At 63.2% G+C, this 56,914-nt stretch carries 51 protein-coding genes and 1 pseudogene (1 of these 52 cut by a window edge); 21 read left to right on the top strand and 31 right to left on the bottom strand.

All coding sequences use genetic code 11. The annotated features are described in order from the left end of the window. The 4 genes and pseudogenes from cysK to NKI67_RS27365 all read right to left on the bottom strand — a co-directional run. Positions 1-767: the 5' portion of a cysteine synthase A gene (gene cysK, locus NKI67_RS27380; RefSeq protein ID WP_023674007.1), read on the bottom strand. Its footprint begins 727 nt before the window's first position; 767 of the gene's 1,494 nt are visible here — the first part of the coding sequence; its start codon is at positions 765-767; its stop codon lies off the left edge, out of view. 122 nt (positions 768-889) lie between these two features. Next, complete coding sequence (locus tag NKI67_RS27375; RefSeq protein ID WP_031211018.1) at positions 890-2,065, bottom strand: MFS transporter; 1,176 nt, start codon at positions 2,063-2,065, stop codon at positions 890-892. Positions 2,066-2,312: 247 nt separating this feature from the next. Beyond that, a pseudogene (locus NKI67_RS27370) lies at positions 2,313-2,402 on the bottom strand (proline/glycine betaine ABC transporter permease); the annotation flags it as partial. A gap of 56 nt (positions 2,403-2,458) precedes the next feature. Beyond that, positions 2,459-3,796 (bottom strand): aminotransferase-like domain-containing protein, encoded by a 1,338-nt coding sequence (locus NKI67_RS27365; protein ID WP_023674010.1) that lies wholly within the window; start codon positions 3,794-3,796, stop codon positions 2,459-2,461. Positions 3,797-3,905: 109 nt separating this feature from the next. Between NKI67_RS27365 and NKI67_RS27360 the strand changes: the two genes are divergently transcribed. The 5 genes from NKI67_RS27360 (at position 3,906) to NKI67_RS27340 (ending at position 8,699) form a co-directional block, all read left to right on the top strand. Continuing rightward, a complete protein-coding gene (locus NKI67_RS27360; RefSeq protein WP_031211020.1) occupies positions 3,906-4,880 on the top strand; it encodes a substrate-binding domain-containing protein in 975 nt (324 codons plus the stop codon). 72 nt (positions 4,881-4,952) lie between these two features. Then, positions 4,953-5,783 (top strand): ABC transporter substrate-binding protein, encoded by an 831-nt coding sequence (locus tag NKI67_RS27355; protein WP_502896670.1) that lies wholly within the window; start codon positions 4,953-4,955, stop codon positions 5,781-5,783. Between the two features lie 8 nt (positions 5,784-5,791). Then, positions 5,792-6,712, top strand: coding sequence for an amino acid ABC transporter permease (locus NKI67_RS27350; RefSeq protein WP_023674013.1), 921 nt, complete (start codon positions 5,792-5,794; stop codon positions 6,710-6,712). Then, positions 6,699-7,472 carry an amino acid ABC transporter ATP-binding protein gene (locus tag NKI67_RS27345; RefSeq protein WP_023674014.1) on the top strand — a complete coding sequence of 258 codons (774 nt, stop codon included), beginning with the start codon at positions 6,699-6,701 and terminating at the stop codon, positions 7,470-7,472. The genes NKI67_RS27350 and NKI67_RS27345 overlap by 14 nt, the downstream gene beginning before the upstream one ends. 45 nt (positions 7,473-7,517) lie before the next feature. Then, complete coding sequence (locus NKI67_RS27340) at positions 7,518-8,699, top strand: M20 aminoacylase family protein (RefSeq protein WP_023674015.1); 1,182 nt, start codon at positions 7,518-7,520, stop codon at positions 8,697-8,699. 124 nt (positions 8,700-8,823) lie between these two features. Here NKI67_RS27340 and NKI67_RS27335 read toward each other — a convergent pair whose 3' ends face one another. From NKI67_RS27335 to NKI67_RS27320, 4 genes are all read right to left on the bottom strand, one after another. Then, on the bottom strand, positions 8,824-10,473 hold the full coding sequence (locus tag NKI67_RS27335) for a hypothetical protein (RefSeq protein ID WP_352647860.1): 1,650 nt from the start codon (positions 10,471-10,473) through the stop codon (positions 8,824-8,826). Positions 10,474-10,631: 158 nt separating this feature from the next. Further along, positions 10,632-12,614, bottom strand: a complete 1,983-nt coding sequence (locus NKI67_RS27330; RefSeq protein WP_023674018.1) for an ABC transporter permease — start codon at positions 12,612-12,614, stop codon at positions 10,632-10,634. Beyond that, complete coding sequence (locus tag NKI67_RS27325; protein ID WP_031211022.1) at positions 12,611-13,687, bottom strand: quaternary amine ABC transporter ATP-binding protein; 1,077 nt, start codon at positions 13,685-13,687, stop codon at positions 12,611-12,613. Before NKI67_RS27325 ends, NKI67_RS27330 begins: the two co-directional genes overlap by 4 nt. Positions 13,688-13,761: 74 nt before the next feature. After that, positions 13,762-14,733, bottom strand: a complete 972-nt coding sequence (locus NKI67_RS27320; protein WP_031211023.1) for an ABC transporter substrate-binding protein — start codon at positions 14,731-14,733, stop codon at positions 13,762-13,764. Between the two features lie 561 nt (positions 14,734-15,294). Here NKI67_RS27320 and NKI67_RS27315 point away from each other — a divergent pair. Beyond that, positions 15,295-16,371: a D-alanine--D-alanine ligase family protein gene (locus tag NKI67_RS27315; protein ID WP_031211024.1), complete on the top strand. Its 1,077-nt coding sequence runs from the start codon at positions 15,295-15,297 to the stop codon at positions 16,369-16,371. Between the two features lie 52 nt (positions 16,372-16,423). Here NKI67_RS27315 and NKI67_RS27310 read toward each other — a convergent pair whose 3' ends face one another. The 5 genes from NKI67_RS27310 to NKI67_RS27290 all read right to left on the bottom strand — a co-directional run bounded on the left by NKI67_RS27310 (position 16,424) and on the right by NKI67_RS27290 (position 21,724). Beyond that, positions 16,424-17,209, bottom strand: coding sequence for an SDR family oxidoreductase (locus tag NKI67_RS27310; RefSeq protein WP_023674023.1), 786 nt, complete (start codon positions 17,207-17,209; stop codon positions 16,424-16,426). Between the two features lie 8 nt (positions 17,210-17,217). Next, complete coding sequence (locus tag NKI67_RS27305; RefSeq protein ID WP_023674024.1) at positions 17,218-17,982, bottom strand: SDR family oxidoreductase; 765 nt, start codon at positions 17,980-17,982, stop codon at positions 17,218-17,220. 127 nt (positions 17,983-18,109) lie between these two features. Further along, positions 18,110-19,618, bottom strand: coding sequence for a sugar ABC transporter ATP-binding protein (locus NKI67_RS27300; protein WP_023674025.1), 1,509 nt, complete (start codon positions 19,616-19,618; stop codon positions 18,110-18,112). 33 nt (positions 19,619-19,651) lie between these two features. Next, entirely contained in the window at positions 19,652-20,590 is a 939-nt protein-coding gene (locus NKI67_RS27295; protein ID WP_023674026.1) for a sugar ABC transporter substrate-binding protein, read from the bottom strand. Between the two features lie 150 nt (positions 20,591-20,740). Next, on the bottom strand, positions 20,741-21,724 hold the full coding sequence (locus NKI67_RS27290; protein WP_198023514.1) for an ABC transporter permease: 984 nt from the start codon (positions 21,722-21,724) through the stop codon (positions 20,741-20,743). A gap of 308 nt (positions 21,725-22,032) precedes the next feature. Here NKI67_RS27290 and NKI67_RS27285 point away from each other — a divergent pair, with 308 nt between their 5' ends. Beyond that, positions 22,033-22,995 carry a sugar-binding transcriptional regulator gene (locus NKI67_RS27285; RefSeq protein WP_031211026.1) on the top strand — a complete coding sequence of 321 codons (963 nt, stop codon included), beginning with the start codon at positions 22,033-22,035 and terminating at the stop codon, positions 22,993-22,995. Here the strand turns inward: NKI67_RS27285 and NKI67_RS27280 are convergent. The 4 genes from NKI67_RS27280 to NKI67_RS27265 form a co-directional block, all read right to left on the bottom strand. Next, positions 22,992-24,485: a xylulokinase gene (locus NKI67_RS27280; protein ID WP_023674029.1), complete on the bottom strand. Its 1,494-nt coding sequence runs from the start codon at positions 24,483-24,485 to the stop codon at positions 22,992-22,994. The two genes, NKI67_RS27285 and NKI67_RS27280, sit on opposite strands and share 4 nt — an antisense overlap. A gap of 20 nt (positions 24,486-24,505) precedes the next feature. Then, complete coding sequence (locus NKI67_RS27275; RefSeq protein WP_352647854.1) at positions 24,506-25,828, bottom strand: NAD(P)H-dependent oxidoreductase; 1,323 nt, start codon at positions 25,826-25,828, stop codon at positions 24,506-24,508. 214 nt (positions 25,829-26,042) lie between these two features. After that, the gene (locus tag NKI67_RS27270) at positions 26,043-27,149 is read right to left on the bottom strand and encodes a mandelate racemase/muconate lactonizing enzyme family protein (RefSeq protein WP_352647852.1); all 1,107 of its coding nucleotides are present in this window, start codon (positions 27,147-27,149) and stop codon (positions 26,043-26,045) included. Positions 27,150-27,199: 50 nt separating this feature from the next. Continuing rightward, a complete protein-coding gene (locus tag NKI67_RS27265; RefSeq protein WP_023674032.1) occupies positions 27,200-27,925 on the bottom strand; it encodes a GntR family transcriptional regulator in 726 nt (241 codons plus the stop codon). A 236-nt stretch (positions 27,926-28,161) separates the two neighbouring features. Between NKI67_RS27265 and NKI67_RS27260 the strand changes: the two genes are divergently transcribed. Together NKI67_RS27260 and NKI67_RS27255 are read left to right on the top strand one after the other, a co-directional pair. Then, positions 28,162-28,797, top strand: a complete 636-nt coding sequence (locus NKI67_RS27260) for a TetR/AcrR family transcriptional regulator (RefSeq protein ID WP_036237918.1) — start codon at positions 28,162-28,164, stop codon at positions 28,795-28,797. Continuing rightward, complete coding sequence (locus NKI67_RS27255; RefSeq protein ID WP_084640922.1) at positions 28,739-29,257, top strand: cupin domain-containing protein; 519 nt, start codon at positions 28,739-28,741, stop codon at positions 29,255-29,257. Before NKI67_RS27260 ends, NKI67_RS27255 begins: the two co-directional genes overlap by 59 nt. A gap of 320 nt (positions 29,258-29,577) precedes the next feature. Here NKI67_RS27255 and NKI67_RS27250 read toward each other — a convergent pair whose 3' ends face one another. From NKI67_RS27250 to NKI67_RS27240, 3 genes are read right to left on the bottom strand one after another with little or no spacing between them, the layout of a single operon-like run. Then, on the bottom strand, positions 29,578-30,732 hold the full coding sequence (locus NKI67_RS27250; RefSeq protein ID WP_352590115.1) for an efflux RND transporter periplasmic adaptor subunit: 1,155 nt from the start codon (positions 30,730-30,732) through the stop codon (positions 29,578-29,580). A 16-nt stretch (positions 30,733-30,748) separates the two neighbouring features. Then, positions 30,749-33,928, bottom strand: a complete 3,180-nt coding sequence (locus tag NKI67_RS27245) for an efflux RND transporter permease subunit (protein WP_023674036.1) — start codon at positions 33,926-33,928, stop codon at positions 30,749-30,751. Further along, positions 33,922-34,194 carry a hypothetical protein gene (locus NKI67_RS27240; RefSeq protein ID WP_031211028.1) on the bottom strand — a complete coding sequence of 91 codons (273 nt, stop codon included), beginning with the start codon at positions 34,192-34,194 and terminating at the stop codon, positions 33,922-33,924. Before NKI67_RS27240 ends, NKI67_RS27245 begins: the two co-directional genes overlap by 7 nt. A gap of 253 nt (positions 34,195-34,447) precedes the next feature. Here NKI67_RS27240 and NKI67_RS27235 point away from each other — a divergent pair, with 253 nt between their 5' ends. After that, the gene (locus tag NKI67_RS27235) at positions 34,448-35,029 is read left to right on the top strand and encodes a TetR/AcrR family transcriptional regulator (RefSeq protein WP_031211029.1); all 582 of its coding nucleotides are present in this window, start codon (positions 34,448-34,450) and stop codon (positions 35,027-35,029) included. A 548-nt stretch (positions 35,030-35,577) separates the two neighbouring features. Here the strand turns inward: NKI67_RS27235 and NKI67_RS27230 are convergent. The 6 genes from NKI67_RS27230 to NKI67_RS27205 all read right to left on the bottom strand — a co-directional run bounded on the left by NKI67_RS27230 (position 35,578) and on the right by NKI67_RS27205 (position 41,765). Then, on the bottom strand, positions 35,578-36,600 hold the full coding sequence (locus tag NKI67_RS27230; RefSeq protein ID WP_023674039.1) for a LacI family DNA-binding transcriptional regulator: 1,023 nt from the start codon (positions 36,598-36,600) through the stop codon (positions 35,578-35,580). 59 nt (positions 36,601-36,659) lie between these two features. Further along, a complete protein-coding gene (locus NKI67_RS27225; protein WP_023674040.1) occupies positions 36,660-37,454 on the bottom strand; it encodes an ATP-binding cassette domain-containing protein in 795 nt (264 codons plus the stop codon). Between the two features lie 3 nt (positions 37,455-37,457). Continuing rightward, positions 37,458-38,444 carry an ABC transporter permease gene (locus NKI67_RS27220; protein WP_023674041.1) on the bottom strand — a complete coding sequence of 329 codons (987 nt, stop codon included), beginning with the start codon at positions 38,442-38,444 and terminating at the stop codon, positions 37,458-37,460. Positions 38,445-38,551: 107 nt separating this feature from the next. Further along, entirely contained in the window at positions 38,552-39,484 is a 933-nt protein-coding gene (locus NKI67_RS27215; RefSeq protein ID WP_023674042.1) for a substrate-binding domain-containing protein, read from the bottom strand. A gap of 251 nt (positions 39,485-39,735) precedes the next feature. Next, complete coding sequence (locus NKI67_RS27210; protein ID WP_023674043.1) at positions 39,736-40,530, bottom strand: SDR family oxidoreductase; 795 nt, start codon at positions 40,528-40,530, stop codon at positions 39,736-39,738. A 77-nt stretch (positions 40,531-40,607) separates the two neighbouring features. Beyond that, positions 40,608-41,765: a fumarylacetoacetate hydrolase family protein gene (locus NKI67_RS27205; RefSeq protein WP_023674044.1), complete on the bottom strand. Its 1,158-nt coding sequence runs from the start codon at positions 41,763-41,765 to the stop codon at positions 40,608-40,610. A gap of 225 nt (positions 41,766-41,990) precedes the next feature. Here NKI67_RS27205 and NKI67_RS27200 point away from each other — a divergent pair, with 225 nt between their 5' ends. The 7 genes from NKI67_RS27200 to NKI67_RS27170 all read left to right on the top strand — a co-directional run bounded on the left by NKI67_RS27200 (position 41,991) and on the right by NKI67_RS27170 (position 49,501). Next, the gene (locus NKI67_RS27200) at positions 41,991-43,274 is read left to right on the top strand and encodes an NAD(P)/FAD-dependent oxidoreductase (protein ID WP_352647848.1); all 1,284 of its coding nucleotides are present in this window, start codon (positions 41,991-41,993) and stop codon (positions 43,272-43,274) included. 84 nt (positions 43,275-43,358) lie between these two features. Continuing rightward, the gene (locus NKI67_RS27195) at positions 43,359-44,246 is read left to right on the top strand and encodes an ABC transporter permease (RefSeq protein ID WP_023674047.1); all 888 of its coding nucleotides are present in this window, start codon (positions 43,359-43,361) and stop codon (positions 44,244-44,246) included. After that, positions 44,243-45,121 (top strand): ABC transporter permease, encoded by an 879-nt coding sequence (locus NKI67_RS27190; RefSeq protein ID WP_023674048.1) that lies wholly within the window; start codon positions 44,243-44,245, stop codon positions 45,119-45,121. Before NKI67_RS27195 ends, NKI67_RS27190 begins: the two co-directional genes overlap by 4 nt. After that, entirely contained in the window at positions 45,106-46,176 is a 1,071-nt protein-coding gene (locus tag NKI67_RS27185) for an ABC transporter substrate-binding protein (RefSeq protein WP_031211030.1), read from the top strand. The genes NKI67_RS27190 and NKI67_RS27185 overlap by 16 nt, the downstream gene beginning before the upstream one ends. 179 nt (positions 46,177-46,355) lie before the next feature. After that, the gene (locus tag NKI67_RS27180) at positions 46,356-46,964 is read left to right on the top strand and encodes a cupin domain-containing protein (RefSeq protein ID WP_023674050.1); all 609 of its coding nucleotides are present in this window, start codon (positions 46,356-46,358) and stop codon (positions 46,962-46,964) included. Next, positions 46,954-48,039 carry an ABC transporter ATP-binding protein gene (locus NKI67_RS27175; RefSeq protein ID WP_023674051.1) on the top strand — a complete coding sequence of 362 codons (1,086 nt, stop codon included), beginning with the start codon at positions 46,954-46,956 and terminating at the stop codon, positions 48,037-48,039. The genes NKI67_RS27180 and NKI67_RS27175 overlap by 11 nt, the downstream gene beginning before the upstream one ends. Positions 48,040-48,073: 34 nt before the next feature. Then, complete coding sequence (locus tag NKI67_RS27170) at positions 48,074-49,501, top strand: aldehyde dehydrogenase family protein (protein WP_023674052.1); 1,428 nt, start codon at positions 48,074-48,076, stop codon at positions 49,499-49,501. A gap of 126 nt (positions 49,502-49,627) precedes the next feature. Here the strand turns inward: NKI67_RS27170 and NKI67_RS27165 are convergent, their stop codons facing one another. Both NKI67_RS27165 and NKI67_RS27160 read right to left on the bottom strand, forming a co-directional pair. Then, positions 49,628-50,113: an SRPBCC family protein gene (locus NKI67_RS27165; protein WP_023674053.1), complete on the bottom strand. Its 486-nt coding sequence runs from the start codon at positions 50,111-50,113 to the stop codon at positions 49,628-49,630. After that, the gene (locus NKI67_RS27160; protein WP_023674054.1) at positions 50,110-50,460 is read right to left on the bottom strand and encodes an ArsR/SmtB family transcription factor; all 351 of its coding nucleotides are present in this window, start codon (positions 50,458-50,460) and stop codon (positions 50,110-50,112) included. Before NKI67_RS27160 ends, NKI67_RS27165 begins: the two co-directional genes overlap by 4 nt. A 155-nt stretch (positions 50,461-50,615) precedes the next feature. On the opposite strand from NKI67_RS27160, the gene NKI67_RS27155 reads away from it, so the two are divergent. Next, a complete protein-coding gene (locus tag NKI67_RS27155; protein ID WP_031211032.1) occupies positions 50,616-50,969 on the top strand; it encodes an ArsC family reductase in 354 nt (117 codons plus the stop codon). A 191-nt stretch (positions 50,970-51,160) separates the two neighbouring features. Here NKI67_RS27155 and NKI67_RS27150 read toward each other — a convergent pair whose 3' ends face one another. From NKI67_RS27150 to NKI67_RS27140, 3 genes are all read right to left on the bottom strand, one after another. After that, positions 51,161-51,517, bottom strand: a complete 357-nt coding sequence (locus NKI67_RS27150) for a DUF488 domain-containing protein (RefSeq protein WP_031211033.1) — start codon at positions 51,515-51,517, stop codon at positions 51,161-51,163. Between the two features lie 57 nt (positions 51,518-51,574). Then, a complete protein-coding gene (locus tag NKI67_RS27145; RefSeq protein ID WP_023674057.1) occupies positions 51,575-52,831 on the bottom strand; it encodes an aminopeptidase in 1,257 nt (418 codons plus the stop codon). A gap of 80 nt (positions 52,832-52,911) precedes the next feature. Then, a complete protein-coding gene (locus tag NKI67_RS27140; RefSeq protein WP_023674058.1) occupies positions 52,912-53,826 on the bottom strand; it encodes a LysR substrate-binding domain-containing protein in 915 nt (304 codons plus the stop codon). Positions 53,827-53,923: 97 nt separating this feature from the next. Between NKI67_RS27140 and NKI67_RS27135 the strand changes: the two genes are divergently transcribed. From NKI67_RS27135 to sbmA, 3 genes are all read left to right on the top strand, one after another. Then, positions 53,924-54,130: a hypothetical protein gene (locus NKI67_RS27135; protein WP_023674059.1), complete on the top strand. Its 207-nt coding sequence runs from the start codon at positions 53,924-53,926 to the stop codon at positions 54,128-54,130. A 152-nt stretch (positions 54,131-54,282) separates the two neighbouring features. Next, positions 54,283-55,398 (top strand): YbfB/YjiJ family MFS transporter, encoded by a 1,116-nt coding sequence (locus NKI67_RS27130; RefSeq protein WP_036237967.1) that lies wholly within the window; start codon positions 54,283-54,285, stop codon positions 55,396-55,398. 114 nt (positions 55,399-55,512) lie between these two features. Further along, positions 55,513-56,790: a peptide antibiotic transporter SbmA gene (gene sbmA / locus NKI67_RS27125; RefSeq protein ID WP_031211034.1), complete on the top strand. Its 1,278-nt coding sequence runs from the start codon at positions 55,513-55,515 to the stop codon at positions 56,788-56,790. Positions 56,791-56,914 lie beyond the last annotated feature (124 nt).

The raw sequence follows: 56,914 nt of genomic DNA, 5'->3' as shown, positions 1-56,914 counted from the left end.
AGACCGTCAGCCATCGCGTTGCCGACGATCAGCGGAATGAAATCAGGGCTCCAGCCCTGCATCGGGTGTGGCCGGAAGCGAGTGTGCGCCCGAGTGGGCAGTCCGTGTTCGTCGAAAGCTTGGGGAATGCCACTCGACAGCAGCGCCGAATTGTCGGGCTCGCAGACGATGATCCGCGTTTCCGGGCGCTCGCGCTTGAGTACTCGCGCCACTCCGGCCAGCGTTCCGCCGGTCCCGGTGCCGGTGACCCAGTAATCGAGTGGACGGTCCTGGAACGCTGCGAGGATTTCGAGCGCTGTCGTGCGGGCATGGACATCGGCGTTGACGGGCGTCTCGAATTGCCGGCAGAGGAACCAGCCGTGCGCTCCGGCCAGCTCGAACGCCTTGGCGAGCATGCCGCTGCCGCGCTCGACAGCAGGGGTCAACACGACCTTGGCACCGAAGAAACGCATCAGCTTGCGGCGTTCGAGGCTGGCGTTCTCCGGCATTACGATGACGAGAGGATAGCCTTTCCGCGCGCAAACCATGGCAAGTCCGATGCCCGTGTTGCCGCTCGTCGCCTCGATCACCGTCTGGCCAGGCCGAAGTGCACCCGAACTCTCCGCTTCTTCGATGATCGCTGCGGCAAGACGGTCCTTGACCGAGCCGCCAGGATTGAACGCCTCGATCTTGGCATAGAGCGAAGCGGCACCATTGTTGATGCGGGAAAGGCGGACGACCGGCGTGTCGCCGATCGTGTCGAGAATGCTGTCGTAGATACTGCTCATCTCAGCTGTCCTTGCCTGGTGATGACGGTGCTCTGCCCTCTTCGATCTCTGAGGTTGGCAGGAAGGCCGTGGTTTGCAGCGTTCGAACCAACGTGGAATTAAAATGGATTTCGACGTTTGAATCAGCGCCTCATCGCAGGGTCCGGAAGGCGGCCGCATGGGACCTGCGCTCTCGCGCCGGATGATGCCGCCAATACGCCCAGAACCACGAGATTGGCCGCGCCTGCGACAGATGCCACCAGGAAAGCGGGCCCATAGCTGCCGAAGCTGTCATAGACGAAACCGCCGAAATAGCCGGCCACGCCCATGCCCAGCCAGGCGATCAGCATGACGATGCCGAGTGACTGGCCAAAGCGTTCGGCTGGCGCAAACTGGCGCACGCAAAGGATCAGGCACGTCATGTTTCCGGCGAAGCCGAAGCCGAAAACCGCCGACAGCGCCAGCAGGCTCAGCTGCTGGTCCAGCGCGGGAAAAATCGCAACGCATGCCGTCTGAATAAACGACGCCAGGGCATAGGCGGCAAGATTGCTTGCCCGGTCGGCGAGGAGCCCGAACGCGATCCGCCCGACGGCGCCGAACAGCATGGCGGTCAGCAGGCTGAGCGATCCGACATCCGAAGACCCGCACACAGCCGTGACGAAGCTCGTGAGGTGCATCAGCGGGACGCCCATGCAGGCGCAGCAGAGGAAGGCTGCGGCAGATAGCAGCGTCACCGGGGAAAGGCGGCCACTTTGGAACCCTGGCTTTGCTGAAAAACGCACCGGCGCGGGAAGGACCTCACCGACGGGCGGCGCCTGAACCGCCGGCATGAAGATCGCCAGCGCAGCCATCGTCGCCGCCGCCATGATCGCGTATGCGAGGCGCCAACCGACGCCGTCAATCAAGGCATTCGCGGCGTAGGGCATTATGCCCTGGCCCAGGGCTCCGCCTGCTGTGACGATCCCCACCGCCACGCCGCGGCGGCGGTCGAACCAGAGTCCGGTCACTGCAAGTACCGGCGCGTACAGACAGGCAAAGCCTAGCCCGCCCAAAGCGAAGTTGGCCGCATAGATCTGCCAGAGCGAATTGGCGGAGGAAAGCGCGGCGAGCGCGATCACCATGCCAGCTGAGCCGATGAATAGCAGGCTTTTGACATTCAGGCGGTCCGACAGCCGGCCCCAGAACAGCCCGCCCAACGCCATGCCGACGCTTGATAACGTGTAGGCAAGGCTGATGTCGGCTCGCGACCAGCCAAACTCCGCCTCAAGCGGTCTGATGAAGACGGATGTCAGCGCCAGGCTGCCAAATCCGAACGCCATGGCGGTTGTGGCACCGGCCGCAGCCAACAGGCCGCGCAGCCGTATTGCGCCGTCCCGAACCTCCCTGCCTCCAGTTGGTGATACCTGACGATTCGACATGTTTCTGACCTCGAAGGACCTCTTCGAAGCTGTCATCGGCCAGCGGTATGGAAGCAGGCGTGTGCGTCAGCGTGGAAACCTCCAACGCGGGCCGTGGAAACGGCTCACCTCGACCTGCAATCTCCTCTCGGTGAACGGTGGATCAGGGAGATATTATGATCATCGCCAGCGCCACCATGATGGACTGGTTGACGCCGAGCATGATCTCGGGACCGGCCAGCGGCAGTTGAACGCGAAAGAAGACAGGGTCTGTATATGGCCAGTCGCCAACTATCCGTCGGAGTAGCTGACCCTTTAGCTAACCTCCCGCGCCGGATCGGCTGCCAGCGCCAGGGAATTTGCGACGTGCTCGAGGTGCTCCTCGTCCAGAATGCTGGTCGCGACGCGGACAGCGTTCGTTTTTCCCGTCGAAAACTTCGCTCCGGCATGGACCGCGATGCCGTGGGCGGCCAGCGTGACCATCGCGTAAGGTTCCGAAGCAACCGGAATGAGGACGCTGAGACCGTGTCCGGCGTCGATATCGACATTGCGTTTGGCCAGTTCGCCGGCGAGCCGTTCGCGACGGCCGCGGTATACCTCCTTCGCCTGCTCCACCAGGGCGGCCGTGGCCGGGTCTTGCAGCAGCCAGGCGGTGGCTGCCTGCAGGATGCGGCTGGTCCATCCCGAGCTGAAGCTGCGGTAGGACTGGATCTGCTCGACGATCGTCGCCGATCCAGACAGCACGGCGAGCCGCAGATCCGGGCCGTGGGTCTTGGAATAGGACAGGATATGGACGACGCGATCGGGAAAACGCCGGCCAAGCGAAATGCGCGGCGCCGAGGCAATATCGCCGACGCCGTCATCTTCGACAATCAGCACGTCGGTGCCGGCGAGCAGGTCGCCGATGACTTCCAGCCGCGCCGACGACATGCAGGCGCCGGTAACCGAATGGACGCGCGGCTGGAACAGGAACGCGACGGGCCGCTGCCGCAGAGCGTTGGCAAGTGCATCCGGCAAGGGACCGTCGCTGTCGCAGTCTACCGGGATGATCGGCACGTCGAGATCCTCGAGGATGTCGAGCAGGCGAAGCGCCGTAGGGTTCTCGATAGCCACCGGCGCCCCCGGCGGGACCAGCGCATGCAGCAAGGTGTAGATGGCGTTGTAACCGCCATTGGTGGCCAGGAACGCGCCGGGATCGTACGGCCATGACGGGCGCACTGCGGCTTCCAGCTCGGGCAGGATGCGCACCCGCTCGTAGCTGTTGAGCTTTTCGGCGCGCGCGCCATGCGCCAGCGCGATGTCGAGCGGCGGCAAGAGCCTCACATCGGGCTCCGCGATCGCCAGGTTCAGAACATCCTGTCCGTAATTGCCGCCGCTCATGTGGCGCTCGGGCCGGGCGGCAAAGCGGTTGCCCATGATCCAGGTGCCGTTGCGTCCGCGGCCGCCGATGATCTTGTAGCGCCGCAACTCGCTCCACGCCTGCGAGACCGTCGCCGGGCTGACGCCAAGCACATAGGCCAGATCGCGCACCGGCGGAAGCTTTGCGCCGACAGGCAGCGCGCCGCTTCTGATTAGCGCACTGGTCTCGCGCGCGATGCCGCGCATCGTGCGGTCGCCAAGGCGTTCAGCGAACCATCCTGCATCGAAATCCATCAGCACCCGCGATCATTAAAGCTAATGTTCAATAACATAATAACATTTGATCGGTCAAAAATAAACATTTACCAATCGCCGGTCAAACATAGCGTTGAAGTTCATGCCGATGCCCGTCTCCATCACTATAGCCACCCGCGATTGGGACTATCTCACCCCTTTGGTGCTGGGTGACGTCACTTCGAGCCGCTTGTCGGTGAAGGTTGACCGCGTCGCCACGCTCATTCCGGATCTCGGCACCGATCCGAACTACGATGCGGCGGAGGTCTCGTTCAGCCGTTATGTGTCGGCCATGGCTTCGGGCGTCGATACGATGGTTGGAATACCGTGCTTCATCATGCGCGGCTTTCGCCATCGCTGCATCATAACGGTCGAGGCCAGCCCGCTGGAACGGCTTTCCGACCTTGCCGGCAAACGCATCGGCGTGACCGGCTGGCGCGATTCCGGCAACACATGGACGCGCGCAGCACTTCGCCGGGAAGGCGTCGGCGTCGAGGATGCCTATTGGTTCGCCGGCAGGCTGACATCGGGGCACCCGATCGCCGACCGCCTCGACGGATTCGGCAGGCCGGGGCGCATCGAAGCAGCACCAGGCGAGCGCCCGATGATGGAGCTGCTGGCGCAAGGCGAGCTCGACGCCGTTTTCACGCCCTTCATGCCGGACGGCTTTTTCGGCCCGGCTTCCGGCTTCCGGCAAGTGCTGCGCGATTTTCGCGCGGCCGAACGCGCCTATTTCGCCGACGTCGGTTATGTCCCGGGCATGCATCTGGTCGCTGTCAAGGCCGCCCTAGTCAGGGAGCACCCCTGGCTGCCGCAGGAACTCGCCAGGCTGATCAACGAAAGCCAGCGCGTCTGGACGGCAAAGCGCCGAAAATATGCCGATACCTCGCCCTGGATCCTCGAGGAGCTGCTTCATGCGGGGCGCGACCTGCCTGCCTCCTGGAACGCCAGCGGCCTGCCGGCCAACCGGCGCATGATCGAGGATTTCGTCACCGAGCTCCATGCCCAGGGCATTCTGGCGGAACCGATTTCCGCCGAAGCCTTGTTTCCTTTCGAGGCCATATCGCGGGCCACCGCAGCCTGACAACGCACAACGAAGAACACGAAGGAGAATGCCATGAGGACAATCAGCTTCATATTCGCCTCGCTCGTCACCATGCTGGCGCAGGCCAGCTTTGCCCAGGATATCCAGAAGCAATCGGTGAACGAGGATTTGCGGGCCCGGCTGCCGGAAGAGATCCGCGCGGCGGGAAAGATCACAGCCGTCAACAACGGCTCATTCCCGCCCTATGAGATCGTCACCGGCACCGAACTGTCGGGGGCGACCAGGGACATTTCCGACGCCATCGGCCAGCTGCTCGGTGTCGAGATCGATCATGCCTCGGTCGCCGGCCTGCCGGCTTTGCTGAGCGGCATCAATGCCGGCCGTTATCAGTTCGCGATGGGGCCTGTCGGCGACTATCCCGACCGGCAGAAATCCAACGACTTCATCGACTGGGTGCGCGAATACGTCGTCTTCGCCGTCGAGAAGGGCAACCCGCAAGGCATCACCTCGCTCGACACCGCGTGCGGCAAGCGCATCGCCGTCATGTCGGGTGGCTCGGCCGAAAAGGTCATCAAGCAGCAGGCGCAGAAATGCACCGAGGGGGGCAAGCCGGCCGTCGAGGTGCAATCCTTCACCGACCAGCCGAGCTCGATACTGGCCGTCCGGTCGAAACGCTCCGACGCATTCTTCTCCTCGCAGGCGCCGCTGACCTATTTCGTCGAGCAGGCGAAGGGCCAGCTGGAACTCGCCGGGGTCGGCCAGGCCAACGGCTTCAAGGACATCTATCAAGGCGCCGTCGTCAAGAAGGGCTCGCCGCTGGGCGGCGTGCTGCTCGACGCGTTCAAGATACTGATGAAGAACGGCACCTACGCCGCGGTCATGAAGAAGTGGGGTCTCGAGAAGAACATGATCGATGCGCCAGGCATCAACCAGGGCCAGTAGAGGCTGCCATGACCGACGCCACCGCTGCCTACGCGGCCGGGCTGCCGCGACGTCCCGACGACGCGCTGCGCGACGTCAAACGAGCCCACCGGCCGTTTCCGCTCGTCCGGCTGGCGCTCTGGGCGTTCACCGTCGCCGTGGCAGCCGGCTTCGCCTATATCGTTGCAGTCAACCCGAATTTCGGCTGGCCGGTCGTCGCCCAGTATTTCTTCGATCCGACGGTCATGCAGGGGCTTTCCGTAACGCTCGGCCTGACGGTCGTGGCGATGATCCTGGGTATCGTGCTCGGCCTGCTGCTCGCCATCGCGCGCATGTCGAACGACAGGCTGGCATCCCTTCTCTCCGGCCTGTTCATCTGGTTCTTCCGGGGAACGCCGCTGCTGGTGCAATTGATCCTGTGGTACAACCTTTCGACGCTGTTTCCGCGCATTTCCATTGGCTTCGCCAGTTGGAACACCAACGACCTGATCACGCCTTTGACGGCCGCCGTTCTTGGTCTGGCGCTGAACGAGGCCGCCTACATGGCCGAGATCATCCGTGGCGGGCTGCTGTCGGTGGACAAGGGACAGGCCGAAACGGCTGAAGCCTTCGGCATGACCCGCGCGCGGTCCTTGCGGCGCATCATCATCCCGCAGGCGATGCGGTCGATCGTGCCGCCGACCGGCAATCAGCTGATCAGCATGATCAAGGCGACGTCTCTTGTCAGCGTCATCGCCATGGCCGACCTGCTCTACTCGGTGCAGTCGATCTACAACCGCACCTTCGAAATCATTCCGCTGCTGATGGTTGCAGTGCTGTGGTACCTGCTGATCACCTCGGTCCTCAATGTCGCGCAAGGCGCGATCGAACGCCACTACAGCCGCGGCGACCGCGGCGCGCGCGAGAAGACGGCGACCGCCACCCTGGAGGCCGCCAATGAGCGCGCATGACACGCCCCTGGTCCGGGCGCGCAACGTTCACAAGGCCTTCGGCCCGCTCGAGGTGCTGAAGGGCATTGATCTGGACGTCGCGCCTGGCGAGGTGGTGGTCATTCTCGGACCGTCCGGCTCCGGAAAGTCGACCTTCCTGCGATGCATCAATCATCTCGAGGCGATCGACCAAGGGTCGATCGAGGTGGACGGCGAGCAGATCGGTTACCGGTTGCACGACGGCCGCCTCGACAAGCTTTCCGACCGCGCGATCGCCGCGCAGCGGCGCAAGATCGGCATGGTGTTCCAGCAGTTCAATCTCTATCCGCACATGACGACGCTGCAGAACGTCATCGAGGCTCCGGTCGGCGTTCACCGGGAGAACCGCAAGGAGGCGATCGGCTACGCCCGCGAACTGCTGACCCGTGTCGGTCTTGCCGACAAGATCGACGCTTATCCGCGCCAGCTTTCAGGCGGCCAGCAGCAGCGCGTCGCCATCGCCCGTGCGCTCGCCATCCGCCCGAAATTGATGCTCTTCGACGAGCCGACGTCGGCGCTCGATCCGGAGCTGGTCGGCGAGGTGCTCGCCACCATGCGCGATCTCGCCAGGCAGGGCTTGACCATGATCGTGGTCACGCATGAGATCGGCTTCGCCCGCGAAGCAGCGGATCGGGTGGTGTTCATGGACGACGGTAATGTGATCGAGGCCGGGCCTCCGGACGAGGTTCTCGCTAAACCCAGGCACCCGCGCACGCGGGCTTTCCTGAGTCGTTTCATCTAAAAGCAAAACCGGCGCGGCACCTGCTCGGCCGGCAAAGGACCTCCCATGCCAAAGACCTCCAACCAGTTCGCCGACATTTCCGACTTCGCCGACAAGGCCGCCGAGCTTGCAGCGGCCCGCCAGCACCTGCACGCGCATCCCGAGCTTTCATTCCAGGAGCAAGAAACGGCTGCATACGTTGCCGAACGGCTCGAAAGCTGGGGCTATGAGGTGACGCGCAATGTCGGCGGGCTCGGGGTCGTCGGCCGTCTGCGCCAGGGCAGCGGCCGCAGCATCGCCATCCGTGCCGACATGGACGCCCTGCCGATCACCGAAGCGACCAATCTCCCTTATGCCAGCCAGGCCAGCGGCAAGATGCACGCCTGCGGTCATGACGGCCACACCACGATGCTGCTCGGCGCCGCCGAATACCTGGCGCGCACACGGCATTTCAACGGCACGGTGAACCTTATCTTCCAGCCGGCCGAGGAAGCCGGCAAGGGAAGCGGGGCGCAGGCGATGATCGCCGACGGCCTGTTCGAGCGCTTTCCCTGCGATGCGATATTCGGGCTGCACAACCACCCGGGCGCGCCGACGGGTTCGTTCCTGATGCGCGCCGGGCCGCTGATGGCGGCGAGCGATACCGTCACCATCAGGATCGCCGGGCGTGGCGGCCACGCCTCGCGTCCGCACCTGACGGTCGACCCGATCGTCGCTGCCGCCAACATCGTCATGACCCTGCAGACGGTTGTGTCGCGCAACGTCAACCCGATCGAGACAGCTGTCGTCACCGTCGGCACGATTCACGGAGGCACGGCCTCCAACGTCATCCCGGAACACGCCGAAATCACGCTGAGCGTCCGCTCCTTCTCGGCCGAGATCCGCGACACGCTCGAGCAGCGTATTCGCAATATCGCAGCACTTGTGGCGCAGGCGCATGGCGCAACAGTCGAGATCGATTACGAGCGCGGCTACCCGGTGGTGGTCAATTCCGAGCGCGAGACGTCCTTTGCGACAGACATCGCTGTCGAACTCGTCGGTCAGGACAAGGTGTCCGTCTGCCCGTTGATCCCCGGCAGCGAAGATTTTTCTTATTTCCTCGAACACAAACCCGGTTGCTTCCTGCGCCTCGGAAACGGCGAGGATTCAGCCATCCTGCACAGCTCGAAATATGATTTCAACGACGGCAATCTGACCGTCGGCGCAGCGCTCTGGGCTCGATTGACCGAGAGATTCCTGGCCGCTTGACCCATACCTGCGGCTGGGATCGTCGATCGGCCGGTCGAGCACAATTGGGGCGACCGGCCGCGACGATCTTCAACGAACTCTCACCGCATTCCAGTTCATTCGAACAGGGTAGGGTTTCGCTCTCTCAGACGAACAGAAAGTCACTCGCTGCCAGCAGGCTCGTAAAATTTGCGAGAGTAACTTGATCGTCTCCCGCTGTAATGATGGTGCTGGTTCCACTTTGCGCAATTGTGAGATCATCGAACGATTGCACGCCCCCCACGCCACTAAACACGATGGTGTCGCCTTGGGTCTGGTTGAAGTCGTAGATGGTGTTTTGGGTTCCGACCGTCATTGAACCATCGTCCTTGAATATGAATTGGTCTCGGCCGCCCTGAGCCAACTCGCTCAGTTGCCCATCCCCCCACATGTCATTGATGACCGTACAGCCGGGTGCCGCGCTCCCGGCGTACAGGGTATCGTTGCCGCCCGTGGCCGAACCGGACATCTGCAGAGCGTCGCCGCACAAGAAGTTACGGACTTGGCCGCTTTCGCTGTTCTGGCCGCCGGTAAGAATATCGTTGCCGCCCGTGGCGGACTCCGACATAGCGAATGCGTCGCCGTACAACTCGTTTAGAACATCAGGAAAGGCGCTTTTGTCCCCGCCGGTCAGGGTGTCATTGCCGCCCACAGCGCTGCCGAGCATCGTGACAGCGTCGCCATACCCCAAATTATGGGTGCCGTGCAGCACGGCCACATCATCGCCCCCAAGCGCATGGTCGAACATACTGCCGCCCGCGTCGCCGTAGAAAGTTATCTCCGAGCCACCCGCGCTCGTGAAGTTGTCGTTGCCGCCCGCGGCAAAACCGGAAAGATCGCCGCCCGCATCGCCATAAAGAGTTTTGCTCGGGATCGCCCCACCCAGGTCTGTGTAACGGTCGTCGCCGCCCTGAGCATGGTCCGACATGTTGCCGCCGGCATCACCGAAGAAAGTGTTGGTGGAAAAGAAGGCGCCCGTGAAGGTGTCGTTGCCACCCTTACTGTAGTCCGACATATCGCCGCCGGCATCACCGTAGAAAGTGTTGTTGGAGTCGGTCCTGCTCGTGAAACTGTCGTCGCCGCCCTGCGCATTGCCGGACATGTTGCTGCCGGCGTCACCGAAGAAAGTGTTGGTGGCCTGCCTGGAGCCCTGGAAGGTGTCGTTGCCGCCCCTGCTGTGATCCGACATTTCGCCGCCCGCATCACCGTAGAAGGTGTGGTCAGCTCCTTGTTTAGTTTGGGTCAGGAAAGTGTCGTCACCGCCTTGAGCAAAGCCGAACATGTTGCCGCCGGCGTCACCGTAGAACGTGTTGTCTACCCGTCGACCCACTTCACTGCTGAAGGTATCGTTGCCGCCCTTGCTGTGGTCAGACATGTCGCCGCCGGCGTCGCCGTAAAAAGTGTTGAAGGAGTCGCCCTCGGCCCTAAAACTGTCGCCGCCGCCCTGGGCGTGACCGAACATGTTGCCGCCGGCATCACCGTAGAAAGTGTAGGTGCCTAGCGAGGCGCCCGTGAAAGTGTCGTTGCCGCCCTTGCTGTGGTCCGACATATCGTCGCCAGCATCACCGTAGGCAGTAGTGGTTGTGGAGATTGGCAGCGCCGTGAAGGTGTCGTTGCCGCCCTTAGAAAAATCGAACATGCTGCCGCCAGCATCGCCGATTAAGATAGCTGTAGCCAGGTCGCTAGTGAGGATGTCATCGGTACCCCATTGATGATCCACCAGATCGCCGGGAGTAAAAGGAACGCGTGTAGACATTATCCGCTCTCCTGTTGAGCCTACCCGTCCCATGACAGCCGTACGATGTGAGGCAAAAACGAGCAATAATCCCGAATGGCTATGTCTTTAGGCGTAGGGATCGGTGCCTCGTTAACGGCGCGCTTGGCGGCAGCTTCCTGAGGCCGTCCTATTCCGGACTATCCCAGCCTTGCCCGAGCCTTCGCCGTCCAGGCGTTGAACAGCCGGTCTGCGACGATGCCGATGAAGGCGATGGCCAGGCCGGCGACGATGCCGCGACCGGAATCGGCCTTGGACAGGGCGATGAACACCTCCTGGCCGAGATCGCGCGTGCCGACCATGGCGCAGATGATGATCATCGCCAGCGCCATCAGGATGGTCTGGTTGACGCCGAGCATAATCTCGGGCAACGCCAGCGGCAGCTGCACGCGAAAGAAGGTCTGGCGCCTGGTGCAGCCCGAAACCTTCGCCGCCTCGATCAGCGCCGGCGGCACCTGTCGAATGCCGTGATTGGTATAGCGGATCGCCGGCACCACGGCGAACGCGACGGTGGCGATCATCGCGGTGACGTCGCCGACCCTGAACAGCATGACCACCGGAATGATGAAGCAGAACGACGGCAGCACCTGCAGCGTGTCGATGACCGGCGTGACGATCTTTTCGAAGCGGTCGCTGCGCGATGCCATCAGCCCGATCGGGATGCCGATCAGGCAGGCGATAAAGGCCGAGATGCCGCACAAATAGACCGTCGCCATGGTCTTTTCCCAAAGTCCGGTGGCGGCGCAGAACGCTGTCAATGCCGCGACCAGGGCGGCGAGGCGCAAGCCGCCGAGCTGGTAGCCGGCAAGGCCGAGGAGACACACCGCGCCCAGCCACGGAAAGCCCTCGCAGAAGGCGCGCACCGGGTTGAGCACATTGAGGATAAGCGCCACGCGGAACGCTTCGATCGTGTCGAAGAAGTTGATGGTGATCCAGTTCACCGCCGCCTTCCACAAAGGCGCGGTGGTGAAGGTGATCGCTTTCGGCACCGCGGCGAACGCCGGCACGAACAGGCCGAGCAGCGTGGCGACGGCGAGGATGGCAACGGCCAGCGTCAGATTGGGATAGCGCCGCCAGAAACTCGTGCTGGCCTGATGGCGGACATTGCCCTTGGCGTGATTGTGCGCGATCGCCTGGCTCAGCCGGTCGAGTGCAATTGCCAGTGCGACGATGGCGAGGCCAGCTTCCATCGCCTCGCCGACCTTGAGCGCGCGCAACGCCAAAAGCACGTCATAGCCGAGCCCACCGGCACCGATCATCGAGGCGATGATCACCATATTGAGCGCCAGCATGATGACCTGGTTGACGCCGACCATCAATGTCGGCCGCGCCGACGGCAACAGCACCCGCCACAGCTTTTGCCGTGCCGTGCAGCCGGCCATCTCGCTGAAATCGTCGATCTCCGACGGCACCCGCGACAGGCCGAGCATCGTCGCCCGCACCATTGGCGGCGTCGCGAAAATTGCCGTCGCGATCATTGCCGAGACCGGGCTGTTGCCGAACAGAAGCAGCATCGGGATCAGATAGGCGAAGGTCGGGATCGTCTGCATCAGATCGAGGGCAGGGGAGATCAACAACCTCTCCGCCCAAGGCTTGCGCCATGCCCAGATGCCGGCGAACAGCCCGGTGACAATGCAAAACGGCACGGCGATCGAGATCAAGCCCAGCGTCAGCATGGCGCTGGTCCACTGCCCGAACAGCGCGATGTAGAGAAAACAGCCGCCGGCCAGCGCACCCAGCTTCCAGCCGCCGGCGGCGCGTCCGGCAAGGTAGGCGGCAGCGCAGACGCCGACCCAGGACAGGCGCGGCAAGACGATCATATCCGCGCCATGGCCGATCTTGAAATTCTTGGCCAGAAGACCGAGCGCGAAATCGAGCGGCACGCCGAGCACCGCGGTGATCGAGCGGGTCAGCCAGGAGAAGTTCGACTTCACCCAGTTCATCAGCGCACCGACCCAGTCTGCGACAGGAACGATCGCGCCGGCCGGGTAATTGACCGCCCAGGGCAGGCTTTCCTGCAGCAGGAAGACGATAAGCACGGCGGCGAGCGCGCAGGCCCAGATCGCCAGCCAGGTTTGAACCGGCCGGGGCCTCGCTGCGCTGCCGCTTGCCGTGACCGTCATGCGCCAGCCCCACGACGTTCTATGCCGGCGAGAAGATCGATCACTGCCTGCGGCGTGACTAAGCCGATCGGCTTGCCGGTGCCGTTGACCACCGCGAAGGGCTTGCCGGCAGAGACGATATCAGCCGAAAAACTTGATATCTTGGCATCCGGCGCGACCGTGCCGCCGTACTCGGCGCCGTCGCAGGCGCGCATCAGGCTGCGCGCCGATATCACCTTGGCGCGATCGACATCGCGGGTGAATTCGGCGACATAGTCGGTCGCCGGATTGACCACCAGCTCTTCCGGCGTGCCGATCTGGATGACCTCGCCGTCCTTCATGATGGCGATCCGGTCGGCCAGCCGGATGGCCTCGTCGAAATCATGGGTAATGAAGACGATGGTCTTGTGCAGCATGGTCTGCAGCCGCATCAGCTCGTCCTGCATCTCACGGCGGATCAGCGGATCGAGGGCCGAGAACGGCTCGTCGAGGAACCAGATTTCCGGCTTTGTGGCGAGGCTGCGGGCGATGCCGACGCGCTGCTGCTGGCCGCCGGAAAGCTCGCGCGGATAGAAATGCTCGCGACCGCGCAAGCCGACCAGCTCGATCACTTCCCGCGCGCGCGCCTCGCGCGTCGGCCGGTCCTGCCCCTGGATGCCGAGGGGGAAGGCAATGTTCTCCAGTACGTTGAGATGCGGCAGCAAGGCAAAATTCTGGAACACCATGCCCATGCGGTGGCGTCGCAGCTCGATCAGCGCGGCATCGGAAATCTTGAGCAGGTCCTTGCCTTCAAACTCGACCTTGCCGTGGGTCGGCTCGATCAGCCGCGACATGCAGCGCACCAGCGTCGACTTGCCTGACCCCGAAAGTCCCATGATGATGAAGATCTCGCCCTGGCGGATTTCGAGATCGACGGCGCGCACCGCGCCAACCAGTCCGGCAGCGGCGATGTCCGCCAGGCTGGCCTTGCCGTCGCGCCGGCGGATGAAATCGGCCGCGTCCGCCCCGAACAGCTTCCAGACATTGCGACAGGCAAGCTTTATCGGGCGGGCGTCGTTGCCCGCTTTCGCCGCCTGTTCAATCGTATCGGTCATGCGATCGTCCTTCTGGAACACGGGATCGAGACCCGGCCACGGATGGCCGGGTCGTCGGATTTCCAGTCAGACGGTCACTCGGCCCAGGCTTTCCAGTCGGCTTCGTGGGCGGCGATCCAGGCGGCGGCGACGTCTTCCGGCGTCTTGCCTTCGAGATCGATCTCGCCGCTCATCTTGTTGAGCTCGTCGGTGTCGACCGTGTAGTTTTTCGCGACCTTGTAGGCGACAGGCCATTTGTCCTTCATGCCGGCCCAGGAATATTTCCAGATCTCGCCATGCGGCTTGCCGCAGTCATATTTCGCGTCGGGGTTCACACCCCATTTCGGGTCGGTGTAGCACTCTGTCGTATAGTCGGGGAATTCGACCCATTCGCCCTTGTATTTGGCCGGCGCCCAATGCGGCGAATAGATCCACAGCATGATCGGCGCCTTGCGCTGATAGGCCGAGTCCAGTTCGGCGAACATCGCCGCATCGGTTCCGGCATGGATGACGGTGAAGGGCAGTTTCAGCGCCTCGACGCGTTCGTCGTCAAAACCTTCCCATGTCACCGGGCCGCCGAGATAGCGCCCCTTCGGTGTGGTTTCGGCCGTCGAAAAGGCCTCGGCGCATTTCGGATCTTTCAGCGCTTCCCAGTTCGGCAGGCCGGGGCATTTCTCTTTCATATATTCGGGAAACCACCATTCTTCCTTGGCCTTGGGTCCGAGCTTGCCGAGGCGTTCGGTCTGGCCCGTCGCGTCCGAGGCCTTCATCGCCTCGCCGGCCGTCGTGTCCCAGAATTCCAGGCCGACATCGATGTCGCCATTGGTCAGGCCGGTGGTCAGGCTGGAGAGATAGTCGGCGGTCGGATACTCGACGGTATAGCCGAGCTTTTCGAGGATGCCGCCGAGGATCTTGGCGTTCAGATTGACGCTGGTCCAATCGAACAGTGCGATCTTGATCGGGTCGTTGGATTCCGGCGCTGCCGCATAGGCCGAAGATGTCAGTGCGGCTGCGGCAAGTGTTAAGGCTCCCATTGAGAAATTCGAAATCATGCTCCGAAGTGACATGCTTGTTCTCCTGTCAAGCTCTGGTGGACGTTATCGTTAGTTCCCTTCTTGCGTCTTTTTTGATTGTGTTGGAACAGCTGGTCGTTGCGCAAGGCCGTAGGCGCCACAATGCTGCCGAAGCGGATGCCGGCGCAAAACGGGGGTGGTGCCCAAATTGGTGAAGATGTGGCGGGACCGGCCGCGTCATGACTGCCGAAGGATTGCTGCCAAGGCAGTCATCCACGGATCGATCGCCGGTCTTGAGGGGCAAACCATCAAAGTCCCATGATCTCGGCTGTTGGCTCGGCAACTCGCCCAGAGCCACTTTCATGGGATGAAATTATATATACCAACGTTCACGTCGCGCAACGATTAACGCCGGTGCCAATTTCACGGCCCGTCTTTTTACATGGACCCGCAGATCGGTTCGAAAAAAGCCAAGGTTGCCGGTCATCCCGTATGCGAGCCGCGAGGACAGGGTACCGATACAATGCAGCAGACCAAAATGCCTTACTTCTTCGCCAACCGCGGGATCGCCGCCGGCTTGTGACCTTTCAACACCAGATCATATCCGAGGCTTTCATGACCTCTTCCTTGAACAGACTGCGAATTGCCGTGCTCTTTGGCGGACGTTCCGCCGAACATGACGTTTCGGTGCTTTCAGCAACCAATGTCATGCGTGCGCTGCTGTCCGCCAAATACGATGCCCTCCCAATCTTCGTCACGAGCGAAGGACAGTGGCTGCTGAGCAGCTTCCAGGATGGTACGCTCGCAAAACCTGCGGCCGGCATGGAAGTTTGCCTGGTTCCGGGCGGGCGCGGACGGATGATGGCGATCCCGGCCGACGGCACGCCCTATGATCTGCCGAAGATCGACATCCTGTTTCCTGTCCTGCACGGCCCTCATGGCGAAGACGGCTCGGTACAGGGGGTGGCCGAGGTGGCTCGGGTGCCGCTCGCCGGCTGCGGCATCCTGGGTTCGGCAACCGCGCTGGACAAGGACATCGCCAAACGGCTCCTGGAAGCGGCGGGGCTGCCAATCGCGCGCTCAGTGACGATCCATGAAGGTGCGGCGCCCGCCCTCGCTGCACTGGAAAGCGAACTCGGCCTGCCGTTCTTCATCAAACCGGCGCGTCAGGGATCGTCTGTCGGCGTCGGAAAAGTCCATGCCAGCCAGGAATTCGATGGAGCGCTTGCTGAAGCCTTCCGGCACGATTGCAAGCTGTTGGCCGAGGAATTCATTCGTGGGCGCGAGATCGAATATAGCGTGTTGGAGGACCCGGCAGGCGACCTGTTCGTCTCGCGGCCAGGCGAGATCGTGCCGGCCGAAAGCCACGATTTCTACAGCTACGATGCCAAATACATCGACGAGAACGGCGCGGCACTTAAAGTGCCGGCCGAACTGCCGCCGGAGGTCGAGGCAGCCATGCGGGACGTGGCCGCAAGGGCTTTCAGAGCCGTCGGTTGTGACGGGATGGCGCGCGTCGACTTTTTCCTGACACCGGACATGCAATTCCTGGTCAATGAAATCAACACCATCCCCGGCTTCACCGATATCAGCATGTATTCCAAGGCAATGGCGGCGAGCGGCGTCAGCTATTCCGAAATCATCGACCGGCTCGTGGAGCATGGATTGGCACGGGCGGGCCGAGCAGCCTGAACGCAGCGAAGCGGCTTTCATATCCGGTCGATGGTACGTCGGCCCGCGCCGCTCACGACATGATCAGGCCGCCATCGACATTGATGGTCTGGCCGGTGATGTAGGCCGCATCGTCGCTGGCGAGAAAGCTGACCAGGCCGGAGACATCCTCGCCGCTGCCGGCGCGGCCCATCGGGATGTTCTTCACCCATTCGGCCATCAACTCGCCGGGCTTGTAGTCGCCCATCAACTTGCCCCATGCGGCGTCGTTATAGGCCCACATATCGGTGTCGATGATGCCGGGGCAGATCGCGTTGACGGTGATCTTCTCCTTGGCCACTTCCTTGGCCAGGCTCTGGGTGACGCCGACGACGCCGAATTTCGAGGCCGCATAATGCGGCGTGTAGATAAAGCCCTGCCGCGCCTGGCCGGATGCGGTGTTGATCAGCCGGCCGCCATCGCCATGCTTACGGATGCGCGCGATCGCCTCCTGGCAGCACAGGAACACGCCCTTGGTGTTGACCGCCATCACCTTGTCCCATTCGGCCTCGGTCATCGCCTCTATCCTGGCGATTGTGATGACACCGGCATTCTGTACGGAGATGTCGACGCGGCCGAACTGTTGCTCGGCCAAGTCATAGAGGGCGACGACCTCGTCCTTTTTGGTCACGTCCATGCGCAGCGATGCGACCCTGGCGCCCGCAGCCTTGAGATCGGCGGCGACCTCTTCGACGCGCGGGTCGATGGCGCTGACGACGACCGCGGCACCTTCCGCCGCGAAACGCCTGGCCATTGCCGCGCCAATGCCGCCGCTGGCGCCGGTGATGACCGCCGTTTTTCCGAGGAATCGCTTCTGCATCTTTTCTCCTACCAGCAGACGAAGCCGCCATCGACGATCAGGTCGATGCCGGTGACGAAACTCGAGGCGCGGCTGGCCAGGAACACGGTCGGGCCGACCATCTCTTCCGGCGCCGCCATGCGGCCCATCGGCGTGTCGCGCTCAAAGATCCTGACCTGGTCGGCGACCTCCGGCCGCTTGTTCATCGGCGTCAGCGTGTAGCCGGGGCTGACGACATTGACGCGCAGGCCGCGATCGGCCCATTCCATGGCGAGGCTCTTCGACATGTGGATCACCGCGGCCTTCGACGAATTGTAGTGCGCCTGGGTCAGGCCGCGATTGACGATCGAGCCCGACATCGACGCGATGTTGATGATCGAGCCCTTGCGCCGCGTCAGCATGGCGCGGGCCTCGGCCTGGCAGGACAGGAACACGCCGCTGACATTGACGTCATAGAGCTTCTGCCATTTCTCCAGCGACAGCGTCTCTGCCGGCTCAGCTCCGGCGACGCCGGCATTGTTGACGGCGATGGTCAACGCGCCGAGTTCCATCTCCGTACGCTCGATCGCGGCCGCGAGATCGGCCTCTGAAGTCACCGTGCCGGTCAGCACCAGCGCCTTGCGGCCGAGTGCGGTGATCCGGTGCGCGGTCTCCTCCAGCCCGCCTTTCGAGGCGTGGCCGAAGCAGGCGATGTCGGCGCCGGCCTCGGCCAGCCCAATGGCGATTGCCTGCCCGATGCCGCTGCCGGCGCCCGTCACAAGTGCCACGTCACCATGAAGGTCGAATAATTCCATCGTCGGTCCCTCTCCTCCAACCGCCGTCCTCCGGAAATAAAGGGGCGCCAACTCTGTTGCTGGCGCCCCGCGCGGTCTGGTGCCCGGGAGGATACCACCTGCTGCGCTTTGTTTCGATGGGCTGTTCCTAGCTCGTGGCGAGTTCCATCACGGCGATATTGCTTGCTTCGCTGCGGTCGAGAATGCCGCGTTGCCGGCCGCGGCTCAGCACAAGCACGCGATGCGACAGGCCGAGAACTTCCTCGAGGTCGGAGCTCACCACCACCACCGCCATGCCGGAGCGGGCAAGGTCGGCGATGACATCATAGATCGCGGCGCGTGCACCTACGTCGATGCCGCGCGTCGGCTCGTCCAGGATGAATACCTTGGGCGGGCGCGACACCCATTTGGCGATGATCACTTTCTGCTGGTTGCCGCCGGAGAGCTTGCTGACCGCCTGGTTCGGCCGGCCCTTGACGCCGAGCCGGCGAATGCCGGCCTCGGCGAATTTCTGCACCGCCTTCGGGAACACCCAGGCATTCGGCGCGACATGGTCGAAATTGCCGATCGCCAGGTTCTCGCCGATCGTCTGGTCGAGCACCACGCCCTGCGCCTTGCGGTCTTCCGGTACCAGGACGACGCCGGCCTTGATCGCCGCCGCCGGGCCATTGAGATGCACCGGCTTGCCGGCGACGCGCACCGATCCCGATGAGATCGGATCGGCACCGGCGATCGCCCGCACCAGCTCCGTGCGTCCGGCGCCGATCAGCCCGGCAATGCCGAGGATTTCGCCGGCCCGCACTGAAAAGCTGACATTTTGAAAGCTGCGTTCCGGCGAGGACAGGTTCTCGACCTCGAGCAGCGTGTCGTTGCCCGGCGCCGATACCGTAGGGAACATCCGCTCGACACTGCGGCCGACCATTTGCTCGACGACAGTGCGCACCGGAATGTCGGCGCGCTCGTGCCGGGCGACGATGCGCCCGTCGCGCATCACCACCACGCGATCGGCGATCTGGGCGATCTCGTCCAGCCGGTGGCTGATATAGATGAAGGACATGCCTTCCGCCTTGAGCTTGCGGATCTGCTGGAACAGGAGCTCCGTTTCCTCGCCGCCAAGGGCTGCCGTTGGTTCGTCGAAGATCAGGAGCTCGGCATTGAGCGTCAGCGCCTTGGCGATCTCGACCTGCTGCTGGGCGGCGATACGCAGCGTGCGCACCTTGCGCTCGGGCGAGACATCGAGGCCGAGGCGCTTCAATTGGGCCGATGCCCGTGCATTCATTGCCGCGCGGTCGATGCGGCCGCCACGCATCGGCAGGCGCCCGACATAGACGTTTTCGGCGACCGACAGATCGGGCAAGAGCTTCAGCTCCTGGTGGATCATGCCGATGCCGGCGTCGATCGCCGCGGCAGGATTGGCGGGGGAATAAGCGTTCCCCCGCCAGGTGATGGTGCCGGCATCGGGTTTCGTCGACCCGGCGATGATGTTCGAGACAGTCGACTTGCCGGCGCCGTTTTCGCCAAGCAGCGCCACGACCTCGCCCGGCCGCACCTCGAAGCTCGCATCGGCCAGGACCTGCACCGGCCCGTAGCTTTTGCAGAGGCCGCTGACGACGAGCCCGTTATGGGGGCTGTGCGTGTGGCGAGGATCGGTGGACATCGTTGTGCTCGTCGACTGCCGGACTGGTCTCAATCAGGGATGCTTGGCGATGAACTGCTCGACATTGTCCTTGGTGGTCAGCGTCGCATCCTGCAGCTGTTCGGCGGGAATGGTCTCGCCGGCCACCAGCTTGATTGCTGCATCGACGGCGAGCCGGCCCATGCCCTGGGTCTGCTGCGTCGCGGTCACGTCGAAGACGCCGTCCTTCAGAGCCTTGAGCGCCGCCACGTCGCCGTCGAAGCCGGCAACCCAGACCTTGTGGCCGGGATTGGCGACCTTGACCGCCTGCGCCGCACCGAGCGCCAGCGCGTCGGCCTGGCCGATGACGATCGACACGTCGGGGTGCGACTGCAACAAATCCTGCGTCAGCTTGAAGCCTTCGTCCTGGTGCCAGCCTTCGCTCCACAATTCTCCGACAACCTTGATGTCGGGATAGCCTTTCAGCGCTTCGCCGCAGCCCTTCGAGCGGTCGACTTCGGGCGTCGTGCCCTTCTGGCCGTGGATGATGATCAGCTCGCCCTTGCCGCCGGCCTGCTTGGCGATGTAGTCGCAAACCGCCTTGGCCGATGCCACGCTGTTGGTGGCGATGAAGGTATCGCCGGGCGCGCCATCGGCGTTGCGGTCGACATTGACGACTGGGATACCGGCAGCCTTGGCGGTCTTGGTCGGCACGGTGGCGGCGGTGGCGCCGGCTGGAATATAGATCAGCGCATCGATGTTCTGCGTGATCAGGTCCTGCACCTGGCTGACCTGGGTCGCCGAATCGCCCTTGGCGTCGACGGTAACGACCTCGATGCCCTTTTCCTTGCCGTAGGCTTCGACGGACTGCTTGATCTGGTTGAAGAAGTCGGCCTGCAGATTGGCGACGGCGAGCCCGAGCTTTTTGGCCTCCTTGGCCGAGGCCATGTCGGACAGGCCAAGCAGCGGGATGACGGCCGCGGCGGCAAGCAGCAATGAACGTTTGGTCAGCATGTTTATTCCTCCGTTGATGTTCAATCTGTCCTGCCCGCGCATCGCGGCGCCCCTTGGCCGAACAACTCCCAGTTTCGGATCACCGATCCGTTTTCGCCCGAATATCGGGGCGAATCTCATTGAGCCCAATTCTTCATTGTGGCCCATTCTTCATTGTGCTCGGCGCCGCCACGTGTCGGTGGCCACCGCCAGCGCGATCACCACGCCGATAACCACTTGCTGGATGAAGGGCGAGACACCGAGCAGGTTCAGCCCGTTGCGCAGCACGCCGATGATGAGGACGCCGATGGCTGTGCCGCCGATCGAACCGACGCCGCCCGACAGGCTGGCGCCGCCGATCACCACCGCCGCGATGGTGTCGAGTTCGTAGCCAAGGCCGGAGCTCGGCTGGACGGAATCGAGCCGGGCGGCAAGCACGATGCCGGCGAGACCGGCCAGCACGGCGCAGATCGCATAGACCCAGTTTGTCAGCGACTTGACTGGTATGCCGGACAGCCGGGCGACTTCGGCGCTGCCGCCGATTGCGTACAGGCTACGGCCGGTAGCGCGATAATTCAGGAAGATCGCGAAAATGACGGCAAGCACGATCATCAGCCCGACGGTGACCGAGAGGAATCCGAAATGGCGGATGATCGACAGGCTGGTGAACCAGTCGGGAAAGCCGACGATCTGCGAGCCGTCGGTAATCATGTTGGCAAGGCCGCGCGCCACCGACATCATCGCCAACGTGGCGATGAAGGGCGGCAGCTTGGTGACCGTCACCAGCAGGCCCGAAACCAGCCCGCAAAGGCCGGCGACGACGAGGGCTGCGGCGATGCCGGCCGGCAGGCCGAGATTGAGATAGTCCGGATGGGCGACGAAGCCCATCACCATGGAAGCCAGCGCCAGCACCGAGCCGACGGACAGGTCAATGCCGCCGATCAGGATGACCAGTGTCATGCCGATCGCCATGATGCCGAGCACAGTGACCTGGTCGAGCACGTTGAGGATGTTGCGGATGGTCAGGAAGGTGTCGGTGGTCAGCGAGAGCGCCAGGCACAGCAGAACCAGCCCGATCAGCGGACCCATGGTTCCGGCAAAGACGGCTGAAAACCTTGCGCCCGCCGTAGCCTGCGCGCCAGAGCCTGCCTTCAACTCGCCTGCCTTCAAATTGCTTGCGTCGTTGCTCACAGCCACTTTGTCTCCTCCACAGCAATCCGGCGCTGCATCACCGGGCCACTTTGTTCACCAGGCCCCTCCCTGTGAACAATTTATCTTTAACATGCAATTTTGTTCAGCTAAACTGTTCATCGGAAAATTGTCAAGGCCTGCCGCTTCATTCGACGACGGGTTTGCGCTGTCCGCCGGTTTGCCTTACGCAAGGTCTCGGAAATCTTGGGCATTTCGAAGTCGCCGGCTTGGAATATCATGAGCAGAGCCGGCGGCTGCGGCAAGGCAAACAGATGACGATCGTAGAGAACGAAAGAGCCTCGCGCTTCCCCGACGCCGAACTCAAGGCCCGCGCCGCCTGGCACTATTATGTCGAGGGTCTTACACAGGAGCGGATTTCCGAAATTCTCGGCGTCGGCCGCATCAAGGTGCATCGCATTCTCTCCGCCGCCCGCGAAGAGGGTGTCGTCCAGTTTCGCATCCGCGACAGCGTCGTCGAATGCGTGATTTTGGAGGAAAGCCTCAAGCAGCGGTTCGGGCTCAGCCAGGCTGTTGTGGTGCCGTCGGCGGCCGACCGAAGCAACGCGCCGCTGATGATCGGCCACGCCGCCGCCGCCTACCTGGCCGACCATGTGAATGCCGGCGATGTCATCGCACTGGGCTGGGGGCGGACACTGAAATTCGCCATCAATGAATTGCCGCGGCGGCCCATCGCCAGGACGACGGTGGTTTCGATGCTTGGCGGCCTCACCCATGCCCAGCCGCTCAACCCGACAGAAAGCGCCTGGGATTTCGCCGAAAAGATCGGTGCGGAGTGCTTCCTGCTGCCGGTGCCGGTCTATGCCGACAGGCCGGAGCAGCGCGACGCTTTCATGAGCCAGCGCAGCGTTCAGGACGTCGTCTTCCGTGCACGCCGGGCAAACATCGCCGTGCTCAGCGTCGGCTCGTTTTCCAACGACAGCCCGATCGCCAATTACGGCTTCATCAAGCCAAGCGAACTCGAGGAATTGCAGGCGGCCGGTGCCGTCGGCGATATTCTGTGTCATTTCATCGACGCCGAGGGCCGCCCGGTCGACCACGAGGTCAACCGCCGCGTCTGCGCCTATCCGCTGCAGGATCTGTCGGATATCCCGAGCATCATCCTGGTGTCGGGCGGCAGCGAGAAGGTAGCGGTAATGCGGGCTGCGCTCGCCAACACCAAGGTATCGGTTCTGATCACCGACGAAGACGCGGCAAAGGGGCTGCTCAACCGCTAGATTTCGCCGAGAGCGCTGAGGCGGGTGTGGATATCGCGCGTCGCCTGGTAAAGGTCGCGGTAGATTTCCTTGCGGCTGCGATAGGCGGCGACAAGTCCGTCGACCGGATCGACATGCCTGGTGGGAGCGGCAGCCATTACCTCTGCTGCGGCTTCCGGCGAGGCAAACCAGCCGACAGCCGCTGCCGCCAGCATGGCAGCGCCGAGTGCGGCGGCTTCGTTGACCGGCGAAACCGAGAGCGGCCGCTCGAGCACGCTTGCCGTGATCTGCATTAGCAGCGCGCAATTGGTGCCGCCGCCGGCGGCAATCATCGCCGCCGGTCCGCCGGCCTGGGCTTCCATGGCCTCGGTGGCGACGGCCTGCTCGAAGGCGATGCCTTCCAGGACAGCGCGGAAGAGATGCTCCGGCCGGTGATCGAGCGACAGGCCGACAATGGCGCCGCGCGCCGCACCGTCCCAATACGGGCTCATGACGCCGGCCCAATAGGGCATGATGAGCAGGCCCTCGCTGCCCGCGGCAACATCCAGCGCCACTTTCTCCAGCGCTGCCGCCGAGGGCGAACCGGTGGTTCGCACGATCCAGTCGACCAGCTGCATGCCCGAGCGCAGCACGGTCTCCAGCATGAAACCGGAGCCGGTCGGCGAGACCAGCGTGCGAAAGGCGTCCGAGGTTTTCACCTTGCCGGAATAGCAGCCGCTGACCACGCCGGAGCCGAGCGAGAGATAGCTCTTGCCCTCGCCGTAGACGCCCATGCCGAGGCCCATCGCCTGGCCGTCCCCAGCGCCGGCAACGACCGGCGTGCCGGCCCTCAGGCCGGTCAGCTGCGCTATGCTTGCGGAAAGACTGCCGCAGACCACGCCCGGCGCGACCAGCTCGGGCAATTGCTCCAGTTGCAGCCCCGCCGCCGCAACGAGCTCTGGACGCCAAGTGCCTTTCTCGACGTCGAGCAGCCCGAGCGGATCCGCACTTGCGGTGCTGGTGACCAATCGCCCGGTCAGCCGCTGGACGAAGAAACCGTGCACGTCGACCAGTGCCGCTGCCTGGCGAAGCACTTGCGGCTGGTGCTCGGCAAGCCAGGCAATGGCGTAGAGCGCCGGCGTCGGGTCCGGCGGCTTGCCGCTCCAGTCGCGGATCGCCTCGCGGCCGAGTTCGGCCGAAAGCCTGATAACCTGCGGCCGGGCGCGTTCGTCGAGCCACAGGATCGCCGGCATGAGTGCTTTGCCGGCGCTGTCCACCAGCGTGAAGGTCTCTCGCTGGTGAGCGATGCAGATCGCCGCCACCCGCGTAGCGCCGACCGCCTCGGTGACCTGCTTCAATGCGCCAAGCAGCGCCGTCCACCACTGTTCGGCGTCCTGCTCGAAATGGCCGGGCTTCGGATTTGAAAGCGGGTACGGCTCGCGCGCCTGGAACAGCTCCTCGCCGTCGCGCGCGAAGGCAATCGCCTTCACGGCCGTGGTCGAGGCGTCGATCCCGATTACGACATCGTCCATCAGGCGGAGATCCGGCGGGGTCAGGCTGCGTTTGTAACGAACCGTCCGTCCGACTGGTCGAGACGGCGGCGGATCTGGGTTATCACCATCGAATCGTCGGGTACACAATTTTCATAGGTCAGGAAGTCGCCGGTCTTGAGCGGGTTGACCACCTTGGCGCGTTCGGCAAGGCCGAGCGGCAGGGCGCCGCGGGCGCGCGCATCCCCCCAGGTCATGGCGAAGCCGCGGTAGTCATTCTCGCCGATCATGCCGAGCGACTGGCCAACGCCAAGATCGCTCTTGGCGACCGCCACCGCCTCGGCCACAGGATGGTCGAGCGGCTCCATGTCGGCCCGCTTGTAGACCACCGCGCGCGCCGCCGACAGCGGCACTTCCAGGCTGGTCAGATGATAGGGCCGGAAGATCGTGAAATAGGGGCCTTTGCCGACCTTGAGGTCGATCATGCGCTCCAGCACACGCGGATGCCGGGTCTCGATGATGCAGAACACGCCGGGCGCCACACCCTTGCCGATCGAGTAATCGACCACGCCCTTGCGATGCAGCACGCCGCCATCCTCGCGCGGGCAAAGCACGCTGGCCAACTCCTCCAGCGTCGCGGTCGGGCCGTGCATGCCCGGCACATCGGGCACTAGGCCGGTCGCATTGGCGATCGCCACCATCTCGATCGCCGTCTTCGAGCCGTCGACGAATTCGACCAGCATGCGCGCATTCATGTTGCGCTCGGCCGCCTCCTTCTCGTAGTCGGCCGGCATGGCGTCGATCTTCAGCGGATTGTTCTTGCCCTTGCCGGCGGCGATGATGTTGAAGCCGAGGCTCTTGGCAAAGCCGATGATCTCCAGCGTGCAGGCCGGCTCGTCGCCGGCCGCACCGGTATAGACGACGCCAGCCTTGCGCGCTTCTTCCTTGAGGAAGCGGCCGATGGTGATGTCGGCCTCGACATTGAGCATGACGATGTGCTTGCCGTTCTTCATCACTTCCAGCGCGAACAGCGTGCCGATATTGGGATTGCCCGTCGCGTCGATGATGACGTCGATCCGGCCGGCCGCCGCCAGCGCATGCAAATCTTCGGTCACCGCGACCTTGCCGGCCTCGATGGCGCGGTCGATCGCGGCCGCATTGCCGGCCTGGACGATGTCGGAACGGTCATGGCCAGCGAGCAGCGTCGCGTCGATCGCTGCCTGCGGCCTGACTTCGGAAATGGCGCCGATCCGCATGCCCGGCATCAGCGCGACCTGGACGACGATGTCGGTGCCCATCTGTCCGGCGCCGGCAAGCCCGATGGTGATCGGCCCCTGCTGTTCAGCGCGCTGCAGAAGTTCCGCTGCAAATTGCGGATGGGACATGTCGCTTCCTCCAGTTCCTGACGCGCCGCAGCGTCCAAATCAACGTTTTGAACATTTCTATTTGCAAATGAAAAATATTTCAACCGGCAATTGGGCATTGTCGCTCTGCAATCGGCCGAAGACGATTGGATGAGCGGTCAATCCACACGGCCGTGCCTCCGCCGTCAGAAGGACGCGGCATATTCAGGTTGATTGGGTGCAGCCTTATTGCAGCTCAGCTGCCGATTTCGAAGAAGGGCGCACCAAGCAGGCCGGGAACGACATCGATGCCGAGGCCCGGCCCGTCCGGAATGCCCATGCGGCTGCCCGAAACCGGCGGCATGTTGGATGCGGTGCGCACTGTCACCCATTCGTGGAAGGCAATGGCGTGCAGCCGGCGCTCCTCCGGCGTCGACAGCGACAGATGCGCCATCGCCGATGTGTCGATCTCGGCGCCGCCAGTGTCTTCGACCGTGATCATGAAGCCGAGGTCGACGGCAAGGTCGCGGATCTGGCGCGTTTTGGTAACGCCGCCGAGGCGCGAGATCTTCAGCGTCAGCCCGTCGGCGGCGCCCTTGCGGTGGATGTCGAGCATATCGTCCAGCGACGCGACGGATTCATCGAGCACCATCGGCTTGTCGAGCGAGCGGCGCACCGACAGGCATTCGTCGATGGTCGTGCAGGGCTGCTCGAACGTGTAGTCGATGGTGCGCGTCGCATCCACGAACTGGCGCGCCTCGTAAGGGGTCCAGCCGGCATTGGCGTCGCAGAAGATGACGGTGCCCTTCGGCACCGCGGCGGCAACGGCTGTGACGCGTTCGATGTCGTCATGGACGTTGCCGCCGACCTTGACCTGCAGCCGGTGAAATCCTTTCCCGACGATGTGCTTGGCGAGCGCGGCCATCGCGTCGACCGTGCCGTGGGTGACGACCTTGTAGAGTTCGGCCGTCTCGCTTTCGCGCCCACCGAGCAGGGTGACCAGCGGCACGTCGGCGGCGCGCGCCGCGAGATCCGAGCATGCCATGTCGAGCGCCGACTTGATGTAGGGATGGCCCTTGAACACGGTATCCATCAGCCTGTTGATACTGGCTAGCCCGCGTGGCTCATGGCCAATGAGATGCGGCGCGATCTCGACGACACCGGCGCGAGTACCCGCAGCGAAGGCAGGCGAATAGAAGTTGCCAAGCGGCGCCATCTCGCCCCAGCCGGTGAGGCCGCTATCGGCGGTGACGGCGACGATCACCGCGTCGAACGCATCGGCGACGCGCCCCTTGGACATACGATAAGGCCCGTCAACGAAGGGCTGCGGGACATGGTAGGCTTTGATGGTTTTGATCTGCACGTTTTCTGTCCGTTGTCTGTGTTCCGGGATGTCCGTCAAATTTGTCGGGCTCAGCCACCTTTAGGTCGGCCGGCACGATCGGCGCCGGCGCCCTTTGAGCCGCGCTGTTCCAGCCCGCGCGCATAGGCGAGCAGTTCTTCGAAATCCAGGTCGATATGGTCCTTGGCGTGGCGCTGTGCGGCGCGCATGTCGCTGCCCTTGAGCAGCCGTACATAGGTCTCGTGAGCATCTACGGCAGGCACCGGCTCGTTGCGCGCCCGCTGGTGCAGCGCGAAATACATCTGCAGCCGGCTGGTCAGCCGTTGCCACGTTTCAAGCAGCACCGAATTGTCGGCCCATTCGTGGATCAGGCCATGCAGTTGCAGCGCTGTTTCGATCTGCCGCGTCGTGTCCAGGTCACGCGTCGCCTGCTTCACCGCCGCATGGCGCCGGTCAAGCTCGTCGAAGAAGCGCTGGTCGCGAAGCGGCCAGGTCCGCTCGATGGCGAACTCGTCGAGCACCTTGTTGAGCGAATAGGCGTCGTCGATGTCCTTGGCGGTGACGTTGATGACGAAGGTTCCGGCGTAGGGGATGCTGGTCAGGATGCCTTCCTGCACCAGCTCGCGCATTGCCTCGCGCAGCGGCGCGCGGCTCACCCGCATCTGCTCGGAAATCCTGAGTTCGTTGAGCTTCTGTCCCGGTTCCAGCCGGCCGGTCAGGATCGCCCGCCGGAGCAGCCCCACGATCTCGGCCCTGCGTGTCGTATCCGCGATCGGACTGAAATCCAGCTTTGCCATTCGGCTGCTCCAGGGAACCGAAAGCAAGACAAGCAGATTGTCGACAATCTAACAAGAGCTGGATTCGCGATCCTGGAGACATTGGCGCCCTTCCGGCCTCGGCCAGCCTGACCATGCAAGCCGACCAGGTCCCGGCCGCTGAGCGTCAGCTGGCTTCTCGCAGCGGGAAACAACCTGGTGCGTAGCCTTCGCAATGTCCATTGACGACTGGGAAGGTTTGTGTCACTAGCAGTGACATGAATTCACAAACGATGACTCAGAAATACGAGAGCCCGCTGCGGGCAGAGCAGGCGCAGGCCACGCGCGAGCGCATCCTCGCGTCCATTCGAACGATTCTGGAGCAAAATCCGTACAGCCTCCTTGGCTTCGATGAGGTTGCCGAGATTTCGGGCGTAAACCGACGGACCATCTTCCGCCATTTCCCGACGAAGGAAGCGCTTTTGGAAGCCTTTTGGGCCAGCACCAATGCCTCTCTGGGAGTGCGGTTCTGGCCTGAGCGGGAGCAGGATCTGATCGATCTTCCTCCCGACCTTTTCGCCTCGTTGGACGCAATCGAAGGCGTAGTCAGAGCCTCGCATGCGAGCGCTACCGGGCGCGAGATGCGCCTGCAAGCCAATGGTGAGCGGCAACGTGCCTTTCAGAGCAGCCTTTCGCAAGTCGCAAACGGAATGGACCCGAAGGCGGCGCGCCAGCTTGAGGCCGTGATCCAGCTCCTGTTCAGCGCCACTGCCTGGCAGACGATGAAAGACTACTGGGGTCTTACCGGCCGTGAGGCCGGAGAGGCAGCCGCCTGGGCAATTCGCGCCTTGCTCAATGCGGCAAAATCGCAGCAAGGCGCTGTTCGAAAGGAAAAAGCAAGTGACTTGGCATAAGACCAAAGCGACGGTCCATCCGGCCGATTCGGTTCAAGGCTTCTGGGTGATGGGCGATCAGGTCGCTGTCCGGGCAAAGCTCGCTGGGACGGCACTCAACGTGATCGACGTGACGGTACCTCCTGGAAGCGGCACGCCGCCCCACACGCATCCTTCCGCGGAAATTTTCCGCATTCTCGAGGGCACCCTCACGATATGGACAATGATCGATGGGGTCGCGCAAGAATATGAGGTGGAACCCGGTGATGTCGTCACCATTCCGGGCAACGCGCCCCATGGCTATCGCAATGCTGGTCCCGTGCCGGTTATTTTCATGGCGATCGTCGACGACCAGATGATCGCATTTTTCGAAGAGGCTGCATCCAAGGACGCGCCCTCCGGCCCGCCGACCGCTGGCATGATTAACCGCGTGATCGAGCTTACCGGACGCCATGGGATCCGGATCCTGCAGGCGGCCTGACCGGCGAAACCGTTGCGCCAGGATTTGACCTGGAAGACGGTGCCTTATGCCGCCTAAATCCAGCAGTCCATCCATCCAGGTCGAAGCGGGCGTTCGCGCGAGTGATACGTGTGGCCGCGACAAGCCGTCGGCTGGATGGATGTCTCGTTTGCTGATCCACAAACTGCCTTCACAGTTGGAGAGCGCCTCTATGCTGCCATCGTCGCCAGAGCCGCCGTTCGCACTACGGCTTGAATCGGCCGTGTCGAAAACATCAGCAAAAACGGCGCCCTTGGCGTGGGAGCCGAGGGCGCCGCGGGACCGGAACCTGATGGGGGTTATCAGGTGGCCGGTTTCTCGGGCAGCGGCGAGATCGGCATTCCCGGGCCGATCTTCTGCAGATTGCCGGTAATCACCCGGTCGCCTTCGGCCACACCGCTCAAGATGGCGACCTGATCGCCATTGGTCGGTCCGAGCGAAACGATACGCTGGTCGACCGTGTTGTCCTTGCCGACGACATAGAGGTATTTGCCGAGCTGGCCTGAGCCGAGTGCCGTCTGCGGTACCATCAGCGCATCGGGCTGCTCTTTGACGTGCAGCCGGACGCGGACATATTGGCCGGGCAGCAGCGTGAACTTGCCGTTGCCGACCGTCGCCCGTGCCGTGATCGTGCCGGTCGATCGATCGATCGTGTTGTCCATGAAGGTAAGATCGCCCTTCTGGCGCGGTTCCGTTTCACCGGGAAGCAGGACGTCGACACTGATCGGTCCCGCGGCCCGGGCTTCCTCGATCTGTGTCAGGTCCGTTTCGCTCGGATTGAAGGTGACGTAGATCGGATCGAGCTGCACCAGCGAATTGAGCACCGTGCCGGCGACGCTGACCAGCGTTCCAACAGATGCTTGGCTGCGTCCGATGCGTCCCGCGAACGGGGCACGGATTTCGGTGTAGCTCAAATTGAGCTCGGCGGTCCGCAAGGCGGCCTGGTTCACGGCGAGCGAGGCCTGAGCCTCACGCAAGGTGCTGGTGCGCTGGTCGAACACGTCCTTGGCGAGATAGCCGCTCTTGGCGAGTTCGCTGCCGCGCCCGAGATTGGAGCGCGCATAGTCGAGCGTCGCCGTGTCGCGCTGGATAAGCGCCTTCGCCTGCTCGAGGGCAGCCTGGAAATCCTCAGGGGCGATCTTGTAGAGAAGGTCGCCCTTCGCAACGTCGCTGCCGTCGGTGGCGACCTGCTCCTGCAGATAACCCGGCACGCGCGCCTGCAGCGTGATGCTGCGGATCGGCTCCACCCGGGCGGCGTAGTCGAGATAGATCGGGATCGTCTTCTTGACGACGCTCACCACCGGCACCGGCATGACAAAGGCTTCCGGCTTGGGTGTCGCCGCCCCGGCTGTGCCGGCGTTGAGGCTGAGGCTGCCCATGTCGAGCAGGTGAACGCTCGCCACCGAAATCGCCCCAAGGGCGACGGCCGTTCCCAGCGCGATTTTCCATTTACGCATGATCAATTCTCCAGTCCTATTCAGCCGCTTCGGCCAATGGCTCGAAGGCGGGTTCGGCAGTTGGTTGTTCGGTCGCTTCGGAAACCGGTTCGCTCTCGCTGCGGCGCTCGCGCAGCTGCTCGATCACCGCATAGAAGACCGGCACGAACACCAGCGACAGGATCGTCGCCGCGACCATGCCGCCAAAGACGGTGGTGCCGATCGACTGCCGGCTCGCCGCACCCGCACCCGTGGCGAACATCAGCGGCAGCACGCCGAGGATGAAGGCGAAGGCGGTCATCAGGATCGGCCGCAGCCGCAGCCGCGCGGCTTCCATCGCGGCGTCGACGATGCTGAGGCCGTCCTCACGCCGGCGCCGGGCAAACTCGACGATCAGAATCGCGTTCTTGGCCGCCAGTCCGATCAGCATGACGAAGCCTATCTGCGAATAGACGTCGATCTGCATGCCGCGCAGCCACAGCACGACGAATGCACCGAACAGTGCGAGCGGCACCGCCAGCAGCACCATGAACGGCATCGCCCAGCTCTCATATTGCGCGGCGAGGATCAGGAAGACGAAGACGATCGCGAGACCAAAGACGACGGATGCGATCGATCCTGCCTTGAGCTCCTGATAGGTGATGCCGGTCCATTCGTAGCCGAAATCTCTCGGCAATGCCGTGGCAGCGGCACGTTCCATTGCCGCCACCGCCTGGCCGGACGAAAAGCCGGGGGCGGCGCCGCCATTGATCAGGGCCGACGCATTGTTGTTGTAGTGCGGCACGGTCTCGGGGCCGACGACGGGCACAAGCTTGCCCAGCGTGCTCAGCGGCACCATGCCACCCGACGCATTGCGGACATAGAGCCGCGAAATGTCGGCCGGACCGGCGCGAGAGTCCTTGTCGGCCTGTATCGTCACCCGGAAGGTGCGGCCGAACAGGTTGAAATCGTTCACATAGAGCGAACCGAGATAGATCTGCAGCGTGTTGAAGACGTCCGGCAGGTTGAGCCCGAGCAGCTTCGCCTTGGCGCGATCGAGATCGTAGTTGAACTGCGGCGTCGAGGTCGAGAAGGACGAGAACAATTGCTGCGGGTTGAGCTCCGGCTGCTTGCGCGCCTCGGCAATCACCGCTTGCGTCGCATCGTTGAGCGCCACGCTGCCGCGGCCGGTCAGGTCCTCGACCTGGAACTCGAAGCCACCAGTGGTGCCGATGCCCGGGATCGACGGCGGATCGAAGCTCAGCGCAAAAGCCTCCGGAATTTGCAGCAGCTTGTTGCGCACGTCGGCGACGAGCTTAGAGGCGCTCTGGTCGGGGCCGCGTTCGTCCCATGGCTTCAGGATCGCGAATTCGACCGCCGAGTTCGACTGCGCGGCGCTGGTCAGGAAGTTCAAGCCGCTGATCGAGCCGACGATGTCGACGCCGGGCGTGTTCTGCAGGATGTCGCGTGCCTTTTGCGCCACCGCGTCGGTGCGTTCCAGCGAGGCCCCGTCGGGGAGCTGGATGACGACGAAGAAATAGCCCTGGTCCTCGACCGGAAGGAAGGTCGACGGCAGGCGCTGCCAGACGAAATAGGTCGCGACAAGTCCGGCCGCGAACACGCCAAGCATGATCCAGCGCAGGCGGATGAGAATGCGCACACCATTCGCATAGGCATGCGCCAGCCGTTCGAAGCCCATGTTGAACCAGCGGAACAGCACGAACTGCGTTTCCGGCCGGTGGCGCAGGAAGGCGGCGCTGAGCGACGGGGTAAGCGTCAGCGAGACGAAGGCCGAGATGCCGAACGAGATCGCCACAGTCAGGGCGAACTGGTTGTAGAGCCGGCCGGACACGCCGGGAATGAAGGCAACCGGCACGAACACAGCCATCAGCACGGCGGTCGTGGCGATGATCGGGCCGGTAACCTCCGCCATCGCGGTACGCGTGGCAGCCAGCGGTTTGAGGCCGGCCTCAAGTTGGCGTTCGACATTCTCGACGACGACGATGGCGTCGTCGACGACGAGGCCGATCGCCAGCACCATGCCGAGCAGGCTGAGCATGTTCAGCGAGAAGCCAAGCATATGCATGACGGCCAGCGTCGCCACCAGCGACACCGGAATTGCGATCGTCGGGATGATCGTGGTGCGCCAGCTTTGCAGGAAGATGAACACCACGGCGACGACCAGGACCAGCGCTTCGCCGAGCGTGATCAGCACGTCGTGCATCGAGGCCGAAACGAAACGTGTCGTATCGTAATGCATGGCGTAGCTGACGCCCTTCGGGAAACGGGCCGACAGCTCCTGCATCTTGTCCTTGACGCGCTGCTGCAGATCGAGCGCGTTGGACCCCGGCATCTGGTAGACCGCGAGCACCACCGTCGGGTCCTTGCCGAAGAAGGCCGACGACGAATATTGCAGCGCGCCGAGCTCGATGCGCGCAACGTCGCGCAGCCTGACCAGCGAGCCGTTGGCGGTATTGGCCCGCACGACGATGTCGCCGAACTCCTTGGGATCGCTCAGCCTGCCGACGGCGTTGACCTGCATCTCGAAGGCGGTGCCGGCCGGAGCCGGTGATTGCCCGATCTTGCCGGCCGCCACCTGGACGTTCTGCTCGGCGACGGCGTTCTGCACGTCGACGGCAGTAATGCCGAGATTGGCGAGCTTGTCGGGGTCGAGCCAAATGCGCATCGAATAGCGCCGCTCACCGAAGATCTGCACGTCGCCGACGCCGGGCAGGCGCTTCAGCGGATCGACCACCTGCAAGTAGGCGAGGTTGCTCAGCGCGACCGGGTTGACGGAACCGTCCGGCGAGGTGAGGTCGACGATCAGGACGAAGTTCGGGTTCTGCTTCTTGATCGTCACGCCGCCCTGATTGACGATGGCCGGCAACGAGGAAGCCGCCTGCGAAACGCGGTTCTGGACGTCGACGGCCGCCGTGCTCAGATCGTAGCCGACGTCGAAGGTGATGGTGATCGTCGAGGAGCCGTCATTGGAGCTCGACGACGACATATAGGTCATCCCCTGGACGCCGTTGATCTGCTGTTCGAGCGGCGTCGTCACCGTGTCGGCGACGACCTGCGCGCTGGCGCCCGGGTAATGGGCGCTGACCACGACCTGGGGCGGCGTGATGTCGGGAAACTGCGAGACGGGCAGGAGGAAATAACAGATCCCTCCGGCGAGCACCATGATGATGGCGATCGCCGACGCAAAGATCGGACGATGAATGAAGAAGTTTACCATGATATGCACGCCTCGCCCGATGCTCTGGCCCGGCCAAACGCCCTGGCTACCCTGGAAAGCCGCCGGCTGCGTGTTGAGCCGGAATCTTCGAGAAAGCCGAAATCTTCAAGGCGGCGCGGCGCATTGCGGCGCTCGGCCTGTTCGTCCGCCAGCGCACGCAGCATCGCCTCGAAGGACCGCGGGTCGACGCGGTCGGCCTTCATCAGCATGCGGATCATCGGATCCCTCACGACTTCATCGATCGTCAGATCATTGCGCTGCGACATCGAAGCGGCTCCTGGTTTTTGCTGATCCGCGGCAAGCCGCGGATCGGGTGTTTTCTTGCTCGCCGGCCGGGGCCGTAAGGTGCGGTTCGTCCCCTTGCCGATCGGGGCGGGGTTGATGGCCGGCACTTGCGAGTTTGACATGATGCAATGCGGGTGTTACAGGTAAGTAACATCTCTAACGTTACAGACCGGTAACACCCTAGTCAAGAGGTGCGCCGAGGGAATTTCGGGAAACGCAATCACGGAGGTTTTGATGACAGACGGTGTTGTGGAGCGTGTTCGCCCCCGGGACAGGATCCTGGAGACGGCACGGGACATGTTTCACAAGCATGGCATTCGCGGCGTCGGCATCGACGCCATCACTGAGGCGGCCGGCACCAACAAGATGACGCTCTACCGGCATTTCGAGTCCAAGGACGACCTGATCATCGAATGTCTGCGGGCGACCGCTTGCAGCGCCAACGCGATGTGGGAAAAGTTCGAGGCCGAGAATCCGGGCGACAAGCTGGCGCAGCTGCATGCCTGGGTCCGGATGGCGGCCGATTGCCTGATGTCGGATCGTCGCGGTTGCGACATGGCCAACGCCGCCATCGAGCTGAGCGAGGCCGATCATCCGGCAAGGCAAGTGATCAAGGAACTCAAGGAAGCGCAGCGCGAGCGTCTGGTCTCGCTGTGTCGCGATGCGGGTATCGGACAGGCCGAGCTTCTCGCCGATACGCTGTCGCTTCTGCTCGAGGGCGCCCGCGTCAGCCTGCAAAGCGTCGGCGCCGAGGGCCCGAGCGCGCAGTTCGTCCGCATGGCGGAAGGCCTGATCACGTCTTTCAGGGCCAGATAGTCTCGCAAGCGGCGAAACGATACGTGGCGTTTCGATTGCGGGCCGCGCCGCCGGGTGATGTCTCGTCCCATCGCGATGTGCCATCTCGCGTCTCCTGTGCCGATCCTCCGCACCATGGCCGGCGCGGCATTGATTGCTGGTCGTGAGGCAGGATAGGGCCGCCGGCGAACCGGTGAGAGTGACAAGTGTGACAGGATTCTGCCCGACAAGCCGCGGCGGTCGCAGCGAAGCTCATCGATCCGCGGATCAGCAAACGTGTCCGGTGCTGTCCCGACCGCAAGCATTGGCCGCTATCCCGGAGCCGGAACAAAAAAAGCCCGCTGCCGGGAGGAGGTGGCAGCGGGCTCGATTTCGAATACGGCACGGGAGGAGGTGTACCGCACTCAGCGTCGGCATCGCATCTGGGAGGAGTAGATGGCCGACACCTGCGAAACTATCGATTGCCCAATGATTCGGCAACCACAAAAGTTGCATAGGTGATGTGCAGATTTGCGGTATCAACCGAATTTTAACGATCGAGGCCCGAGCGACCATCGCCTCGCGCGACATCACTGCACCGGGACATTTTCCTTGAAGATCAGGCGCGGCTCGATGAATTTCCGCGTCAGATAGGGCGCCGACGAGGCGATCGAGCCGAGCAGGCGAATGACCGACTGTTCGGCGATCAGCCGCGCATTCTGGTCGATGACGACGTCGAGCAGATCGTCGACGAGATAGCCGCGCGTCTCGCGCGTCAGATCATGGCAGATGAACACCGGCTTCGTCTGCGGCCTGACTTCGAGCAATGCTTTTGCCACGCCCGAGCGCCCGGCGCCGATACAATAGATGCCGAGCAGCTCCGGCTCGTTGTGCAGCGCCTTCATGGTCGCGGTATAACTGACCTCCGGCTCATCGTTGATCTCGACGGCGCTGGTGACGGTCAGATTGGGGAACTCCTCGCCGAGCACGGAGCGAAAGCCCATCTCGCGTTCCTCATGGCCGCGGTAGGAGCGTGAGCCGACGACCATCGCCAGATGGCCCTGGCGGCCGCCGAGGAACCGTCCCATCAGCAGCGCCGCCGTTCGTCCGGCCACACGGTTGTCGATGCCGACGTAGGCCGAGCGGGGTGCGCCCGGAACGTCGGACACCAGCGTGACCAGGCGGATGCCGGCCTCGACGATCTCGCGCAAGATGTTGCGCGTTCTCGGATGATCGATGGCGATGACGCCGACGCCGTTCGCCTTGAGCGAGAGGTTTTCGACGGCCGCCTGCAAGGCGCTCGGCGAGATGCCGGCGAGCTTGTGGATGCGGCAGGAGGCGACCAGCGGCAGGCGCGCCGCATAATCCTCGATGTGTCTGGCCAGATCGGCCATGAAGGCATTGCTGCCGATCGGCAGGAAGAATTCGAGATGCGCCGGCCGCGACGGCAACGCGACCTGGTCGACGACCGGCAGATAGCCGAGCTGCTTGGCCGCCTCCATTACGCGCTGCCGGTTGGCGGCACTCGCCCCCGCCCGATTGTTGAGCACGCGGTCGACCGTCGCGGTCGACAGGCCGCAGCTTCTCGCAATATCCGAAACGGTGGCTTTCATGTCGCAACCATATGGCGATGCGATCCAGTGCCTCGACGATCAGGCCGACCCCCGGCTGCTCAGCCGGGCCGTTGCGTGCCCTCGACCAGCGCGTCATGGATCTCCTTGTCCGACATGCCGGTGATGACGCGTTCGACTTCGGCGACGCTGGTCTTCTTCGGGTCGATATCGTCGGCGACCACCTTACCGCGGCGCATGACGACGATGCGGTCGACCACCTGGAAGACATGATGGATGTTGTGGGCGATGAAGATGCAGGAATGGCCGGAATCGCGGGCACTGCGCACGAAGCTCAGCACGCCTTGCGTTTCGGCGACGCCGAGATTGTTGGTCGGCTCGTCGAGGATGATGAGGTCGCTGTCGAAATGCATGGCGCGTGCAATCGCCACCGCCTGCCGCTCGCCGCCGGAGAGCGAGCCGATCGGCGTCGTCGGCGGGATGTTCTTCGAGATGCCGACCTGCTTGAGCAGGTCGCGGGCAACCACGTTCATTGCCTCCTGGTCCATCCGATTGAGGAAGCGCGGCGGCTTGATCGGCTCGCGCCCGAGAAACAGGTTGCGGGCGATCGACAGCTGCGTCACCAGCGCCGAGTCCTGGTAGATCGTCTCGATGCCATGCGCGATGGCGTCGCTGGTACTGCGCAAATTCACCTTCTTGCCGCGGATGAAGATGTCGCCGCTGGTCAGCGGGACCGCGCCCGACAGCACTTTGATCAGCGTCGACTTGCCGGCGCCGTTGTCGCCGAGCAGGCCGACGATCTCCCTTTCGTTGACATGGAAATTGGCATCAACCAGCGCCTGCACGCGGCCATAGGACTTGCGGATATTTTCCATGCGGACAAGCGGTTCGGCCATGGTTCAAGTCCCTGCCTGATGCCGGCGTTCCAGCCATGAATGGAGCGCCATCATGCCGAGGATGATGGCGCCGATGAAAATATTATAGGCAAGGCCCGGCACACCGATCAGCACGATGCCGTTGCGCATCACGCGCAGGATCAGGATACCGAGCACCGTGCCGATGATTGTGCCGCGCCCGCCGGTCAGCGCCGTGCCGCCGATCACCACCATGGCGATGACTTCGAGCTCGTAGCCGGTGCCGCTGTTGGGGTTGGCCGCCGAGGTGCGCAACGAGGAGATGACGCCGGCAAGCGAGGCCAGGATCGACGACAGGATGAACAGGCCGATCTTGACGCCGCTGACATTGACGCCGCGCGCCCTTGCAGCACTCGGGTTGCCGCCGGCTGCCTGGATCCAGTTGCCTGTCCGGCTCTGCGTCAGCACGTAACCGAGCGCGATTGCGGCGGCGATGAACCAGAACAGCGACATGTAGATACGGAACGGCCCGATGAAGAAATCGCCGACCAAGGCTTCCGCCAGCCAGCTGCCCTCGGCGCTCCAGGTCCGCTGCGGAAACCCGTTGGTGACGAACAAAGCGGTGCCGCGCACCACCAGCAGCATGCCCAGTGTCACCAGGAAAGACGGGATCTTCAGCTGCGTCACGAACCAGCCATTGACCAGTCCAATGAACGCAGCGACCACCAGCGCAATGACGAAGGCGGCTTCGAGCGAGGCGACGCCGCTGTTAAACAACGTCCACATCAGGACCGGTGAGAAGCCGAACACCGAGCCGACCGAGAGGTCGAATTCGCCTGATGTCATCAACAGCGTCATCGCCAGCGCGATCAGCCCGAGCTCGACCGTGAAGGCCAGCGTGTTCGAGATGTTTTGCGGCGACAGGAAGTCGTGGTTGATGCCCCAGAACACGGCGATCTCGACGACGAGCAGCACAAACGGCCCGAACTCGGGCCGCGCGATCGATCGTTGGATAAGAGAACGATTTTCCACCTTGGACCCGCGATAGGATTGGATTTGGCCGCGACCGCAACCGGCTTCGGCGGAATGATGAGACAGTCACGGCCGCCGAAGCGGCCGTGACCAACTCGATCGCGGATTTATTTGCCGGACAGGATCTTGTCGTAGACTGCCGCGGTGTCCTTCTCGTAGAGCGCGCCGGTGATCACGTCGAAGCCGGGCGGAATACCGCTCGCCGCCATGTTGGCGAGCGAGAGCGCGACGTAGCTGGTCGCCTGCGGATCCTGCCACTGCGCGGCATTGACGTAGCCGTTCAGCACTTCCTGGGTGGTGTCGAGCGAGTTGCCCCAGCCGACGACCGGGATTTCGCCCGGCTTGACGCCGACCTGGTCGAACACCCGCTTGACCGAACCGGTGACAAGGTCGCCGAGGCCGATGACCGCCTTGACCTTGGCCCTGTTGGCGGTGAGGTAATCGACCATGCGGTTGATCACTTCGGCCTGGTCGAGCGTCGCTTCGGTGATTTCATAGGTGATGCCGAGCGGCTCGAACACGCTCTTGATGCCTTCCTCTTCCTGGACGCCATAGGTGGCGCCGGGAATCTCGACCGGCATCCAGACGAAGTCGCCCTTCTTCACAAGGCCCTTGTCGACCAGATACTGCGCCCAATGTTTGCCGAAGGTGACGTTGTCGCCGCCGACATAGGCGTTGAAGTCCGCCTTCGGGTCGGGCGTGTTGAAGTTGATGATCGGGATGTTCGCCGCCCGCGCTTCCTTGGCGATCTCGACAAGGCTGCCCGGATCAGGGCTGGTCGTGGTGATGCCGTCGGCCTTGGCGGCGATTGCGGCGCGGACAGCCTCCTGCTGCGACGCCACGTCGCCATTGTGGAACGACGTGTTGACGGTGTTGCCGGTGTCCGCCGCCCATTGCTTGGCGCCGGCAAGGAAGTATGTCCAGACCGGATCGGCCGGGCCGCCATGCGAAATCCAGTAGAACGTCTTGGCCTGTGCCGCGGCCGGAATGGCCAGCGCCACCATCAAGCCAAGTACAAGCAGTCTTAGCCTCGTCAGCATTTGATTTCCTCCCATTTGAACCGAACTCCTCCTCCGACGACGATCACCGCGAAAAGCCGTGCGCGGCCAAAACGGTGGTCGCATTTTGCCAGCGTCGACCTGGGCGCATTAGAGCATTCCCTTTTTCGATCGATGGCAAGCCTCGATTGCCAATGGACGTTGGCGCAAGGCACCGCGCCATCAGCAATCCCATCAGATTGCATCAGTTTGGCTGATATTTTCCAGGCGGCCGACGATCGGCCTTGCGACCGTCATGCAATGCTGCGCGGCGGCGCGCCGAGCACGGATTGCTCTAGGTCGATAAGCGTCCCGGTCATCAGCCCGGAGGCGTCGCTGAGCAGGAACAGCGTTAGCTGGGCGACTTCGTCCATGGTCAGCAATCGACCAAGCGGCAGGCCGGCGGCGGCGATCTTTGCCCAGTTTTCGCCCTTGCCCAGCGTGCTCGCCTGCATCTCTTGTTCGGCCGGCGTCGCTACCCAGCCCATGTTGATGCCGTTGACGCGGATGCGATCGGAAAGATGCGCGTTGGCAATGTTTCTGGTCAGCGTCGAAAGCGCGCCCTTGGTTGCGGAATAGATAGCAAGGTCCGGCGCACCGCAATGCGCATTCACCGACAGTATGTTGACGATGGCGCCCGCCGCCCGCCGTGTCTTCATGTCGGCTACGGCCCCCTGCATGAGGAAGAACGGCGCGCGCGCATTGACGGAAAACAACCTGTCCCAGTCGTCGATTGTGCCAGTTTCCAGAGAGGCCCGGTCGGTGAGGGCCGCGGCGTTCACCAGACAATCGATGCGGCCGAGTCTTTTGATCGCTTCCGCCATGACAGCTGCAGGCGCGGCCGGATCTCCAAGGTCGGCCTGGATGAAGACGACGGGCCGGCTTGGTCGTGAAAACTCTTCGGCGATGCGTCTGCCACGCTCGGCATTGCGGCCGACAATGGCGATCCCTTCGCCGCCGTCGGCTGAGGCCAGCCGGACGATGGTCTCGCCAAGTCCTTGCGTTCCGCCGGTAACGACAAGGGTCTTGCCCTCAAGAGCGACGATCAATGGACTCTCCCGAATGCCGACGAGCAGGTAATTTCCAATCAGAGAATTCTAGAATCTATCGGATGTAGGGTGGGGGACTAGATGAGGTCGGCCCTGGCGAGGTCGCGCATCAGATGGCTGGCGCCGTAGGTCCAGTGTGGGCAGTCGGGCGACAGCCGCACGCGGTTGACCAAGGCGCCGAATTTCTCCGACGATATGGTGACGATGTCGCCGACCTTGTGGGTAAAGCCCTTGCCTGTTTCGCCGCGATCCTTCGACGGCACGAACATCGTGCCGAGATAGAGCGCCAGCCCATCCGGGTATTGGTGATGTGGCCCCATGGCGGCGGCGAGCAACTCTTCCGGCGAGCGGCTGATCTCGGCCATCGAACTGGCGCCCTCCAGCGAGAACCCATCCTCGCCTTCGACTTTCAACCGTACGATCGCCTGCTTCACGTCGCCGATGGAAAATGTCTCGTCGAACAGCCGGATAAAGGGGCCAAGTGCTGCCGAGGCGTTGTTGTCCTTGGCTTTGCCGAGCAGCAGCGCCGAGCGCCCCTCGACGTCGCGCAGATTGACGTCGTTGCCGATCGTCGCCCCGACAATCCTGCCGCTGCTGGCGGCAATCATGGCGATCTCCGGCTCCGGATTGTTCCATGTCGAAACCGGATGCAGGCCGACATCGGCGCCGAAGCCGACCGAGGCCATCGGCTGGCACTTGGTGAAGATCTCGGCATCGGGGCCGATGCCGACTTCCAGATATTGCGACCAGGCGCCGCGCGCAATCAGCTTGGCCTTGATCTCCATCGCTTCCGGCGAGCCGGGCTTGAGCTTCGACAGATCGTGGCCGATCAGCCCGGCGATGTCGGCGCGAATGGCGTCGGCCTTTTCCGCCGAACCGCGCGCCTGCTCCTCGATCACCCGTTCGAGCAGGCTGACGACAAAGGTGACGCCAGACGCTTTGATCGCCTGCAGGTCGACGGGGGATAGCAGGTACGGTTTCCCCGGATCGCGCGCTGTCTCGAAACTGTTGGCGGCAATGGCATCGAGCGGGCCGATCGGCCGCCCCTTGGCCGAGCGGACGTGCCCCGCCGGATCCGGCAATTCGCAAACGTCGCGCACGGTCGGCGCCACATTTGACGTGATGTCGAAGACCGTGCCGTCACGCACCGTGACCACCAGCGGATGGGAAGCATCGCTCGCCCGGGCGCGGCCCACGAAGAGGCCTTCGGCGGGCAAATGTGTGGCGTTCGTCATGGCTTACATTTCCTGTTGTCTTGTCCTTCGGCCGCGGCACTTTCAACAAATTCCCGCCAAAGGTCTATCCCGCTTGCAGGGCGAGCTTTGTCAATTCTTTCAAGCGGTCTTCGCATCGCTGGACCTTGATCGAGCCTGACGTGCGCCAATGGCGACGGAAAACGCTCTTTCAAAATAATGAAACCGTCGCTAGGGTTTTCACCTACTGAAATCTCCAGGTGACGCTTGCTCTTACGGTTTTCCGATCCAATCTGGCAGAGGCCGCGGACAGCCACCGCGTTCCAGTCGCTTTTTCCCGCCGGCCAATGCGTCGATGTCGTTATCGTCGGCGGCGGCATTCTGGGTCTGTCAACGGCCTTGCACGCTGCCCGGCTCGGCCTTGCCGTCCAGGTGCTGGAGGCCGGCGAAATTGGCAATGGCGCATCCGGCCTGAACGGCGGTCAGGTCATTCCCGGCCTGAAATACGATCCGGACTGGCTGCTGGAGCATTTTGGTCTCGAACGCGGCGAAGCGCTCGTCAACTTTGCCGCCTCGACCGCTGACACCGTCTTCGAATTGATTCGCGACGAAAGACTGGCGGTGCCGTTCGTCCGCAATGGCTGGATCCAGGCCGCGCATACCGAGACCGCGCTGAAAGCGGCGGCGAACCGGGATCGGCAGTGGCGCGCCCGCGGCGCCGATGTCCGGCTGCTGAGCCGGACGGAGATCGCGACGATGACCGGCGCGCAAGGCTATCTCGGCGGCTGGCTCGATCGCCGCGCCGGTGTCATCGATCCGCTCGCCTACACGTCGGAACTGGCGCGCGTCGCTGCAGCGGCGGGCGTAAAGATCGCCGAGCGCCAGAACGTGATGCAGATCAGCAAGAATGCCGGCATTTGGCACGTTTCTACGGAAAGCGGCGCCGAACTCAAGACCAAGGCGATCGTCCTGGCGACCAACGCCTATACCGGCGGCCTGCTTCCCGGCCTCGCCGAGACGATCGTCCCGCTGCATTCCTTCCAGATCGCGACAGCACCGCTATCGTCCAATCTCGCGGCGGCGATCCTGCCGGAAGGGCAGGCAGTGTCGGATTCGCGCCGCATCCTCGTCTATTACCGCAAGAGTGCCGATGGCCGGCTGGTGTTCGGCGGACGCGGCCGCATGGCCTTGCCGAACGGCCCGGCCGACTGGGCGCATCTGGAACGCGCGCTGCTGCGGCTCTACCCGGCGCTGTCAGACATTGCCATTGAAAAGCGGTGGTTCGGCCGGGTGGCAATGACGCCGGACCATCTCCCGCATATCCACGAGCCAGAGAAGGGTCTGCTGGCGGTCGTCGGTTGCCAGGGCCGCGGCATCGGCCTGATGACCGCGCTTGGCGAGCGCATCGCCTCCTACCTGTCGAGCGGCGATACTAGGCAATTGCCGTTCCCGATATCGCCGATCCGGCCGATCCCGTTTCACGCCTTTCGGCAGATCGGCGTTGCCGCGACCATCGGCTGGTACCGGATGCTGGACGCCTTCGAACGCTGACGTTCATGCCCAAGCATGAAACAGCTTGACAGTTTCACAAATATGAAAAAAGCTTAATCGATTTCAAATTTCGATGGACAGCCGATGTCGACCATCGTCGTAACGCAGTCGCTGCCGGAAACCCGGTCTTCGCCGGCCTTCCGCTTCGCCATGCTGCTGCCCGGCGGGCTGGTCACCTTCTTGCTGATCCTTTTCGCCCTTGGCCTGGTGTTCTTTCTCGCCTTTCGCGGCAATGACGGCTCGCTGCTGGGGGCTGGTTTCACCCTTGCGAATTTCGTCACTGTGGCCACCGATCCGCTGTACTGGACGGTGACGCTGCGCTCGCTGGGCATCGCCGGCCTGGTGACGCTGGCAACCGTCGTCACCGCCTATCCCGTTGCCTACTATCTGGCTTTCCATGCCGGGCGGCGGCGTGGGCTGCTGCTGTTCCTGCTGACCCTGCCGTTCTGGACCAGCTATCTGCTGCGCGTCTTCGCCTGGAAGATCGTGCTTGCCTATAATGGCGTGCTGAACTCGGCGCTGATCGAAAGCGGCATCTGGTCGGAGCCGACATTGGCCTTCCTGAATACGCCGGCAGCGGTCGTCGTCACGCTTGCCCACGCTTATTCGCCGTTCGCCATCCTGCCCATCTATGTGGCGCTGGACACGATCCCGAAATCGCTGCTCGAAGCTGCTTCCGATCTCGGCGCAAAACCGTTCACCAGCTTCCGTCGCATCGTGCTGCCCAATTCGATGCCGGGCGTGCTGGCGGCTGCTCTCGTCGTCTTCGTGCCGACCGTCGGCGATTATGTGACGCCGGCGCTGGTCGGCGGCCCTGCCAGTACAATGATCGGCACACTGATCCAGGCCGAGTTCGGCAAGGCCAATGACTGGCCGTTCGGCGCCGCACTCGCCGTCGCCGTCATGCTGGTCATTCTCGCCGTGGTGCTGGTGGTGCGCTTCGCCGACCGGCGATACGGCAGCCGCACATGAACACGGCGCGCCTGGACGCAAAGCAAGGCGGCGGCTGGCTCGGAGCCTACGTCCTTGCCTATCTGGTGTTCCTGTATCTGCCGATACTGCTGATCCCACTGTTTTCATTCAACAATTCGATCCAGGCGGCGTTTCCGCTGCAAGGCTTCACGCTGGAATGGTACGGCACGCTGGTCGGCAATTCGGCGCTGTCCGGTGCGCTTGCCACCAGCCTCGTCATCGGCGCCATTGCCGCCACCGGCGCAACACTCTGCGGCATCACCGTGTCCTATATGGACCTCTACGGCCGCTCGCCGCTGGCCGCCACGATCAGTGCCATTGCGCGGCTGCCGATCCTGATCCCCGGCGTCATCGTCGGCATCTCGCTGTTGATCCTGGTCAATCTCGCCGGTTTCGGGCCGTCGCGCATTGCCATTGTGCTCGGCCATGTATTGGTGGCGCTGCCGACGACGGTGGTGGTCATGCGCAGCCGCTTCGCCGCCATCCCGAAGACCATCCGCGAGGCAGCGCTCGACCTCGGCGCCTCGGACTGGACGACCTTCAGACGGGTGATGCTGCCGCTCAGCCTGCCAGCCATTATTTCGGCGTTCATGCTGGCCTTCCTGACCTCGTTCGACGAGTTCATCGTCGCCTTCTTCCTTGCCGGCACCGAGCCGACGCTGCCGCTTTATATCTGGAGCCAGCTGCGCTTCCCGAAATCGCTGCCGACCGTCATGGCGCTCGGCACGGCGATCCTGGCCGTGTCGTTCGTCATCGCCGCACTCGCCGAAATCCTGCGCCATCGCGGGCTTGCCGCCACCCGGCGGCCAGCGCCCGCCAGCCTGTCAAAACCAGAAGAAACCGAAAGAGGAGAACTGCAATGGCATTCGACTTGAAATCGATAACGACAAAGACAGCGAAAACCGGACTGGCCGCCTTGGCGCTGGCGCTTGCATCGACTGTCGCCTTTGCCGGCGACAAGCTGCAATATTTCACCTGGTCGGGTTACGAGCTGCCCGACTTCAACAAGAGCTTCCTCGCCGCGCACCCTGATGGCGTCGAAGCCGCGATGTTCGGCGACGACGATGACGCCTTCACCAAGGTCAAGGCCGGCTTCCGCCCCGATGTCGCGCACCCTTGCTATGACAAGGTGGCGCGCTGGAACAAGGAAGGCCTGCTGCAGCCGATCGACACCAAGCGCATCAAGAACTGGGATTCAATCTTCCCGGTCTTCAAGAACCTGCCCGACTTGCAGGCCGGCGACGGCAAGGTCTGGATGGTGCCGTGGGACTGGGGCAATACCTCGATCCTCTACCGCACCGATCTGGTGAAGAACCCGGAAGCCAGCTGGAACCTGCTCTGGGACAAGCAATATGCCGGGCGCATGGCGACCATCGATGCCGTCCACGACACACCGGTGGTGGCGGCCCTTCTGGCCGGCGTCAATCCATTCGACATGACGGCGGAACAGATGGACAAGGTGGCGGAGAAACTGCGCGAGCAGCGCCCGCTGCTCTCGAACTACACCACCGACATGACCTCGGTCGAACAGGCACTGGCGAGCGGCCAGCTGGTCGCGGCCATGACCTGGAACGCCTCGGCCACCTCGCTGAAGAAGCAGGGCGTGCCTGTAGAGTTCATGAAGCCGAAGGAAGGCATGCTGACCTGGGCTTGCGGCTTCGTCATGCTCAAGGACGCCAAGAACGTCGATCTTGCTTATGACTTCATCAACAGCCGGCTGGAGACGGATTCCGGAAAGTATCTGATCCAGGCCTACGGCTATGGCAGCTCGACCAGCTCGGCTTTCGCCGCCGTGCCGAAGGAGGAGTTGGAGAAACTGCAGCTGCCTTCCGATCCCGAGGTGATGCTGAAGACCACCATCTTCACCGGGCCGATGAAACAGAATGACGAACTCGCCAAGATGTTCGAGAAGGTCAAGGCAGGCGGCTGAGTTCGCTCTTCCTTCTCCCCTTGTGGGAGAAGGTGTCGCCGAAGGCGACGGATGAGGGGTGTTCCAGATGGCACCGACAGCACTCCGACCAACACCCCTCATCCGTCTCGGCGCTTCGCGCCGATCCACCTTCTCCCACAAGGGGAGAAGGGAAAACCTTACCAAACAAGGACGAACGAATGGACATGCTGGACGAAGCGGCTGAGAAGCCGAAAGACGACGCCGACGTCAGGGTCGGCCGGCGCGTGCGGGCGCTCAGGCTGGAGCGCAATCTCTCGCTGGCCGAACTTGCCGCCAAAGCCGGTGTCTCGATCGGAGCGCTCAGCCAGATCGAGCGCGGCATGTCGTCATTGCGGGTCCGCGTGATTTGGCCGCTCGCCGCCGCACTCGACATCGAGCCGTCGGCGCTGATCGCCGACGGCAATGATGTCGGCAACGACCTCTATTGCGTGCGCGCCAACAGCCGGCGGCAGATCCCGGTAAAATCGGAAGGCATCGCCAAGGCACTGCTGTCGCCGCCGGCCGCCACGCTAACCGGCATGCTGGTGACCGTTGAGGCCGGTGGCGGCACCGCCGAAGCTTACGCCCATGCCGGCCATGAATTCGGCTTCGTCCTGTCGGGCGAGGTCGAGCTGGTGGTCGATTCGACCAGATACGGGCTGAAGGCCGGAGACAGCTTCGCCTTCAAGAGCACCTTGCTGCACGCCTTCCGCAATCCGGGCAGCGAGCGCTGCCAGATCCTGTGGGTCAACACCACCAAGCCGTCCGAGGTTCGCGATGGCGCCTGATCCTCTCGTCCGGCTGGACAAGGTCTCCAAGATATTCCCCGGCGGCATCATCGGGCTCGACGCCGTCGATCTCGATATTTCGCGCGGCGAGTTCCTGACTCTGCTCGGACCGTCAGGCTGCGGCAAGACCACCAGCCTGCGGGTCATCGCCGGCTTCGAGAGCCCGTCGAACGGCAGGGTCCTGCTCGAAGGCCGCGACATCACAGCGCTCAGGCCCTTCGGCCGTCCCGTCAATACCGTGTTCCAGGACTACGCGCTGTTCCCACACATGAACGTTGCCGAAAATGTCGGCTTCGGCCTGTCGCTGCGCAAGCTCTCCGGTGCCGAACAGGCAAAGCGCGTCGGCGCAGCGCTCGACATGGTCGGCCTTGCCGAGAAGCTCGGCGCCCGCGTGTCCGAATTGTCGGGTGGCCAGCGCCAGCGCGTCGCGCTTGCCCGCGCGATCGTCTGCGAGCCGCGTGTGCTGCTGCTCGACGAGCCGCTGTCAGCGCTCGACGCGCATCTGCGCGAGCAGATGCAGGTCGAACTGAAGCGGCTGCAGTCGCGGCTTGGCACCACTTTCGTCATGGTCACGCACGACCAGACCGAGGCGCTGTCGATCTCAGACCGCATCGTCGTCATGAACAAGGGCCGCATAGAGCAGATTGCGCCGCCGGCGACCCTTTACGACCGGCCCGCCACTAAATTCGTCGCCAGCTTCATCGGCACGATGAACCTTCTGCAGTCGCGCTTTGTCGGCCGCGATGGCGAGCGCTTACGGTTCGCCGCCGGCGCCCTGCCGCTGGAAGCGGTTTCGGAGACGGGCGAACTGCCTGGCGAGGGCACGGTGCGCACCATCGGCGTGCGTCCGGAGGACCTTTTGGCCACGACCGAGGCGGCGGCCGGTACTGCACCGGTGCGGGTGAACAGCATCGTCTTTCACGGCCGCACCTTGCGCCTTCATGCAGAGTTGGGGCAGGGGACACAGGTGGTGATCGACGCGCCGCGCCGGACAGAGGGTTTTCAATTCAGCGTCGGCGACGTGGCGCATATCAGCCTGCGCCGTGGTGCCAACTGCCCTATGCTGCCTAGCTAGTCTCACTCATTTCCAGAAAACCGGAGCACGGCCCATGAGCAATCATCTCAATTTTTTCATCGGCGGCAAATGGGTCGGCCCCGTGGTTCCGGCAACGCTGGATGTGATCGATCCGTCCACTGAAGAGGCCTACACCAAAATCTCGGTCGGCTCGAAAGCCGATGTCGACAAGGCCGTGGCTGCAGCCAAGGCGGCATTCCCGGCCTTTTCGCAAACGACCAAGGCCGAGCGCCTGAAGCTGCTGAAGCGTATCCTCGAAGTCTACAATGAGCGCTACGAGGACATCGCCCAGGCGGTCAGCCAGGAAATGGGCGCGCCGATCAGGTGGGCGCGCGAGGCGCAGGCCTGGGCGGGCAGGGCGCATATGGAAGCCACTATCAAGGCGCTGGAGGATTACGAATTCAGCGAGAAGCGCGGCACCACCATGGTGGTCAAGGAGCCGATCGGCGTCTGCGCGCTGATTACACCGTGGAACTGGCCGCTCAACCAGATAGTCTGCAAGGTGGCGCCGGCCATCGCCGCCGGCTGCACCGTCATTTTAAAGCCTTCCGAAATCGCGCCGATCAGCGGCATCATCTTTTCCGAGGTGATGGACGCCGCCGGCACGCCGAAGGGCGTCTACAATATGGTGAATGGCACTGGTCCGGATGTCGGCCAGGTCATGGCTGGCCATCCCGATGTCGACATGGTCTCGTTCACCGGATCGACCCGGGCCGGCATCATCGTCGCCAAGACGGCGGCCGAGACGGTAAAGCGCGTCGCGCAGGAGCTCGGCGGCAAATCGGCCAACATCGTGCTGCCCGACGCTGACTTCGAGACGGCGGTGCGCAAGGGTGTCAACGCCTGCTTCGGCAATAGCGGCCAGTCTTGCGATGCGCCGACCCGCATGCTGGTGCCGGCCGCCCGTCACGACGAGGCGCTGACGATCGCCAGGAAGGCCGCCGAACGGCACAAGGTTGGCGACCCGCGCTCGGAGGAGACCAAGCTCGGGCCGGTGGTCAGCATCGTCCAGTTCGACAAGATCCAGCGGTTGATCGAGGCAGGTATCGCCGAGGGTGCGACGCTGGTCACCGGCGGCCCCGGCCGGCCGGAACACCTCAACCGTGGCTATTATGTGCGACCGACCGTTTTCGGCCACGTCAGGCCTGGCATGACCATCGAGAAGGAGGAGATTTTCGGGCCGGTCCTGTCGGTCATCTCCTACGATGACGATGATGATGCGGTGAAGATCGCCAACGACACCGTCTATGGCCTGGCTGCCTATGTGCAGTCCGGGGATATCGACCACGCCCGCAAGATTGCCAGCCGCCTGCGTGCCGGCCAGGTCTCGATCAACTATCCGGAATGGGACACGTTCGCGCCCTTCGGCGGCTACAAGCAGTCCGGCAACGGCCGCGAATACGCCGACTGGGCCATCCACGACTTCCTCGAGATCAAGGGCATCATCGGCTACGGCGCCTGAGCGTTCAACATTGGCATTACGCCAACCGTCGAAATTTGTTGCGAGCGTTGGTGCCTCGGCACCGGCGTTCGGTTGAACGGCCACGACGGCTCCGTGGCCGCAATGTGAGTGCGAAGCAGGGTCGCCTCAGATCGTCTTGAGATAGCCGGCCAACTGATCCGCCACCGTGCCCCAGCCGTCGTAGAAGCCCATCTCCTCGTGGCTGTTGCGCGTGGCTTCGTCGCGGTGGATGGCGGTGGCGGTGTAGCGCGTCGTCTCGCCATGCGATTGCAGCGCTATGACGGCTGTGATGAATGGGTCGCCTGACGGCCGGTAGCCGGGCAGCAGCGCATCGGTCCACACCAGCCGCTCGTCCTGGACGATCTCGAGGTAGCAGCAACGCCTATCGTTGACCTCCTTGCCGTCGGGCGACTGCATGCGGGTGCGGAACAGGCCGCCGGGCCGCAGGTCGATCTCGCAATCGGTGATGATCCACGGCTTCGGCGTGAACCATTGGCGGACATGTTCGGGCTCCGTCAAGGCCATCCACAGCAGTTTTCGCGGCGCCTCGATCGTCCGTTCGAGCACGAGGTCGAGCTTCGGATCGGGTTGGAACAACGGCACCGTATTCATCTGTCTTTCTCCTTGAGTTTCAGCACGTAATCGTCGAACTGGTCGAGACGGCGCTCCCACAGCGCACGCTGCTCGGCCAGCCAGTTTTCCGCGAGCTTCAACGGCTCCGGCGCGAGCCGGTAGGTCCTGACGCGGCCGGCCTTTTCCGAATGCACCAGCCCGCAGCCTTCCAGAACCCTGAGGTGCTCGATGAAGGATGGCAGGGCCATCTCGAACGGCCGGGCAAGCTCGCTGACCGAGGCGGGGCTTCGGTTCAGTCGCTCGACCACGCGTCGCCGGGTCGGATCGGCGAGCGCCCGGAAAATGCCGTCAATGGGCGGGGGGCTTTCGGTCTGCAGGCCCGTCATGGTCGTTTCCTTGCCTCAAATTAGCTCGGGAAATAGTTAGGAAGATTCCTTACTATTGGCAAGCGCGAAAATCGCAGACGGCCGGCGAGGCCGCTGGAAAACCGAGAGGCGCGGTTTTAGGGTGCCGTCAGATTCGACTGGTCCGAGGACGCGTTTTGACGATCACCATGTACGGCATCACCAATTGCGATACGGTCAAGAAGGCGCGTTCCTGGCTGGCGAGCCACGATGTTGCCTATCGCTTTCACGACTACAGGGCAGACGGCCTTGACGCGGATCGGCTGAACGGCTGGTCAGGCAAGGTCGGCTGGGAAATTCTGCTCAACAAGGCGAGCACAACGTTCCGTGAACTGTCGGACGAGGACAGACTGGGCCTGGACGAGAAGAAGGCCAAGGCGCTGATGCTGGCCAAACCGACGATGATCAAGCGTCCGGTGCTGGAACTTGGCGACAGGGTTCTCGTTGGCTTCAAGCCTGATGTTTATCAAGAGGCGGTGAGTGGGAAGTAGAACCGACCCGCCGCGATCCGTCGCGCCCCCCTCTGTCCTGCCGGACAGCTCCCCCTCTGGTGGGGAGATTGGATGTCGCTTCGGCTTTCGCTAGTCTCCAAAGAAGGGCGCTTTCGGCGAAGCTGCCAATCTCCCCCCTTGAGGGGGAGATGGCCGGCAGGCCAGAGGGTGGCGCTGTCCCGCCGGTGTGACTAATTGATCTCACGCAAATAGCTCGCCAGTGCCACCGCATTGTTGTGCGCCTCGTCATGGGCGCCGTAGAGCAGCGTCACCTTGCCTTCACGGAGCAAGGCACGTAGTTCCGCCACCGCCTCGCTGTTCCGGTCGAGCTCATCGCGGTATCGCCGCTGGAATTCCGCCCAGCGCGCCGACTCATGACCGAACCATTTGCGCAACGCATTGCTCGGCGCGATGTCCTTCAGCCAGACCGTCAGCGCCGCGTCCTCTTTGCGGACGCCGCGAGGCCATATGCGGTCGACGAGCACCCGCTGCCCGTCATCGGGCGCCGGCGGCTCATAGATGCGCTTGACCGCGAGCCCCATTGCCAACTCCGCATGGGCCAGCAGGCGCCGCTGCTTGCTGGCCTTCGTTTAGAGATCCCGGGCCTAAACCCACTCGCCCTTGCGCATCACCGGCACGCGGCTGCCGTCCTTATGGACGCCGTCTATGTCGATCTTGTCCGAGCCAATCATCCAGTCGATGTGGATGAAACTCTTGTTGCCGCCGCGCGCCGCGATCTCGTCCTGGCCGAGCGAGGCGCCGTCGACGAAGCACTTCGAATAGCACTGGCCGAGCGCGATGTGGCAGGCGGCGTTCTCGTCGAACAGCGTGTTGAAAAACAGCAGCCCGCTCTTGGCGATCGGCGAGGAATGCGGCACCAGCGCCACCTCGCCGAGACGGCGCGAGCCTTCGTCGGTATCGAGCACCTTTTGCAGCACATCCTCGCCCTTCGTGGCCTTGGCCTCGACAATGCGGCCCGCCTCGAAACGCACCGCAATGCCGTCGATCAGGGTACCCTGGTAGGACAGCGGCTTGGTGCTGGTGACATGGCCTTCGACGCGCCTTGCATGCGGCGTGGTGAAAACCTCTTCGGTCGGGATGTTGGGGTTGCAGGTGATGCCGTTCTTGGCGGTCGAGGCGCCGCCCATCCACTCGTGGCCGTCGGCCAGCCCGACGGTCAGGTCGGTGCCGGGGCCGGTGAAATGCAGTGCGTGGAAATTGTGGCCGTTCAGCCATTCGGTGCGGCTCTTCAACGCCGCATTGTGCGCCGTCCAATTGCCGATCGGGTCTTCGACATCCACGCGCGAGCCGGCAAAGATGGCGTCGGCGAGCTTGGCCACGGCGACGTCTTCGGCATCGTCCGGGAAAACCTGCTTGGCCCAGGCCTGATCGGGATAAGCGACGATGTTCCAGTTGATATCGAAGCCGGTGATCTTCTCCAGCGCCGGCTGGTAGGCCATCGAATTCGCCTTGTTGGCACGCGCTACCTTTGTCGGGTCCTGCGCCGAAAGCAGCGAGGGATCCTCGCCGCGCACGGCAAGTCTCGCCGCATTGTTGGCGAAGGCTTTCGCCATGCCTTCATAGAGCCAGCCGGCGGCGCGGTCGAAGCCGCCGTCGGCGCCGTAGCGGAAGCGTGCGAGAGTGATCTCATCGTCGTTGAAGATCGGCGTCACCAGGCCCGCGCCTGCCTTGTAGGCGTGCTCGACGATCCGCCGCGCCAAAGGCAGCGCGGCAATAGACGAGGTCAGCACCAGATCCTGCCCCGGCTGCAATTGCAGCCCGACCTTGACGGCGACCTCCGCCAGCCTGTCGAGCTTCACCGGGTCGATGCTTGCGGAAACGCCGCGCGAATGTGTGGTCATGATCCTGCCTGCCGTGATTGGGGACTGTTTCTTACATAGACCGGCGCTACCGACCTTTCCACCGTGATGTGCTGGCAGGCTCAGCTGGCGCTCTCGAGCGACCTGAACTGCGCCATCGTCGCCTCGATCTCTTCGCGGATCCAGATCTTGAAATCCCTGACCTTACGGCTTTCGTTCTTGCTGGCCGAAGTCACCAGCCAATAGCCGAGGCCGCTCTGGGCGCGTATGCCGAACGGCGCGACGAGACGGCCGTCGGCCAGCGCGTCGGCGGCCAGCAACTGCCAGCCGAGCATGACGCCGTGGCCGGCAATCGCCGATTCCAGGCACAGCATCGGATCGGTGAAGCGCGCGCCCTTCATGAAGGTGACAGGCTCCACTCCGGCCGCTTCGAACCAGCTCTCCCAACTGATCATCGATCTTTCGTCCGTGATCGCACAGGTCAAAGCAAGGTCCTCGATCGATTTCAGCTTGCTGGCGATCACCGGTGCACAGACCGGAAACACCTCCTGCGCCAGCAGCAATTCGGCCCGCCCGCCCGGCCATTTGCCGTCGCCGAGCCGAATGGCGACGTCGATGTCCGAACGATCGAGATCGGCAAGCCGCACCGAGGCATCGATGCGCAGAAGCACGTTCGGATGCCGGGCGAAATGCCGCGACAGCCGCGGCAGCAGCCATTTCGAGGCGAAAGCCGGCGCCACCGAAACCACCAGCGTGCACTCCGAGCTTTCATCGGCAAGCGCCACCGCCTGTGCGAGTTCGCGGAAGCCTGCGCTGAGCCGCGCGGTAAAGACGGTGCCGAATTCCGTCGCCACCAGGCCAGCTGGCGTTCGTTCGAATAGCGCCCGGCCGAGCTGCTTTTCTGTTCGGTTGATCTGCTGGCTGACGGCGCTGACCGAGACGTTGAGCTCGCCGGCCGCCGCCGCGAGCGAGCCCAGGCGGGCAACAGTTTCCACGGCGCGCAAGCCGTTGAGATGGACGCGGTTCAGAGTAGCCATACAGTTTTTCTAAACTGGAGCGGCTGAAATCTCAATTGCCAGACGCTAAGGAACGGCGGATTCTAAGTGGGCTACTCAGAGTGAGGAGGCAAATCCGATGAAGATTTTGTCATGGCTTGGCGCCTTTTCCCCGATCGGGGCGCAGCCGCACCGGGATGACAGCCAGGCCACCAGCTGGGTGACCGATCCGCTGTCGCATCCGGTGCTCGACACCATGTCGGAGCGCGAACTCGCCGACATGCCATTCAGGCTGACCGCGTGTCGTACCCGCTTCGAGACGGCGCCAAGGACCTGCTGCGGCTGAACAAGGACTTGCTGGCACTTCAGGTGAGCCGGCCGCCGACGCGGCTGCGCAACCCTTCTGGCCCAACAAAAGGCGGATTGTCTGACCGGCAGGCGCACCTATTGTGCATCGCGATGAAAGCCGCTTCGCCCTTGCGCCTGGCAATCGCCGGCATGATTGCCCTGGCCGTCGCCATGGGAATCGGCCGCTTCGTCTATACGCCGATCCTGCCTGGCATGATGGAAGAGCTCGGCCTGTCGCCGGCTGATGCCGGCTGGATCGCATCGGCCAATTATCTCGGCTATCTCGTCGGCGCGCTTGCCGCCACCGGCGGCTGGGCGCAAGGCCGCGAGCGCCAGCTGATGCTGGCCGGCCTTGCCGCCACCGCGATCCTCGCCGGCCTGATGGGCCTGAGCGGCACCATGCCCGGCTTTCTCCTCATCCGCTTTCTTGCCGGCCTCGCCAGCGCCTTCGTGCTGGTCTTCATGACCAGCATCGTTTTCGGTCATCTCGCCGCGGCCGGGCGAAACGACCTGCAGGCGCTGTATTTCGGCGGTGTCGGCCTCGGCATCGCGGCGTCCTCGGCGCTGTTGGCAGTCCTCGTCACCGAACATGCCGGCTGGGCGGCGGGCTGGCTGTGGTCCGCGGTGATTTCGGCCTGCGGCTTTGCCGTCGTCGCCTTGCTGGCCGGCGGCACCTCGGCCGCGAACAGCACCACCGGGAGCGAGCCGGCACTGCCGAAAGACCGGTCGCTGGTGAAGATCATCGTCGCCTACGGCCTGTTCGGCTTCGGCTACATCGTCACGGCAACGTTCCTGGTCGCCATCGTCCGCCAGGGCGGCGGCGGCCGCGTCTTCGAGGCCGTGGTCTGGATGGTCACCGGACTTGCCGGTTTCCCATCGGTCTGGCTGTGGCAGAAGCTTACGGCTAAAATCGGGCTCTATGCCACCTACGCCCTGGGGTGCCTGGTCGAGGTGGTCGGCGTCAGCGCCAGTGTCGTCATGGGCGGGCGCACCGGGCCGCTGCTCGGCGGCCTTCTTGTCGGCGGCACCTTCATCGCCATAACCGCGCTTGGCCTCCAGGCCGGACGGCAGCTTGCCCCGCAAGCACCACGCCGGATGCTGGCGGTGATGACGGCCGCCTTCGGCCTCGGCCAGATCATTGGCCCGATCGTCGCCGGTCTGCTTGCGCAGGCCTCGGGTAACTTTTTCCTTGCCTCGATCGTGGCCGCCGCCGTCCTGCTCGCCTCGGGTGCGATCGCCTGGTCGGCTGCGCCAAAATCGCCATGATTATGGTCTTGCTCGGCGCCGGGCGTTGGGCACGGGCATTTTCTTTCCCGCTAATGTGTGACTTTATGCCCGCTGAACCCGCTGATTTGCGCATCGACCGAGGATTTCGCCACAGTGTTCGTATCGTTTTTTCCGCAGCCGAAGCTGTTCTTCAGTTCGGTCGCCGTCTGGAGCCTCGCGGCCGTTCTGTTTTGGTTTTTTGGAGGAGAGCAACTTGGAGCAGTGTTTGGACTGCCCCCGATGGCCGCCGGCGTCGACAAGATCATTGGCGTGTCGCTCTTTTGGTCGAAGCCATTTCTCTGGTTCTATATATATTTTGCGGCTGTCGTCCTCATCTTCTACGGCTTTTGGGCCTGGTACCGACCTCATCCATGGCGGAATTGGTCGATCCTTGGCACCTCACTGATTCTCTTTGTGATCTATTACCAGGTGCAGGTAAATGTCGCCTTCAATGACTGGTATGGCCCTTTCTACGATCTTATTCAGAAGGCTTTAGGCACACCGTACTCTACGACGCCGTGGGACTTCTATATCCAACTGCTGACAATCATGTGGATTGCGCTTCTGGCTGTGACCGTTGGCGCCCTCAACCGGTTTTTTGTAAGTCATTGGATATTTCGTTGGCGCACCGCAATGAACGAATACTACATGACCAACTGGGAAAGATTGAGGCGCATCGAAGGTGCGTCCCAGCGTGTTCAAGAAGACACGATGCGCTTCTCCAGCACGATGGAGGATCTGGGCGTAAGCTTAGTCGGGTCCATCATGACACTGATAGCGTTCCTTCCCGTGCTGCTGCATCTCTCTGAAAACGTCACGGAACTGCCGATTGTCGGCACGGTGCCTTACTCCCTGGTCGTTGTAGCAATCCTTTGGTCGGCCTTCGGAACTACTTTCTTAGCTGCGGTAGGAATCAAACTGCCGGGTCTCGAATTCCGCACCCAACGTGTCGAGGCAGCCTACCGCAAAGAATTGGTCTATGGTGAGGACGATGCAGATCGCGCCCAACCGCCAACTGTCGCTGACCTTTTTAGAAGTGTAAGAAGCATCTATTTTCGTAAATACTTCCACTACTTATATTTTAACGTCGCTAGAATATTCTATCTACAGATCGACAATATATTTCCATATATTGTTCTTGTCCCTACGATGGTCGCGGGAAAGATCAAGCTCGGCGCTCTGAACCAGATTCTCAACTCCTTTGAGCAGGTCCGATCTTCATTTCAGTATCTGGTCAATGCCTGGCCGACGGTCGTGGAACTGATCTCGATCTACAAACGCTTGCGCGCCTTCGAGGCCACGCTCGAAGGCGAGCCGCTGCCGGAAATCGACCAGCGTTATCTCGAACGTGAGCAAGCCGGGTTGCGCCCTGAGGACCAGCCGGCAAGCTAAGACTGGCGGGGGGCGGGCGCAGTCCCAGCACCCCCCCCCCCCCCCGGGCCGTTTGCCCCCCCCCGCAAAAAATAAGGTAAAAAAATTGGACAGGCGAGTGTTATAAAACCCCCCACCCCCGCCA

Source organism: Mesorhizobium sp. M0408 (genome assembly GCF_040321495.1).
Taxonomy (GTDB): Bacteria; Pseudomonadota; Alphaproteobacteria; order Rhizobiales; family Rhizobiaceae; genus Mesorhizobium.
The sequence above is the reverse complement of the archived record's forward strand: the minus strand, read 5'-3'. Positions and strand labels throughout refer to the sequence as shown.

Bases quoted from the DNA above. Each gene is read 5' to 3' on its own strand.
- NKI67_RS27335 (WP_352647860.1), bottom strand. From the start codon at position 10,473: ATGTCTACACGCGTTCCTTTTACTCCCGGCGATCTGGTGGATCATCAA.
- NKI67_RS27315 (WP_031211024.1), top strand. From the start codon at position 15,295: ATGACCTCTTCCTTGAACAGACTGCGAATTGCCGTGCTCTTTGGCGGA.
- NKI67_RS27175 (WP_023674051.1), top strand. From the start codon at position 46,954: ATGGCGCCTGATCCTCTCGTCCGGCTGGACAAGGTCTCCAAGATATTC.
- NKI67_RS27160 (WP_023674054.1), bottom strand. From the start codon at position 50,460: ATGACGGGCCTGCAGACCGAAAGCCCCCCGCCCATTGACGGCATTTTC.
- NKI67_RS27300 (WP_023674025.1), bottom strand. From the start codon at position 19,618: ATGTCCACCGATCCTCGCCACACGCACAGCCCCCATAACGGGCTCGTC.
- NKI67_RS27350 (WP_023674013.1), top strand. From the start codon at position 5,792: ATGACCGACGCCACCGCTGCCTACGCGGCCGGGCTGCCGCGACGTCCC.
- NKI67_RS27170 (WP_023674052.1), top strand. From the start codon at position 48,074: ATGAGCAATCATCTCAATTTTTTCATCGGCGGCAAATGGGTCGGCCCC.
- NKI67_RS27240 (WP_031211028.1), bottom strand. From the start codon at position 34,194: ATGTCGCAGCGCAATGATCTGACGATCGATGAAGTCGTGAGGGATCCG.
- NKI67_RS27215 (WP_023674042.1), bottom strand. From the start codon at position 39,484: ATGCTGACGAGGCTAAGACTGCTTGTACTTGGCTTGATGGTGGCGCTG.
- NKI67_RS27145 (WP_023674057.1), bottom strand. From the start codon at position 52,831: ATGACCACACATTCGCGCGGCGTTTCCGCAAGCATCGACCCGGTGAAG.
- NKI67_RS27235 (WP_031211029.1), top strand. From the start codon at position 34,448: ATGACAGACGGTGTTGTGGAGCGTGTTCGCCCCCGGGACAGGATCCTG.
- NKI67_RS27365 (WP_023674010.1), bottom strand. From the start codon at position 3,796: ATGGATTTCGATGCAGGATGGTTCGCTGAACGCCTTGGCGACCGCACG.
- NKI67_RS27320 (WP_031211023.1), bottom strand. From the start codon at position 14,733: ATGTCACTTCGGAGCATGATTTCGAATTTCTCAATGGGAGCCTTAACA.
- NKI67_RS27375 (WP_031211018.1), bottom strand. From the start codon at position 2,065: ATGGCGTTCGGATTTGGCAGCCTGGCGCTGACATCCGTCTTCATCAGA.
- NKI67_RS27205 (WP_023674044.1), bottom strand. From the start codon at position 41,765: ATGACGAACGCCACACATTTGCCCGCCGAAGGCCTCTTCGTGGGCCGC.
- NKI67_RS27165 (WP_023674053.1), bottom strand. From the start codon at position 50,113: ATGAATACGGTGCCGTTGTTCCAACCCGATCCGAAGCTCGACCTCGTG.
- NKI67_RS27265 (WP_023674032.1), bottom strand. From the start codon at position 27,925: ATGGCAAAGCTGGATTTCAGTCCGATCGCGGATACGACACGCAGGGCC.
- NKI67_RS27305 (WP_023674024.1), bottom strand. From the start codon at position 17,982: ATGGAATTATTCGACCTTCATGGTGACGTGGCACTTGTGACGGGCGCC.
- NKI67_RS27260 (WP_036237918.1), top strand. From the start codon at position 28,162: ATGAATTCACAAACGATGACTCAGAAATACGAGAGCCCGCTGCGGGCA.
- NKI67_RS27295 (WP_023674026.1), bottom strand. From the start codon at position 20,590: ATGCTGACCAAACGTTCATTGCTGCTTGCCGCCGCGGCCGTCATCCCG.
- NKI67_RS27140 (WP_023674058.1), bottom strand. From the start codon at position 53,826: ATGGCTACTCTGAACCGCGTCCATCTCAACGGCTTGCGCGCCGTGGAA.
- NKI67_RS27255 (WP_084640922.1), top strand. From the start codon at position 28,739: ATGCGGCAAAATCGCAGCAAGGCGCTGTTCGAAAGGAAAAAGCAAGTG.
- NKI67_RS27130 (WP_036237967.1), top strand. From the start codon at position 54,283: ATGATTGCCCTGGCCGTCGCCATGGGAATCGGCCGCTTCGTCTATACG.
- NKI67_RS27190 (WP_023674048.1), top strand. From the start codon at position 44,243: ATGAACACGGCGCGCCTGGACGCAAAGCAAGGCGGCGGCTGGCTCGGA.
- NKI67_RS27250 (WP_352590115.1), bottom strand. From the start codon at position 30,732: ATGCGTAAATGGAAAATCGCGCTGGGAACGGCCGTCGCCCTTGGGGCG.
- NKI67_RS27275 (WP_352647854.1), bottom strand. From the start codon at position 25,828: ATGTCCCATCCGCAATTTGCAGCGGAACTTCTGCAGCGCGCTGAACAG.
- NKI67_RS27195 (WP_023674047.1), top strand. From the start codon at position 43,359: ATGTCGACCATCGTCGTAACGCAGTCGCTGCCGGAAACCCGGTCTTCG.
- NKI67_RS27185 (WP_031211030.1), top strand. From the start codon at position 45,106: ATGGCATTCGACTTGAAATCGATAACGACAAAGACAGCGAAAACCGGA.
- NKI67_RS27345 (WP_023674014.1), top strand. From the start codon at position 6,699: ATGAGCGCGCATGACACGCCCCTGGTCCGGGCGCGCAACGTTCACAAG.
- NKI67_RS27225 (WP_023674040.1), bottom strand. From the start codon at position 37,454: ATGGCCGAACCGCTTGTCCGCATGGAAAATATCCGCAAGTCCTATGGC.
- NKI67_RS27280 (WP_023674029.1), bottom strand. From the start codon at position 24,485: ATGGACGATGTCGTAATCGGGATCGACGCCTCGACCACGGCCGTGAAG.
- NKI67_RS27180 (WP_023674050.1), top strand. From the start codon at position 46,356: ATGGACATGCTGGACGAAGCGGCTGAGAAGCCGAAAGACGACGCCGAC.
- NKI67_RS27245 (WP_023674036.1), bottom strand. From the start codon at position 33,928: ATGGTAAACTTCTTCATTCATCGTCCGATCTTTGCGTCGGCGATCGCC.
- NKI67_RS27230 (WP_023674039.1), bottom strand. From the start codon at position 36,600: ATGAAAGCCACCGTTTCGGATATTGCGAGAAGCTGCGGCCTGTCGACC.
- NKI67_RS27310 (WP_023674023.1), bottom strand. From the start codon at position 17,209: ATGCAGAAGCGATTCCTCGGAAAAACGGCGGTCATCACCGGCGCCAGC.
- NKI67_RS27325 (WP_031211022.1), bottom strand. From the start codon at position 13,687: ATGACCGATACGATTGAACAGGCGGCGAAAGCGGGCAACGACGCCCGC.
- NKI67_RS27135 (WP_023674059.1), top strand. From the start codon at position 53,924: ATGAAGATTTTGTCATGGCTTGGCGCCTTTTCCCCGATCGGGGCGCAG.
- NKI67_RS27285 (WP_031211026.1), top strand. From the start codon at position 22,033: ATGACGATCGTAGAGAACGAAAGAGCCTCGCGCTTCCCCGACGCCGAA.
- NKI67_RS27330 (WP_023674018.1), bottom strand. From the start codon at position 12,614: ATGACGGTCACGGCAAGCGGCAGCGCAGCGAGGCCCCGGCCGGTTCAA.
- NKI67_RS27360 (WP_031211020.1), top strand. From the start codon at position 3,906: ATGCCCGTCTCCATCACTATAGCCACCCGCGATTGGGACTATCTCACC.
- NKI67_RS27355 (WP_502896670.1), top strand. From the start codon at position 4,953: ATGCTGGCGCAGGCCAGCTTTGCCCAGGATATCCAGAAGCAATCGGTG.
- NKI67_RS27340 (WP_023674015.1), top strand. From the start codon at position 7,518: ATGCCAAAGACCTCCAACCAGTTCGCCGACATTTCCGACTTCGCCGAC.